Genomic DNA, 50,622 nt, shown 5'->3' on the forward strand with positions numbered 1-50,622 from the left:
CGCGGCCGATGCTCGTTTCAGGTGCTGTATTCACTGACTAGGTTTCTTTCTGAGTTCTGGGCGGCCGATGACGAACGCGACATCGACCGGCGCACGCCGTCCGGTGGACGGGCGCGATGGATGGGTACCCACTTCACTGTGTCGGCACGCACACTTCTGCCGAAGGGGGCGACAGGGCGAAGGGGTGTGGTGGGGGTCTCCCGCACTGTCGGGCCCACTCTACGGGTGCGCACCGACAGATCCACCGATTAAACGAACAGGGCCCCGACCGGCGAACCGATCAGGGCCCTGCTGTGGCGGAGGATAGGGGATTTGAACCCCTGAGGGCGTTAACCCAACCCGCGTTCCAGGCGAGCGCCATAGGCCACTAGGCGAATCCTCCGTGGAGCAGCATAGCGGGTGGCAGGGGGCCGATGCCAAACCGGCCCCCGCTTCACCGTCGTGACCTGCTACTTCTTCAGTGCGGCCAGCACCTTGCGGACCTGGGATTCGGCTGCGGTGGCCAGGGCGGACTTGTCCACGTTGCGCATGCTCTCCACCTCGATCTCGACCTTGACCGAGATATTGCTGTCGTGCGCGGCCACCACGTAGGTGTAGTCGTCGGGGATCGAGCTGTAGGTCTGCTCCTCGTAGGCGTAGTACGCCTCCGAGCCGAGACCGCTGACCGGGCCGTGGTCGTAGCCCTGGCCGGTGGTCCTGGTGTCGGAGCTCTTCCAGCGCGCGTAGTCGGACTCGTTCTCGCTCTCGGTCTTGAACTCCACCTGCAGGCTCAGATCGGCGCCGTTGGCGTCGCGGCCCGCGCTCTTGTTCTGCGCCGAGCAGTTGTAGGAGCCGCCGCCGATGTACTCGTAGGGGGCGTGCTCGGTGTGGGTGGTGGTCTGGCGGGTGCTCGACCACTGGTCCAGCACCGACAGGTCGACCAGATCGCAGGCGTTCTTGCCCTCGATGAACTCGTAGTCACCGGCCCACTTCGACGAATCCGGGCCGAGCGCGTCCTCGGCCTTGTTCGCGACGAAGACCACCAGCGCGATCACCAGCACGCCGACCAGCAGCACCGAGCCGCCCACGATCCACCAGACGGTGTTGTTGCCCGAGGACGGCGGACGTGGCGGCGTCCCCCACTGCTGCTGCGGTGCCTGGTAGGGCGCGGCGAACTGCTGCGGCTGCGGCTGCGGCGCGCTGACGTACGGGTTGACCGGCGGGGCGTAGGCATTGTGGTCGCCGGTGCCGGGGTAGGGCAGCGCCTGCGGCGGCGGGGTGTAGCCGCCCCCGCGCAGCACGGTGGGGTCGGCCTGGCCGGGGTTCGGCGCGTCGGCGCGTGGCTGCTCCCACCACTGCACGGTCGGATCGGACGGTGGTTTGTCTCCGCCGGGCGGCGGATTCTGGCCGGTCACTCGCGAACCCCTCCTGAGTTGGTCGGGGAGCTCCCCCCATTGCCGATGTCGCGCCGATCGTAACCAGTTCGTCGCGCGGACGCTTCGGCTATACGGCTTCGTACACTGGAGATTCGGGCCGCGCGGGCGGCGCCGGACACCGGAAGAGATGAGGTGGACCACATCGTGGGTGCCGCGCGGACTCCCCGCACCAGGTGGGTGAGCGAAGGGCTGGCGGTGCTGGCCGAATCGGGGATCGACGCGGTCCGGGTGGAGGTGCTGGCCAAGCGCATCGGGGTGAGCAAGGGCGGCTTCTACGGCTATTTCGCCGACCGGGACGCGCTGCTCACCGCCATGCTCGACGACTGGGAGACCAGGGCGGTGGCGAAGGTGCTCGCGCAGGTCGCCGAGACCGGTGATCCGAAGGTCAAGGCCAGGCAGGCCGGAATGCTGACCTTCTCCGGCGACCTGCTGCCCATCGACCTGGCCATTCGCGCCTGGGCCCGCCGCGACGAGGCCGTCGCCGCACGGTTGCGCCGGGTCGACAACGCGCGAATGGCGTTGCTGCGCGAGACGATCGGGCAGATCGTCGACGATCCCGACGAGATCGAGGCACGCAGTCTGCTGGCCTTCTGCGGCATCATCGGCGTGCACTTCCTGGCCGCCGACCACGGCGGTCGCGACCGCGCCGACGTGCTCGCCCGCGCCGCCGACCTGTTGTTCGACCCCACCGATCGCTAGTCGCGCCGACACCCGCTACACTGGCCGACGGATCCCGCGCGGCGCGCATCCTGTGAACTCCCCCAGGGCCGGAAGGCAGCAAGGGTCAACGGGCTCTGCCGGGTGCGCGGGGTCCCCTTATCTTTCGCCGGGTAACGTTGCGGGTACCCCACCTTGCTGCTTCGAAAGGCTGCCCAGGATGCCCCGGCAAACGCAGATCGGTTTGATGAGCCACGCGGAACTCGTGTCCGAGCACGAGTCCCAGACCGCGAACTACGCGACGCTCAAGACCGAGAAGCTCACGCTGGACCTCACCCGAGGTAAGCCCTCACCGGAACAACTCGACCTATCGTCCTCGCTGCTGGCCCTGCCCGGCGACGGCGATTACCGCGACGGCTCCGGCACCGACTGCCGCAACTACGGCGGCCTCACCGGCCTGTCCGAACTGCGCGCCATCTTCGGTGAGCTGCTCGGTATCCCGGTCGAGCAGCTGCTGGCGGGCAACAATGCCAGCCTCGAGATCATGCACGACGTCATCGCCTTCGCGATGCTCTACGGCACCCCGGACTCCCCGCGCCGCTGGGCCGCCGAGGAGACGATCAAGTGGCTGTGTCCGGCCCCGGGTTACGACCGGCACTTCGCCATCACCCAGGCGCTCGGCATCGAGATGATCACCGTGCCGATGAACAACGACGGCCCCGACACCCACGCCATCGCCGCGCTGGTGGCCGACGACCCGCAGATCAAGGGTCTGTGGGCGGTGCCGAACTACTCCAACCCCACCGGCGTCACCTACTCCGAAGAGGTTGTGCGCGAACTGGTGTCGATGAAGGCCGCCGCGCCGGACTTCCGCCTGTTCTGGGACAACGCCTACGCGGTGCACCCGCTCACCGACACCGCCGACCCGGTCCTGGACGTGCTCGGCATGGCCGCCGCCGCGGGCAACCCGAACCGGCCGCTGGTCTTCGCCTCCACCTCCAAGATCACCTTCGCCGGGGCAGGCGTGAGCTTCTTCGGCGCCGCGCAGGCCAATATCGACTGGTACCTCTCGCACGCCGCGAAGAAGAGCATCGGCCCCGACAAGCTCAACCAGCTGCGTCACCTGCGCTTCTTCACCGACGCCGAGGGCGTGCGCGAGCACATGCAGAAGCACCGCGCGCTGCTCGAGCCCAAGTTCGCGCTGGTGCGCCGGATTCTCGAGGACCGCCTCGGCGCGTCCAAGGTGGCCTCGTGGACCGAGCCCAAGGGCGGCTACTTCATCAGCCTCGACGTGCTCGAGGGCACGGCCGCGCGGGTGATCGCGCTGGCCAAGGAGGCGGGCATCGCGCTCACCGCGGCGGGCTCGGCCTTCCCCTACGGCAAGGACCCCGAGGACAAGAACATCCGCATCGCGCCCAGCTTCCCGCAGCTGCCCGAGCTGGAGAAGGCGATGGACGGCCTGGCCACCTGCGTCCTGCTGGCGGCTAGTGAAAAGCTGCTCGAGCTGTAATTTTGGAGCGCTGGCGCGCTCGAGTCGCGGCCCCTGGGGGGCCGCCGGTCAGCCACCGTTTCTTGCTCCTTCGTCGCCTACGAAACGGCGGCTGACCGGCGACCCGGCCGCGACCCGCCGCTGCGCGGCGGATCCCTCCTCGAGGTCGGGATGTGCGGGGCTGGGTCTGGGTGAGGTGCTCCAGGTTTACCGTTTGTGTGCCAGTACGCCGAAGAGGGTGACCGAGACGTGGATGTCGCCGCGCTCGGCGCCCGCGCGCAGGTCGGCGAGGAGTTGATCGCGGTCGGCGGTGGTGATGGTTCCGCGTAGTACCGCCAGGTCGGCGATCCGGCTGACCAGGGCGCCCGCGCCGACGGTGCGGTCCTGTACCAGGGCCTGCGAGCCGACCTCGTCGACGACCAGTCCGGCCCCGCTGAGCAGGCCGGACAGTCTGCGGCCGGAATGTGGGTTGGTGGTCGAGGAGATCAGGGTGTCGATCACGGCGCGCACCACTCGCGGGTCGCCGGGGTGCACGATGGCCGTGGCCCAATCGCTGTCGACCACCACCGCGCGCCCACCGGGGCGCAGTACGCGGGCGATCTCGGCGGCCGCCCTGGCCGGGGCGGTCAGGTGCTGGAAGGCGCGTTCGCACAGCACCGCGTCGAAGGCGTCGCCGCCGAAGGGCAGGCCGTAGGCGTCACCGGAGACGAAACGCGCGCCGGAATCGTGTTCGGTGGCCCGGCGCTCGGCGGAGGCCAGCAGGTTGGGGTCGGGTTCCACGCCGATCGCGGCGCCGGTGGGCCCCACCGCGTCGGCGAAGGCGATCACCTCCGACCCGGTGCCCGAGCCGATGTCGAGGGCGCGTTCGCCCGGGCGCAGCGCGAGCGCGTCGTGGCTCCAGGTGCGCAGGCTGCGCATTCCGGGCTGGGTGACCTCCAGGTCGTGGGCGTCGATGAGTTGGTCCTGGCCCGCTTGATCGAAACGGTCGGGACGGGGGGTGTAGTTGGTCATGGGTACCGCCATCATGAACTCAGAGGCTACTGGTGAAATGTGTCACGATGAATGTATGACTCTGTGTCTCGCGCAGGAACCCGCGGCCGACGAACTGCTGAGTAGCGACGATTTCGCGCTGCTGCTGGGAATGTTGCTCGACCAGCAGTATCCGATGGAACACGCGTTTCGCGGACCCTACAAACTCGCCGAGCGGATGGGCGGATTCGACCTGCGCCGCATCGCCGAGGCCGACCCGGCCGAATTCGAGGAACTCGCCGCCACCCCACCGGCCATCCACCGCTACGGCCGCTCGATGGCCCGCCGCGCCCAGGCGCTCGCGCAGTACCTCATCGAGCACTACGACGGGGTGCCCGCCAACCTCTGGACCAGCGGCGATCCCGACGGCAAGGAAGTGCTGCGCCGCCTGCAGGACCTGCCGGGCTTCGGCGCGCAGAAGGCCAAGATCTTCCTGGCGCTGCTCGGCAAGCAACGTGACGTGCGTCCCACCGGCTGGCGAAAAGCGGCCGGATCCTACGGTGACGAGGGCTCGCGGCGTTCGGTCGCCGACGTCGTCGATGCCGAAACCCTCGCCGAAGTCCGGGAATTCAAGAAACAGGCGAAAGCGGCCGCGAAAGCCGCCGGGTAATTCCCCGGTTTCGATCTGGCTGTTTTTATCCCTCGTCCGCGCGGCGGTTCTGCTCGAAGCTTGCTTCTCGAACAGCTCCACCACAGATGAGGGATTGGCAAGTTTATGAAGATGAGGAAGCTCGCCGTGGTTGCGGCGCTCGTGACCCTGGCGACCGGTGTCGCCGCGGGCACCTCCTACGCGGACCCCGCCGCCGAGGCCGCCGCGCCGATCAATTTCAGCGCCCAGGAGGTCAACGGCACCTCGGTGATCACCACCGACGCCGGTTCGCTGGTCGTCGAGGAGGGCGCCTTCAAGGTCAAGGCGGCCGACGGCACCACGGTGGCCGCGACCCCGCTGTCGTTCCGGCTCGACGAGTTCGAGCTGCCGATCGCGGCGCAGATCTCGGGCAACACCGCGGTGCTGACCCCGCAGCTCGACCCGGCCAAGGCCGTGTACAAGCCCGTCGCCCTGCCCTTCGAGGACAAGGCGCCGTGGAAGTCCGAGTACGACCGTGAGCAGGCGGCCTGGAGCCGGCTGACCTCCACCATCTCCCTCGGTGCCGCGGTCGGCACCCTGGTCGGTGGCCTCGGCGGCGGCGCCATCGGCTGCGTCCTGGGCGGTATCGCGGGCGCGACCGTGGCCTCGGCGACCATCGTCGGCCTGTTCGGTCCGTTCATCCCCGCGGCGGCCATCGGCTGCCTCGGCGGCATCCTGGCCATCGGCGCGCTCGGCACGCTGGCCGGTCAGATCCTGGTCACCGCTCCGGTGGCGATCGGCGCGGTGATCCAGTACGTCACCACGATCAACCAGCCCTTCACGGCACCGGCCACCAAGTAGCCCGGTTGTCGCGTCAGTGCCCTCTGCCTTCCGGCAGGGGGCACTGACGCGTATTGCGCGTGGGTCACGGTCGTCTGACCTGCGGTTATGGTGTGCCGAGCAGCACAATCCGCCGGTTCGGCTTGGATGGGTACGAATTCGGTGTTAGCTTGATTGTTATGTCCGGCAACCATTCCCTCGCTTCGCGGGTCACCTACGTGACCGCCGCGCTGGGTCTGCGTCTGCCGTTGACGCGCGAACTGTGTCGTTCCTGCCGCTGCAGCTGAGCCCTCTCGGCTCGTGTGCTGCCAAGCCACACGTGTAGGCAATCCCGTTGGGACAACGGGATTTCAGCAAGGAACTTCATATGTCTGCTCCCACCATCGACCGCCCCCTTTCCCGGGCGGGTGCCGGTCGTCCTCGTGTTTCCCGTCCGGTCGTCGCCCCTGAGCTGCGCCGCAGCGACAACCCGGCCGCCGCCGTACTGCGCACCGCCGCCTCCGGCCCGGTCTCGCGCGACAATGCCGCGCGCACAACGGGTCTGAGCATCGCCACGGTGAACCGACAGGTCGCCTCGCTGCTGGCCGCCGGACTGCTGCGCGAGCGGCCCGACCTCACCGCCGCGGGCGCGGTCGGCAGGCCGCGGGTGCCGTTCGAGATCGACCACGAGGCCTACCTGACCATCGGCATCCACATCGGTGCCGCCGCGACCAAGATCGTGGCCGCCGACCTGCGCGGGCGCATCCTCGGTGGACTCGCCATCGCGACCCCGCAGACCGGCCAGGAGTTCGCGGTCACCACGGTGGCCCGCAGCGCCAAGGCGTTCCTGCAACGCTGGCACAAGCGCACCCCGCTGTGGGCGGGCGTGGCGATCGGCGGCCGGGTCGACCCGCACACCGGTGTGGTCGACCATCCCAAGCTGGACTGGAAGGGCGCCCCGCTCGGTCAGGTCCTCGGTGACGTACTCGAGTTGCCGGTCTCGGTGGCCCCGCACGTGGAGGCCATGGCCGCCTCCGAACTGCTGCTGCCCACCTTCGACGCGCGCCGCCCCGAGCCCGACACCGAACTGCCCGCCACCCAGCACGGCAGCAGCCTCTACTTCTACGTCCGCGAGACCGCGGGCATCGCCGTCACCCTCGACGGCCGGGTGCACACCCCGAGCAACGGTCCCGGTTCCATCGCGCACCTGCCCACCGGCTCGGACGTGCAGTGCACCTGCGGCAGGCGCGGCTGCTTGGAAGTGACCGTCGGCGACCGGGCCCTGCAGGCCCGTGCGGTCGGCCGCGGCATCATCCCGGCGCACAACGGCACCGCGGGCACCACCATCGCCGATCTGTACCGGGCCGCGGAGTCCGGTTCCGAACCGGCCAGGGAGCTGCTCGCGGAACGGGCGACCATGCTCGGCCAGACCGTGGCCCTGGTGCGCGACATGCTCAACCCCGATCGGGTGGTGCTCGGCGGCCAGGCCTTCACCGGCTACCGGCCCGCCCTCGGTCACGTGGCGCGCGCGTTCACCCAGAGCACCCAGCTGCCGCCTACCGACATCAGGATCAGCGGATTCGGTGGCAAGGTGCAGGAATTCGCCGCCGTGGTGACCTCGCTGAGCGCGCTCTACGCCGACCCGCTCACGGCGATCCGCCGGGTGTAGCCGGAAACCCGCTGATCACGCGAGTACACGGGTAACTCCCCGGCCACTTCCCGGCTTCGCGCCGCAGGACGCGAGGCCGAGAGCTGACGGTCGAGCTACCGGGCGGCCCGCTGAGTTCCCGGGGAGGCGGAAAGGGCGCCTTCGAGCGCGGTGATGAAGAACGGGAACTGCGATGCGAAGCGGTGCAGGTCGCGGTCGCGGTCGTACCCGGCGAACCAATACAGGCCCGGCTGCGAGTCGGCCGAGGGATCCATATCGCGGAAGGCGCGGATCCAATTGTCGGCGCGGCCGCTGATCACGGTGTAGGGCAGGGCACGGGAGAACACCGTCTCCTGATCGATCGGCGGGATCTGTTCGCGGGCAACGGTGTCCAGGCCGCGCTGCATGGCACGGACGCGCCCGACGGTGGTGTCGCCGAAGGTGGTGCGGGTGGGCAGGTAGTTGGGCAGCAGCATGGCCGCCCCGCCCGCCAGCGCGATCGCCACACCGACCAGGGCGTGGCCGGAGGTCAGCGCCAGCGCCACCGTGGTGACCACGCCGACGGCGATGAGGGCCGCGCCGATCCAGCGCGGCAGCGCCCGCTGTTTCGGGTCGGCGAAGGCGCCGGTGAGCACGGCGTCGGCGCGCATGGCGGCGCGGACCGGTTCCAGCTCGACCCGGCCGGGCGCGCGCAGTTCGCGCACCGCGACGGTGTCGGTGCCCTCGGGCAGCAGCATGTCGTAGACGGTGCGCTCGTAGTCGCGCAGCTGGTCGTCGGGGGCGTTGACGCGGCTGATCCGCCAGTCGTTCTCGCCGCGCGCGTTCACCGGCGCGATCCACAGGTAGCGGCGGACCGCGAGATCCACCACGGTGGCGGCGATGTCGACCGGGTCGACCTGCTCGTCGAGCAGCAGGCCCGCCTCGCCGGGCAGCACGCCGTCGGGGGTGGTGAACTCCACCCGGCCACCCTGCTGGGTGAGCGGTTCGAAGGTGTCGTTGCCCGCGACGGCCTCGGCCGCGCGCTTACGGGCGAACAGGATGTAGCCGATCATCGCGGCCAGCGCCGCCAGCAGCGCGCCGAAGGCGGCGAACACCGGCGCGGTGAACGAGAACGGACCGGCCGCGCTGCCGTCGCGCACATCGGCGTTGGCGGGCACGGTGCCCGGCGGCATCTGCAGGGTGAGGTCGATCGCGTCGCCCTTGCGCAGATCGGTCTGGGTCAGATACAGCACGCCGTCGGGTTCGGTGTGCACATCGGCGCACGGGCGCGCGTTGCCCGCCGGGCCGAGTTTGCAGTCCACGATGCCCATTTGATAGCTGGGACTGATCACCGAGACGTCCAGCGCGGCGATATCGGCGTTGAGCACGCCGAGCCAGTGGAACACCTGGGTGCCCGGTGCGTCGGCGACGGTGTTGTGCACCGAGTAGGTGAACGTGGATTCACCCGGCTTCGCCTCGACGACGAACTGGTCGTTGGCCGTGGTCGCGGTGCCCGCACCGGTCGCGGTGACGTCGGTGACCTTGAAGACGCGTTCCACGTCGTCGTCGATCTGCACGCGCAGCGGCAGCGACATCGTGAAATTACCGTCCGCGGGCACCCCGACGGTCTCGGTGACGCGCAGCACACCGTCCTCGGTGAGGGTGAGGTCGGCGGTGATCGTGACACCGGCGGGCGCGGGCTCCGTGTGGGCTACCGGCGCGGCCGCGAGCAAACCCGCCGAAGCGAGCAGCAGCGCGCCTGCGGCGCCCCCCCGAAAAGTCAGCATGGCTGCCTACTCTAGACAGCTTGCTATCCTGCGTCAGCGGCTGTCGGCGACGAACTAGACGAGGGGGTACGGGGGACGTGACCCAACCACCGTACGGATACGGCCCGGCAGGGCCTGGTGGACGTCGGGTTCCGCCGCCTCCTGGCTATGGCCAGCCGCCGGGGTATCGCCCCCAACCGGGTTACGGTCCGCCGCCGGGTTATCAACAGCCGCAAGGTTATCCCCAGGGTTACGCGCCGCGCCCCGCCTCCTACGGTCCGCCGCCGGGCTACCGGCCGCCGCCGATGCCGTACGGTCCGCCCGGCAGGCCGACGCCGCCGCCGCGTAAAGGCGGCGGCCGTTTCGTCTCGCTGCTGCTGGTGGTGATCATCGCGGTGGTCAGCATTCTGGTGCGGTACGCGGTGCGCAACGGGATCGATATCGGCTCGGTGGCCGTCGGCCCGAAGCCGAGCACCACCTATTCGCCCGAGCCCGGATCGGCGCCCGCCAAAACCGGCGACAACCCGCTGCTCACCGATGCCAACGGCAGTCTTGTGCCCGCCTCCTGCGACTACTCGCCGTGGGGCACCCAGGTCGACAAGGCCCGCGCGTTCTTCGAATCGGCGGCCACCTGCCTGGAGGCGGCGTGGAAGCCGGTGATGGCGAAGAACAATCTGCCCTTCGAGTCGCCCACGCTCAGCATCACCGCCACCACCGCGGGCATCACCACCCCGTGCACCGGCTCGACCAGCAATTTCGCCGCCTTCTACTGCGCGGCCAACAAGACCATCTATATGCCGATCAGCCAGTTGCAGACCGAGATGTTCAAGGACAACTGGGTCGTCTACCTGTCGGTGTTCGCGCACGAGTACGGCCACCACATCCAGGCCCAGTCCGGCATCCTGCGCAAGGCCAACAGCGAGCGCGTCGACGTGGGCGCCCGCTCGGACAAGGGGCTCGAGCTCTCGCGCCGGGTCGAGTTGCAGGCCAACTGCTTCGACGGCATGTTCATCGCCTCGTCCAAGGGCGGTAATTCGCTGACCGCGAGCCAGGTCACCCTCGCCACCAAGGATTCCTACGGCCGTGGCGACAGCGCCGGTGACATGCGCGATCACGGCACCTCCGAGCACGGCGGCCAGTGGTTCGAGGCGGGCCTGAACAACAATCTCACCGCCCAGTGCAATACCTTCATCGCCGCCGCGAGTGACGTGAGTTGACCGGACCACAGGGCCCGTACGGCGGTCCGCCGTACGGGTATCGACCGCCGCCGGGTTACCCCGCGCCCTACGGCAGGCCGATGCCGCCGCCGCAGTACGGTCGTCCGGTCCCGCCGCCGTACGGCCGTCCGCTGCCGCCGCCGTACGGCTATGCGCCGCAGGGCTATCGGCCGCCGCCGCGGCGCGGGGGCTCGGGTGTGCTGGGGGCGGTGCTGTCGATCCTGGTGGTGGTCGGTGTCGTCGGGGCGCTGCTGGTCGCGGTGGGGGTGTCGGAGGACTCCACGCGCGATGTCGCCGCGCGCACCACGCCACCGAGTTTCACCTATACCCCGTCGTATTCGCCCGCGCCGACCACGAATCCGGTCACCACCCGGGCGACGACCGCGCGCACCACCGTCCCCACGACGACCAAACCCGCTGGCCCGCAACCCGTGATCGCGCTGGACCAGCACCCGCTGTTCCGCGATGACGACTGGGGCCTGACCAATCTCGACTGCGATCTGCCCCGCTGGGCCACCGACGCCGCGACCGCGCGCGCCTTCTTCGCCGCCGCCGCGGTCTGCCTCGACGACATGTGGCGGCCCAACCTGGCCGCGGCGAACCTGCCGTTCAGCAGCCCCGGACTCGTTGTCGCCGAGAACAAGTCGGAGCTGTCCTCACCCTGCGGCGGTTCCTCCAGCGACGCGTTCTACTGCTCCGCGTCGGCCACGATCTACATGTCGACCAGCGAACTGCTCAACTACCGCACGCCGTTCCCGCCGATGGAGGCGCTGTCGATCTACGCGCACGAGTACGGCCACCACATCCAGGGTCTGACCGGTCTGCTCCAGGCCGCGTCGAACAAGCGGCGGGAGCAGGGCGCCATGTCGGCCGGTGGGCTGGAGGCCTCGCGCCGGATGGAGTTGCAGGCCAGCTGTTTCGGCGGCATGTTCATCGGCTCGGCCGAGGCGGGCGGTTCCTACACGCCGCAGGAGGGCGCCTCGGCGATCAAGAACCACTACCAGCGCGGTGACGGCAACGGCCGCCACCGCGATCACGGCACTCCCGAACACAACGGCAACTGGTACAACCACGGCTACACCAAGAACCGCAATTTCGAGTGCAATACCTGGCTGGCCCCGGCCGACGAGGTCAGCTGAGCTCCTCAGTGCGGGCGGCCCTGGCCGTAGTGGCCCTCGCCGAAGCGCCGCGGCGAGGTGCCGTGCACGCCTTCGGCATACGCGGTCTCGGCGTGCAGGGCGAAGTCGATGCCGGAGGTCTCGTCCTCCTTGCTCACGCGGAAGCCGATCACCTTGTCGATGCCCTTGCCCAGCGCGAACGACACCGCGAAGGCGTACGCCGCGACCACCAGCACCGCGAGGATCTGCTTGCCCAGCTGGGCGAGTCCGCCACCGTAGAACAGGCCGTTCACGCCGTCGGTCATCACCTCGGTGGCGAGCAGGCCGATCAGCACGGTGCCGACGATGCCGCCGACGAAGTGCACGCCCACCACGTCGAGCGAATCGTCGTAGCCCGCCCGGTGCTTCCAGCCGACCGCGAACGAACACACCACACCGGCGGCCAGACCCACGATCACCGCGCCGAGGGTGTTGGTCACGCCGCAGGCCGGGGTGATCGCGACCAGACCGGCCACCACGCCCGAGGCCGCGCCGAAGGTGGTCGGCCTGCCGTCGCGGATCTGCTCGACGATCAGCCAGCCGAGCATGCCAAGGCTGCCCGCGATCAGGGTGTTGAGGAAGACCGCCGCCGCGGTCCCGGTGGCGCCCAGCGCCGACCCGGCGTTGAACCCGAACCAGCCGAACCACAGCAGACCGGCGCCGAGCAGCACGAACGGCAGGTTGTGCGGGCGCATGGCGTCGATATTGAAGCCGATGCGCGGGCCGAGCACCAGGGCCAGCGCCAGCGCCGAGGCGCCCGAGGCGATCTCGACCACCAGGCCGCCCGCGTAGTCGAGGGCGCCGAAGCTCGCCAGCCAGCCGTCGGGTCCCCACACCCAGTGCGCGATCGGCGCGTAGACCGCCAGCGTCCACAGTGGCACGAACGCCATCCAGCCCGCGAACTTGGCGCGGTCGGCGATGGCGCCGGAGACCAGCGCGGCGGTGAGAATGGCGAAGGTGAGCTGGAAGGTGACGAACAGCAGCTCGGGAATGCTGCCGCGCACCGAATCCGGGTTGATCCCGGCCAGGCCCGCGTGGCCCAGATCGCCGATCACGCCGCCGCCCGCGTCGTCGCCGAAGGCCAGGCTGTAGCCCGCGACGATCCACACCACGGTGACCAGCGGGATGGCGATGAAGCTCATCATCAGCATGTTCAGCACGCCGGTGGAGCGCACCATCCCGCCGTAGAAGATGGCCAGCGCCGGGGTCATCAACAGCACCATGGCGGTGGCCGCGAGTAGCCAGGCGGTGGCCGCGGGATCGATCGTTGCGGGCACGGTAACTCCTTTCACGCGGAATGCGTTGCAAGGAAATTACCGAAGACTCACCGGTAACCCTGGGAGCGGATGGGTTCTAGGCCCGGTTTTCCTTCGCCAGCGCGCGGGCGCCCCGGCGGCCGGGAAGTGGCAGGTCATCGCTGTCGGCGAGCCATTCGGCGGTGGTGAGCCAGCGGCGCTGGGCGTGCGCGTCGGCGATATCGAAGAACACGCGGCGGCCGCGATCGTCGCGCACATCGCGCGAGAGCACCGCCCAGCTCGGCGGCCTGCCCTTGGTCGCGGTGTGTTCCACGACGAACCCGGCGACGAGCTTGCCGATCGTGTTCACCGGCTTCTGCGAGACCCGGTTGCCGTACTTGGTGGTGTGCCAGCGCCGGGCCGGGCACAGCGAACCGGGACTCGCGTTGGAGGCGATCCAGCCCGCCCGCTGCGCGCGCTCGATCAGCCACAGGTGCTTGACCGCCGAGGGCGCGATGGCGCCGACGCGTTCGGTGATGAGATCGGTGATCGCGGCGTCGGCGAGCACATCGCGCCTGGTCGGGCCGATGTCGTGCGCGGCCCAGTGCGCCGCGGCGAGCCGGGCCAGAATGCGGCCGAACTCGTCGATGCTGCGCTGGGCGCGCCTGCCGAGCCGCTCGATCCGCTCGGCCTCCCGGCGCATCTCGTTCTGCGCGGTGAGGGTGCGGATGGCGGCCATCGTCGGCACCTGCCCGCGTTCGAGCAGTTGCAGGATGGCGGCCGCGGTCGCCGGGTCCGCCGCGGCGGCGACGGGCAGCGAATCGCGTTTGATGTCGAAGTCCTGGGGGCTGATCGCCCGGCTCAGCAGGCCGACCGCGGCGTGATCGCCTGCGAAGTCGGTGTGGGCGAGCCAGGCGGCTGCGATGTCATCACACGACAGCACGGTGAAACGTTCCTCCGGTCGGCGGTGGGGGAGCGATACGGTGCGCGAAGGTTGTGCCCCGGTCGGGATGAGGGACCGGCCGGGGTCACCAACCTGATGAAGGTTTGGCCACCGAAGTTGCCGAGGACAACGGTAGCCAGCCACTTGCGCCGCTGTCACGGCGATTGACTCTTTCGTTACTTCCAGAATGTGGGTCGTTATCGGGGAACGGGTTTGTGGGTGTGCGATAACCAGGTTTTATTGCTGTTTCGTATGGTGTCCTGGTTGCCGATCGCACTCGATTGCTCGCCTGTTGCGCCTTAGCGGCCAGGTTTTCTCGGACATCTCCCGACGCGCGCAGCGTGTGTGATTAATGTCACGTTTTCGGGCGGCGGTGTGGGCGAGGGGATCCTGGCTCGGCCGCCCGCCCTCATGTCGGACCCAGTCGGTAGCCTTTGGCCGTGGCTCTGTACCGGAAGTATCGACCGGCGACGTTCGCTGAGGTAGTGGGTCAGGAGCATGTCACCGACCCGCTGAGTACCGCGCTGGATACCGGACGGATCAGTCACGCGTATCTGTTCTCCGGGCCGCGTGGCTGCGGTAAGACGTCCTCGGCGCGCATCCTCGCGCGCTCGCTCAACTGTGCCGAGGGGCCCACCTCGCGGCCGTGCGGGGTGTGCGCGTCGTGTGTGGCGCTCGGGCCGGGCGGGGCGGGCAATCTCGACGTCATCGAGCTCGACGCGGCCAGCCACGGTGGCGTCGACGACACCCGTGAGCTGCGCGATCGTGCGTTCTACGCGCCCGCCGAGTCGCGCTATCGGGTGTTCATCGTCGACGAGGCGCACATGGTCACCACGGCCGGGTTCAACGCGCTGCTCAAGATCGTCGAGGAGCCGCCAGCGCACCTGATCTTCATCTTCGCCACCACCGAGCCGGACAAGGTGCTGCCCACCATCCGCTCGCGCACCCACCACTACCCGTTCCGGCTGCTGCCGCCCGCCACCATGCGCGGGCTGCTGGGCAAGATCTGCGAGCAGGAGAGCGTGCCGGTCGAGGAAGCGGTGTATCCGCTGGTCATCCGGGCCGGTGGGGGTTCTCCGCGCGACAGCCTGAGCGTGCTCGACCAGCTGCTGGCCGGTGCCGGGCCCGAGGGGGTCACCTATCCGCGCGCGGTCGCGCTGCTCGGCGTCACCGATATCGCGTTGATCGACAACGCCATCGACGCGCTGGCCGCCGGCGACGGCGCCGCCCTGTTCGGCACCGTCGACAGCGTGGTGGAGGCGGGCCACGACCCCCGCCGCTTCGCCGTCGACCTGCTCGAGCGCCTGCGCGACCTGATCCTGCTGCGCGCCGTCCCCGACGCCGCCGACCGCGGCCTGGTCTCCGGCCCCGGCGATGTCCTCGACCGCATGCGCGACCAGGCCGACCGTCTCGGCCCCGCCACCCTCACCCGCTACGCCGAGCTCCTGCACGAGGGCCTCGGCGAAATGCGCGGCGCCACCGCCCCCCGCCTCCTGCTCGAGGTCATCTGCGCCCGCATGCTCCTCCCGTCGGTCTCCGATACCGAGTCCGCCACCCTCCAACGCCTCGAACGCCTGGAACGCGGCTTCGCCACGGGCGCAGTCCCGTCCGCCCCCCGCCCCACTGCCGACACCCCCCGCCCCGCCGCCGCTTCCCCCGTCGACCAGCCGCCCGCCGCCCCACCCGCAGGCGGCAACCGCCGCCGAGGCGCCGAACTACTCGCCGCCGCCCGCGCGGAAAAGGAAGCCGCCACCGGCACCACGAAGCCCGCTGCCGCCACCTCGGCCCCGCCTACGCCTGACCAGGCTCCCGCCTCGGCACCCGCCTCTGCCCCGGCACCCGCTTCTGCCGCGCCTGCGCACCCCGCCTCTGCGGAAGCCTCGACCTCTACCTCGGCTGCGGGCGCAGCGCCCGCAGTTGCCGAGGCCGCAGCGCCTGGTCACACGCCGTCGGCTGACGCGCCCGAATCGCCTGCCACTGGCGACGAGCACGTCGCCGAACCGGTGACATCTGTCCGGCCGGAGCGGTCCGCCGCTGTCGGTGACGCACCTGCGACGGGTGCGCAGGCCCCGGGCGGTTCCTCGGAAACCGGTGTCGGCCAGGTTGTTCCGGGTGACATCGAGGCCGCTCGTGCGTTCGCCGACGGTCGCGATGTCGCGCCGCAGGCTGCGGGTCAGGCTGTCCCCGGGCAGCGACCGGAACCGCAGTCGCGGCCACGGTCCGAGGCGCGGCCGGAACCTCCGTCGGTGCCGCGACCGCAGGCTGACTCACGTCCGGAACCGCAGCAGATGCCGGAACCGGAACCGCAGCAGGCACCGCCGATGCCGGAACCGCAGGTCGCCGCGCCCGCGGAGGATCTGGTGGGCGTGGTGGATGCCGCGTGGCCGGAGATCAAGGCGAAGGTGCGGGAGTTCGGGCCTACTTTGCAGGCGTTGTTGTCGGGAGCGGCGGTGTCGCGGGTGGACGGGGACGTGATCGTCTTCGCGCATCAGAGTCCGCCGTTGGCGCAGCGATTGTCCGATCAGCGCAATATCGATGCGGTGCGGTCGGCGGTGCGGGCGGTGCTCGGGCGTGAGCTGGGTGTGCGCTGGGAGACCGGTGCGCCCGCGCCGCGTCCGGCGCCGCAGGCCACGGCGCAGCGCGGGGCGGTGGGGGAGAACAAGCCCGCCGCGCGGCCCAAGTTCTCGCGGCCGAGTCAAGCCAGGGGTGGGCAATCGGCGGGCGGTTCGGCGCGTCCGGCCGATGACGATATTCCGCCGCCGGACTTCCCCGACCTGCCCGACGACCCTGGCCCGGACGAAGGCTACGGCGCGCAGACTCCCCGCTCGGGGGGTGATACCGGACGATCTGATGCCGTGCTGGCCCCGCCGACGCCGGAGGAGGAGCAGGAGATGCTGGCCGCCGCCGCGGTGCCGGTGGCTCCCGGCGACCGGCAGGACCCGGACGAGGTCGCCCTGGCGTTGCTGCGCAACGAGCTCGGAGCCAAGAGTCTGGATGGTTGACAGCCACCCGTTCGACAACGTTAAGTTAACCGGAGTTCGCACACCACGGTAGTATGAACGGGTGGCCGGGAACACCGGATGGGCATGGTTCTATGCTCCGCTGGTGCTTGCCGGGATTTGTACGGCGTCGAGACAGCTGGTCGTGGCGTTCGTGCGGCCACCGCACCCCAAGGAAGGAAACACTCCGATATGACCACAGAGGCCTACATCTACGAGGCCATCCGCACTCCGCGCGGCCGCGGCAAGAAGAACGGCTCGCTGCACTCGGTCAAGCCGATCGATCTGACTGTTGGTCTGATCCAGGAGCTGCGTGGCCGCTTCCCCAACCTCGACGAGGACCAGATCTCGGATCTGATCCTGGGTGTCGTCACCCCGGTCGGTGACCAGGGCATGGACATCGCGCGCGTCGCGGTGACCACCGCCGGTCTGCCCGACACCGTCGGCGGCTTCCAGCTCAACCGCTTCTGTGCCTCCGGCCTCGAGGCCGTGAACCTGGCTGCGCAGAAGGTTCGCTCCGGCTTCGACGACCTCGTCATCGCCGGTGGCGTCGAGTCCATGTCGCGCGTGCCGATGGGCTCCGACGGCGGCGCCTGGGCGCTGGACCCGGCCACCAACTACGACGGCTACTTCGTGCCGCAGGGCATCTCGGCCGACCTGATCGCCACCATCGAGGGCTTCTCCCGCGATGACGTCGACGCCTACGCCGTGCGTTCGCAGGAGCTGGCCGCCGCGGCCACCACCGGCGGCTACTTCGCCAAGTCGATCGTCCCGGTCAAGGACATCAACGGCCTGGTCGTGCTGGACAGCGACGAGCACATGCGTCCCGGCACCACCGCCGCCGACCTGGGCAAGCTGAACCCCTCCTTCGCCGGCATCGGCGAGCTGGGTGGCTTCGACGCCGTCGCGCTGCAGAAGTACACCTACATCGAGAAGATCAACCACGTCCACCACGGTGGCAACAGCTCGGGCATCGTCGACGGCGCCGCCCTGGTGCTGATCGGTTCCGAGGAAGCGGGCAAGAACTCGGGTCTGACCCCGCGCGCCCGCGTCGTCGCGACCGCCACCTCCGGTGCCGACTCGACCATCATGCTGACCGGCCCCACCCCGGCCGCGAAGAAGGCCCTGGACCGCGCCGGTCTGACGATCGAGGACATGGACCTCGTCGAGATCAACGAGGCGTTCGCCTCCGTGGTGCTGAAGTTCCAGAAGGACCTCAACGTCCCGGACGAGAAGCTCAACGTCAACGGCGGCGCCATCGCGATGGGCCACCCGCTGGGCGCCACCGGCGCGATGATCACCGGCACCATGGTCGACGAGCTCGAGCGCCGCAACGCGCGCTACGCGCTGGTCACCCTGTGCATCGGTGGCGGCATGGGTGTCGCCACCATCATCGAGCGCGTCTGATCCCGGCCGACACTTCTCATAGGAGAGAACGAAAAACTATGACTGACAACATCATCGGCTGGGAGAAGGACGCCGACGGCGTGGTCGTCCTCACCATCGACGACCCCAGCCAGGGCGCCAACACCATGAACGACGCGTACATCACCTCGATGGCCGCGACCGTGGACCGCCTGGAGGCCGAGAAGGACGACATCACCGGTGTCGTCATCACCTCCGGCAAGAAGACCTTCTTCGCCGGCGGCGACCTGAAGAACATGCTCAAGGTCGGCCCGGACGACGCGGCCGAGGTCGTCAAGATGCTCGAGGGCGTCAAGGCCCCGCTGCGTCGCCTCGAGCAGCTCGGCAAGCCGGTCGTGGCCGCCATCAACGGTGCCGCCCTCGGCGGTGGCCTGGAGATCGCGTTGGCGACCCACTACCGTGTCGCGGCCGACGTCAAGGGTTCGGCCATCGGCCTGCCCGAGGTGTCGCTGGGCCTGCTGCCCGGTGGCGGCGGCGTGACCCGCACCGTGCGCATGCTCGGTCTGCAGGGCGCGCTGATGCAGGTGCTGCTGCAGGGTCAGCGTCACCGCGTCACCAAGGCCAAGGAAATCGGCCTGATCAACGAGGTCGTCTCCTCGGTCGAGGAGCTGCTGCCCGCCGCCAAGGCGTGGATCGCGGCCAACCCCGAGGCTGCCCAGCCGTGGGACAAGAAGGGCTTCAAGATCCCCGGTGGCACCCCGTCCACCCCGGCCTTCGCGGCGAACCTGCCCGCGTTCCCGGCCAACCTGCGCAAGCAGATCAAGGGCACCAACATGCCCGCCCCGCGCGCCATCATGGCCGCGGCGGTCGAGGGCGCGCAGGTCGACATCGACAACGCGCTGACCATCGAGGGCCGGTACTTCACCAGCCTGCTGACCGGTCCGGTCGCGAAGAACATGATCCAGGCGTTCTTCTTCGACCTGAACCACATCAACGGTGGTGGCTCGCGTCCCAAGGACGTGCCGAAGCGTGAGATCAAGAAGATCGGTGTCATCGGCGCGGGCATGATGGGCGCGGGCATCGCCTACGTCTCGGCCAAGGCCGGGTACGAGGTCGTCCTCAAGGACGTCGAGCTCGCCAACGCCCAGAAGGGCAAGGCGTACTCGGAGGCCATCGAGGCCAAGGCCCTCTCCCGTGGCAAGACCACCCAGGAGAAGTCCGACGCGCTGCTGGCTCGCATCACCCCGACCGCGGACGCCGCCGACTTCAAGGGCGTCGACTTCGTGATCGAGGCCGTCTTCGAGAACCCCGACCTCAAGAACAAGGTCTTCCAGGAGATCGAGGACATCGTCGATCCCGACGCGCTGCTCGGCTCGAACACCTCCACCCTGCCGATCACCCTGCTGGCCGACGGTGTGAAGCGCTCCGAGGACTTCATCGGTATCCACTTCTTCTCCCCCGTGGACAAGATGCCGCTGGTGGAGATCATCAAGGGCGAGAAGACCTCCGACGAGGCGCTGGCCCGGGTGTACGACTACACCCTCGCCATCAAGAAGACCCCGATCGTCGTCAACGACAGCCGTGGCTTCTTCACCTCGCGCGTGATCGGTACCTTCATCAACGAGGCCATCGCGCTGGTCGCCGAGGGTGTCGACCCGGCCACCGTCGAGCAGGCCGGTCTGCAGGCGGGCTACCCGGCCGCGCCGCTGAAGCTCAGCGACGAGCTGAACTTCACCACCATGCAGAAGATCTACAAGGAGACCGCCGAGGCCATCCTCGCGGCCGGTGGCGAGCTCAACGCCGCCGCCGCGAAGACCGCCGAGGTGCTCGACACCCTGGTCGGCAAGTACGACCGCAAGGGCAAGGCGGGCGGCGCGGGCTTCTACGACTACGTCGACGGCAAGGCCACCGGCCTGTGGGAAGAGCTGCGCGGGCTCTACAACACCAGCCGTGAGCTCCCGGAGGGCTACACCTTCCAGGACCTCAAGGACCGGATGATGTTCGCCGAGGCCATCGAGACCCAGAAGTGCTTCGACGAAGGCGTGCTCACCAGCACCGCCGACGCGAACATCGGCTCGATCTTCGGCATCGGCTTCCCGGCCTGGACCGGTGGCGTGCACCAGTTCATCGTGGGCTACCCCGGCGGCCAGGAGGCCTTCGTGGCCCGCGCCGACGAGCTGGCCGCGAAGTTCGGCCCGCGCTTCGAGGTCCCGGCCTCGCTGCGCAAGTAAGTCGCTGACGGCGCCACCACGGCGCCGGAAGTCCTCGAACAGCCCCGTCTCGCACCCGCGAGGCGGGGCTGTTCGGATGTTGTTGGGCAGCAACCCTGTATCGAATCTCCACCCGATAGATGCCGGATCGCGCTAGCTTGGATATGTAGACACACGCCGGTGCCGCCGATTCGATTCGAGGGGTGGTCACATGGATCCGGAACCGACCCGCATGCAGCCCGGGCCGTCGGAGCCGTCGCCGGTGGGCAACAGTACCCAGCGGGCCAAGGCGCCGGGGGAGCCGGACGAGGCGGTGATCGCCGAGCTGGACGCCATGGGGCTGACGGGGGCCGTGGAGATCGGTCGCGGCGGATTCGGCGTGGTGTACCGGGCGTTGCAGCCCGCGCTGGACCGGGTCGTCGCGGTGAAGGTGCTGTCCTCGGAGATCGATGTGGAGAGCCGCGAGCGGTTCCTGCGCGAGGAGCAGGCCATGGGCAGGCTCTCCGGACACCCGAATATCGTCGACATCCTGCAGGTGGACGCCACGCCCACCGGGCTGCCGCTGATCGTCATGCCGTACTTCGCGCGCGGCTCGCTCGAGCAGCTCATCCACGACACCGGCCCGCTGACCTGGTCGGACACCCTGCGCGCCGGGGTGAAGCTGGCCGCGGCGATCGAGTCGGCGCACCGCGCGGGCATCCTGCACCGGGATGTGAAACCGGCGAACGTGCTGATCAGCGGCTATGGCGAACCGCAGCTCACCGATTTCGGCATCGCCCGCATCCCGGGCGGTTTCCAGACCTCGAGCAGCATGATCACCGGCTCGCCCGCGTTCACCGCGCCCGAGGTGCTCAAAGGCCATGAACCGACCGTGCGGTCTGATATCTACGGTCTCGGCGCCACCCTGTTCGCGCTGCTCACCGGCCATGCCGCCTTCGAACGGCAGGCGGGGGAGAAGGTGGTGGCCCAGTTCCTGCGGATCACCACCCAGAACGTGCCCGACCTGCGCGCCCAGGACATCCCCGACGACGTGGCCGCGGTGATCGAACGCGCCATGTCACCCGATCCGGCCGACCGCCCCGCCTCCGCCGCCGAATTCGGCGAACTGCTGCGCGAGGTGCAGCGCGCGCACGGCCAGATGCCCGACGAGATGGCCCTGCTCGGCGCCGACGAACCGGCCGAGCACGCGCCGGAATCGCTCAAGGCCGTCACCGCCCGCCGCAGCTGGCCGCTGACCCTGCAACCGGCGGGCGCCTCGGTGCCGATGCGCACCAGCACCACCATGCCGCCCACCGCCGCCACCAAGTTCCGCCCGCCGACGCCCGCGCGCGAGCCCTTCCCGCGTCAGCGGCTGCTCGACGTGCTGCGCGCGGGCGGCAACCGCAGGCTGGCGCTGGTGCACGCTCCGGCGGGCTTCGGCAAGAGCACCGTCGCCGCGCAGTGGCGCGCCGACCTGGTCGCCCGCGATATCCCGGTGGCCTGGCTGGGCATCGACGGCGACGACGACAACGAGATCTGGTTCCTCGGCCACCTCATCCAGGCCATCCGCCGGGTGCGCCCCGATGTCGGCGCCGGGCTCGAACAGGTACTCGAGGAACGGCCCGCCGACGCGGTCGCCTTCGTGATCGCCACCCTGATCGACGAGATCCACGCCAGCGACCGCCCGGTGGTAGTCGTGGTGGACGATTGGCACCGGGTGCGCGATGTGGGTGTGCACCGGGCGATGGCGGCGCTGCTCGACAACGGCTGTCACCACGTGCGGTTCGTGGTGACCAGCCGCGACCAGTCCGGGCTGCCGATCAGCAGGCTGCGGGTGCGCGACGAACTCGTCGAGCTGGGCGCCGAACAGCTGCGCCTCACCGAGGCCGAAACACGCCAGATCCTGGTGGAGCGCAACGGTTTCGCGCTCACCGACGAGCAGATCGAACAGATCCACGCCGCCACCGAGGGCTGGCCCGCCGCGATCCAGCTGGTGAGCCTGACCCTGCGCGGCAAGGGCGACCCCACGCAGCTGCTGAGCTCGCTGGCCGAAGGCGGCCACGGCATGCGCGAGTACCTGGCCGAGAACGTGCTCGACAGCATGGATCCAGAGCTGCTGGAATTCCTGATGGCCATCTCGGTGGTCGAACGGATCAACGGCCCGCTGGCCTCGGTGCTGGCCGAGGTGCCCGACGGCGCCGCGCTGCTGGAACAGGCCGAGCAGCGCGAACTGTTCCTGCGCCGGATCGAGCACGACCCGGAGTGGTTCCGCATGCAGCCGCTGTTCGCCGAGCATCTGCGGGCCCGGCTCGACCGCGTGCATCCCGGACGCTCGAAGATCCTGCACCGCAAGGCCGCGCGCTGGTTCGCCGAACATCAGCTGCTGCGCAAGTCGGTCGACCACGCGCTCGCCGCCACCGATCTCAAGCTCGCCGCCGACCTGCTCGAGAGCGGCGGCATGGACCTCATCGACGGTTCCCGGCTGGCCACCCTGCTCGGTTCGGTCTCCAAACTGCCCGTGCAGCAGGTGACGTCGCGGTCCAAGCTGCTGATGGCCGTGGCCAGGGCGAATATGAACCTCCAGCAGACCGGCACCGCGCGCTCGGCGCTGGGCAGGCTGTCCAACCTGCTCGCCCGCGGCGCCACCGAACCCGAGCTGGCCCAGCAGCGCTGCGCGGCCACCGTGCTCGACGCCGCCGACCGGGTGGCCCACGACGACACCGCCGGGGTCACCGACCGGCTGGCCACCTGCCTGGAGAATCCCGCCGAGCTGCCCGCCTGGGTGGTCTCGACCGCGGCCAACCTGGTCTCGTTCGTGCGGCTGTGCGAGTTCGATTTCGCGGGCGTGACCGAGATGCAGGACTGGGCGCGGGAATATCACGCGGTGTCCAAGGATCCGCTCGGTCCGGTCTTCGGGTTGTGCGCCCGGGGCGCGGCGGCCTACGAGCAGCTCGATATCGCCGCCGCCACCGAGTACTACCAGCGGGCCTACGACACCGCGCGCGAGCACGCGGGCCCACGCTCGGACGCGGCGCGGGTGGCGGCGGCGCTGCTGGGTGAGGTGGCCTATCGTCGCGGTGACCTGGATCTGGCCGACCGGCTGCTCGACGAGAGCCACGAGCTGGTCACCCGGGTCGGCCCGGTGGACTTCCTGGTGGCCACCTTCGTCATCGGGGCCAGGGTCAAGGCCGCGCTCGGCGACCAGTACACCGCCGCGGCCCGGCTCGACGAGGGCGCCCGGCTGGCCGCCGACAACGACCTGGCCCGCCTGGACGCGCACGTGCGCGCCGAACGCTCCCGCCTCGGCCTGCCCACCGGCGAGAACGGCGACCGCTTCGCCGCCGACGCCTCGGGCAACGGGTCCCGCCGCAAGTCGGGGGCGGCGGTGCTCATCGCGGAGGCCAAGGAGATCGCCGAGATCCGCGAACTACTGGCCCAGCAGCGGCTGCGCGCCGACGACCGCGCCGCCCGCCACGCCCGGGCGCTCTACTCCCGCCTGCTCGACCAGCCCCGGCCCCGGGCCGAACTGGACGCCACCCTGCTGCTGGCCGAGACACTGGCCGCGGCGGGCTGGATCGGCGAGGCCACCGGCCTGGTTCTGCCGGAGCTGCGCACCTGCGCCGAACTGGGCTGGACCAGGCCGCTACTGGACGCGGGGCCCGGCGTGGTCGGGTTGCTGCATGTGCTGCGCACGCAATCGCACGACGGCAACCAGCACCCGATCCTCGCCGAACTCCCCGGCCACTTCCTCGACGAACTGCTCTGACTACGGCGTCCACCACGGGCGCAGCGGCACATCCCAGTGCCCCTCGGCGTCCAGTTTCACGCCGAGCACGTGGTGCAGTTGGACCACATCGCGCTGGAATCCGAGACGGCAACCGGCCATGTACAGGCCCCACACCTTCGCGGTGCCCTCGCCGACCTCGTCCACGCACGCGTCCCAGTTCTCGACCAGGTTCTTGCACCATTCGTGCAGGGTCAGGGCGTAGTGCTCGCGCAGGTTCTCCTCGTGCAGCACCTCGAGCCCCACGTTCTGGGCCTCGGCGATGATGCGGCCGGACCCGATGAGCTCGCCGTCGGGGAACACGTACCGGTCGATGAAATCACCGGCCTTGGTGGTGCGGGTGTTGTCCGGGCGGGTGATGCAGTGGTTGAGGAACAGCCCGCCGGGGCGCAGCTTGTCCTTGATGAAGCCGAAGTAGAACGGGTAGTTGTGCACCCCGATGTGCTCGGTGAGCCCGATCGAGGAGACGGCGTCGAAATCGCCCTCGGGGATATCGCGGTAGTCGCTGTAGCGGACCTCCGCCAGCTCGGACAGGCCCTCCTCGGCGATCTTGGCCTGGGCCCAGGCCGCCTGCTCGGCGGACAGCGTGGCTCCGATGACCTTCACCCCGCGCCGCGCGGCGTAGCGGACCATGCCGCCCCAGCCACAGCCGATGTCGAGCAGCCGGTCGCCTTCCTTCAGCCGCAGCTTGTCGAAGATCAGCCGGTACTTGTTCTCCTGGGCCTGCTCGAGGGTCCAGTCCGGTTCGCCGTAGACCGCGCAGGTGTAGGTCATCGACGGGCCGAGGACGTACTCGTAGAACTTGTTGGAGACGTCGTAGTGATGGTGGATGGCCTCGGCATCGCGAGTCTTGGAGTGGCGCAAGCCCTCCAGGGCGATCCGGCGCCAGCGCGGTAGCGTCTCCTGCGGCGGCGGGGCGATCGGCTTGAGCCGTTCCCAGCCCAGCGAGCGCGCGATGGTCACCAGCGACAATGCCGACGGGCGATGGAACTTCATGCCCTGCATCGCCTCGAGGATCTCGTACGGGTCGCCGGGATGGACCCCGTCGGCGACCATGTCGCCGGAGATGTAGGCGCGGGCCATGCCCAGGTCGCCGGGGGCGGTGGCCAGGTAGTTGATCCCGCGCGGGGTCTTGATGTCGAGGGTGAATTTCGCGTCGGCGGGGCCGGTGGCGCTGCCGTCGTAGGCGTTGAGCCGGATCGGGATGTCACCGTCGACGAGGGTTTCGAACACCTCGGCGATGGTGAGCCTGGTTCCCAGCTCGGCGAATACCTCTGATCGGTCCTTGAATGTCGTCACTTGCGTTGCACCGCCTTCGAATACAGATTCAGCAGTCGTTGGTCCGGGTCGTAACGGGTCTTCAGTTGCGTGTAGGTGTCGCCACCGTAGAGCGCGGCGAACTCGGTTTCGTCGTAGAACGCGTCCGAGTACAGCGATTTGTGACCGTCCAGGGCGGACACGGTCTTCTCGATGGCGCGGTTGGCCGTCCCTTCGGGCTGGCCGGGCACGGTCGGCACGGCCGACCAGAACCCGACATTGACGTAGGTGCGACCAGGCTCGAGCGGGTACAGCGGCCACGGGCGCTCGGGCCGGGCACCCTCGACCGCGCGTTCACGCAACCGCAACGGGCACAACCAGATCGGCTCGATGGGTATTTCCCGCAGGAACCATTCGACGAATTCGGCGGTGCGCCCGACCGGCACCTCGATGTCCTGCACCACCCGCTCCTGCGGCGGATTGCCCTTGCGGGCCTCGAGCCGGTCGCCGATGTGGTACTTGCGGTCCAGCGCGACCAGCTTCCAGTAGAAGCTGCTGCGGCGGTACTTCCTGGGCCAGAAGCGGCGGATCTTCGGGTTCTGGGTGCCGAAGGCACGTGAGCACCAGAACCAGTCGGTGTCCCAGCGCCACAGGTAGTCGTGGATCGTCAGCCGGTCGCGCTGTACGCCCTCGGCGTGCTGGAGGGAGCGGTAGTAGATGTCCATCCCGGTGTAGTCGCTGACCGGGCCCAGCTCGTCGGTGCGGCGGCCCAGCGTCAGGTAGCTCTCCTCGGCGGTGAACACCACGCCGTCGAGGTAGTCGACCTGTTCGCCCTGGTAGCTGCGGTCGACGACGATGCGTTCCAGCTCGGCTTCCAGTTCCCGCAGGTCGTGGAAGCGCACGTGCCGCAGCTCGACGAACGGCGGCACCGGTTCGAGTTCGATCTTGAGCCGGACGGTGTAACCGAGGGTGCCGTAGGAGTTGGGGAAGCCGTGGAAGAGTTCGGCGTGCTCATTGGTCGGGGTGGCGGTGACGATCTCGCCGGAACCGGTCAGCACGTCCATTTCCAGCACGGATTCGTGCGGCAGGCCGTTGCGGAACGAGGTCGACTCGATGCCGAGCCCGGTCACCGCACCGCCCAGGGTGATGGTCTTGAGCTGCGGCACCACCAGCGGCGCCAGGCCGTAGGGGAGGGTGGCCGCGACCAGGTCCTCGTAGGTGGTCATGCCCGCGACATCGGCCGTTCGCGCCACCGGGTCGACGGCGATCACCTGTCCGAGTCCGGAGACATCCAGGCCGGGCGCGGTCGTCGCCGCCCTGGCGCGGAACAGGTTCGACGTCTTCTTGGCCAGGCGGACGACAGCGCCGGGAGGGATGGCGCGATAGCTTGCCAGCAGTCGTGCCACGCCCTCTCGGTGCGCAGGGTATCCAGACTCGCGTGCGGCCGGTGCGTGGCCGGCTCTGCCCAACAGACTCACTGCCACTCCTCGACGCTAGTACTCCGGGGCCCGCCCGGCCACCGGATAGTTGTGCGTCGTCACGAAAAGTCCCCTGGCCGGGGGTTCGGAAAGCGCACAGGGCAGGATGTAACCCGGTCGAGATATCGCACCCGGCGACAAGGAGTCAACAGTGGGACAGGTCAGCGCCAGCAGTTCGATCGTGGTCGCGGCGGATCCGCAGCACACCATCGAGGCGATCGGCGACTACGAGACGATCCGCCCCCGCATCCTCTCCGCGCACTACCGCGACTACAAGGTGATCGAGGGCGGCAAGGGTGCCGGGACCGTGGTCGAGTGGACCCTGCAGGCCACCGAGAAGCGTTCGCGCAACGTACGCGCGAATGTCACCGTGTCGGACTCGATCCTGACCGAGCGTGACGCCAATTCCTCGATGGTCAACACCTGGACCGTCACCCCGGAGGGCACTGGTTCGCGCGTCACCGTTCGCACCACGTGGCAGGGCGCGGGCGGCATCTCCGGCATCTTCGAGGGCATCTTCGCCCCCCTCGGCCTGAAGAAGATCCAGGCCGAGGTGCTGGCCAACCTCGCGCGCGAACTGGCCTGAGGCCGCTGGTCCTTCGCGATCAGTCCTTCGCGATGTCGAAGAGGTTTCCTTCGGGGTCGGCGAGGGTGGCCCACTGGACGCCGTACTCGTCGAAATCGCCGATGTGCTTGCCGCCCAGGCTGATCGCGCGCTCGATGTAGTCGCGCCATTCGGCGGAGTGGTAGTCCAGATGCACCACGTTCTTGCCCGGGGTCTTGTCGTCGACCTGGATGAACATCAGGGTCGGCGACAAGCCCGCGGTCTTGCCGACGGTGGCGAAGTGCTCCGAGGCTTCCGGGTCGACCGGCACGTCCAGCAGCTGGGCGTAGAAGTCGGCCAGGGCCCCGGCGTTGTGGCAGTCGAACGTGACATTGGCGAGTGCGAGGGTCATCGGGTTTCTCCTTCGGTGATCGGCCAGCACACCTCGGTGCGGTAGTCGGCCGGGTTCTCGGTGAGGTCGGGTCCGACGAGATAGCGCTCGCGGACCGGTTCGTCGGGCAGGGCGGTGGCGTGCTCGGCGACATGGCTGCCGAGTGCGCCGTAGGTGCGGTCGAAGTCCTCGAAGGCGCCGGTGTGCACGGCGATCGCGAAGCGCAGGGCCGGGAATCCGGTCACCTCCAGGCCTTCGGGCACCACGAGTTCGGTATCCGGCGGGATCGGCACGTAGGCGGTGACCGAGCCGGTGTCCTCGGTGAAGAACTCCGTCGAATAGGTCGCGCCCGCGACACCGCCCGGCGTGACGCCGAGGGCGAGCAGGCTGGTGTAGAGCTGCTCGAACGCCGCATCGCACCACGGTCCGATCGCGCGATGCTCCACGCGTTCGGTGCGGGTGAGCGCGGTGAACCCCGGTTCCACCCGGTAGTCCACCCGGATCGGCGGCGCGGGTTCGGTGAGCAGCGCGCGCAGCGAGGCGATCACGTCCTGGGTCCGCCGCAGCTCGGCCTCCATCCGGACCAGATGCGCCCGCAGGGTGGCATCGCGTTCAGCCGGATCGGTGGCCGCCAGCACCGCGCGGATCTGCGGTAACGGCATGTCCAGATCGCGCAGCCTGCGGATGAGATGCGCGCGCTCGACCTGCCCGGTGGAGTACCTGCGATAGCCGGTGCCCGCGTCCACCACGACCGGCTCGAGCAGCTCGATCTCGTGGTAGTAGCGCAGCGTCTTCACGCTGAGGTGGGTGAGGCGGGCGAATTCGCCGATCGCCACGGTGGCTGTCATGGGAACCAGCCAACACCCTCCAGCGGGGGGAGGGTCAACAACGGCTCAGGCGGGGGCCAGCACGAAGGCGGCGAGCAGGGGCCAGTCGCCCTCGCGCCACCAGGAGTAGCCGAACCAGACGCCGGGAGCGATCTCGCGGATCTCGTCGTAGACCTGCGGGGTCGGGGAGGGGGCGTAGTTCAGCGCCCAGGTGGTATTGCCGTCGAGGATCGAGGACGCCCGGTAGACATCGGCGGGGAAGGCCTCGATGCCCGCGCCGGTGACGCGGTTGGTCAGGGTGCCGCCGTCGGGGCCGGTGCGGAAGACCTTGCCGATCCACAGCGCGGGCGCGACACCGGTGAACTGCTGCGGGCGGGTCACCCAGCCGTTGGTGACGCCGTTGGGGACGGCGCCCGCCTCCGCGTCGCGATAGATCTGGTCCTGCTGGGTGACGCTGCAGCGAAATCGCAGCGAATCCAGGGTCGCCCCGGGGTTGCCGGTGTCGACGACGCAACCGCGTCCGTAGTCGGTGACCTCCGCCGAAGCGGTGGGGGCGGCGAGAAAGAGCAGGCAGACGGTCGACGCGCACAGGGCTGCCGCGGCGGACAGTCGAGCACGGGTGGCTTTCATCTGTTCTCCCTGGGGTAGCTGTACCTGGCCCGACCTCGTTCGATCGTAGGGGCCGTGCCGCGATCCGGATCGAATGTGGTACGCCAGCAACGAATCTGTTATCTGAACAGGCGCCGGTAACGGTCCGGTCGGTATGCGCGGCCCCGGGCGCCGATGTGGGACCATCGCCCGCGAAGCCGTGCGTACTAGGCTTGGAGCCGACGACTTTCTAGAGAGGACATCCTGTGCAACCCGGTGATGGTCAGTTCGATATGCAGGCATTGCTCGCCCAGGCCCAGCAGATGCAGCAGGCGGTGATGCAGGCCCAGGCCGAGCTGGCCGAGTCCGAGGTGCAGGGTCAGGCCGGTGGCGGGCTGGTGGCGGCCACCATCAAGGTCAGTGGTGAGGTCACCGCGCTGACCATCGACCCGAAGGTGGTCGACCCGAACGATGTCGACGGCCTGCAGGACCTGGTCATCGGCGCGATCAACGACGCGATGGCCAACGCGCAGAAGCTCGCGGCCGAGCGGCTCGGCCCGCTCTCGGCCGGTCTCGGCGGCGGCTCGCTGCCCGGTCTGCCCGATTTCTGATGTATGAGGGGCCGGTTCAGGATCTGATCGACGAGCTGGGCAAGCTGCCCGGTGTCGGTCCCAAGAGCGCCCAGCGCATCGCGTTCCATCTGCTCGCCGTCGAGCCGCCGGAGATCGACCGGTTGCAGGCGGCGCTGCAGAAGGTGCGCGACGGTGTGCAGTTCTGCGTGTCGTGCGGCACCGTCGCCGACGGCGAACTGTGCCGGATCTGCGCCGACCCGCGCCGCGACCGCACGATGATCTGTGTGGTCGAGGAACCCAAGGACGTCCAGGCGATCGAGCGCACCCGCGAGTTCCGTGGGCGCTACCACGTGCTCGGCGGCGCGCTCGACCCGCTCAGCGGCGTCGGGCCCGACCAGCTGCGCATTCGCGAGCTGCTCACCCGGATCGGCAATCAGGACGACGGCGTCGACGTCAGCGAGGTGATCATCGCGACCGACCCGAACACCGAGGGCGAGGCGACGGCCACCTATCTGGTGCGCATGCTGCGTGATTTCCCCGGGCTCACCGTCACCCGGCTGGCCTCGGGCCTGCCGATGGGCGGCGACCTGGAGTTCGCCGACGAGCTGACCCTCGGCCGCGCCCTGTCCGGGCGCCGCGCGCTCTGATCAGAACTCGACGCGGGTCCAGGAGACTTCCGCGCCCGCGTCGGGTTCGCCGTTGGCCCAGGCCCAGATAATGCGCGCGACCTGCGCCGGATCCGCCAGCGTGGTGCCGAAGTGCTGGTCGGCCGAGCCGTCGCGGTATTCGAGGGTGTACGGGCCCGCCGGGTCGCGATAGGTCTGGATGTAGCGCTGCTCGCCGCGCTCGACGATCAGATACGGATTCGGATCCGCCAGCCCCGCCACCCAGCGGTGCGCCAGTTCCTCGGTGAGATACGGGAATTCACCGGCTCCACCGTGCGTCACGGCGATCGGGATGTGCCCCGCCGGATCGATCAGCCAGCTCAGCTGCGGATCGTAGACGGCGTACCCGCGCGGCGTGGCGAGGTCGAACAGCAGCGTGCGCACGAACCCGATCGCGTCGTACGGCGAAGGCACATACAGCGTGTCCCCACTGGGCCCACCCACCGCCTCGACACTCAGGAAAACGTCATCGGTGGGCAACTCACTGTTGCGCTCGTTCAACTCCGCCGCGATCTCCGCGATCGCCCCCGACTCCGGCTTCCCCTCCTGCCCGGCCAGATAGGCGTCCACCTCATCGATAGACCCGGCGACACCGGACGGAAGAATGATGTGGTCGTAGCTCACCAGCCCAGCCTACGTGAGCTGGGAGATCGCTCGTCATAGCCGGTCGGCGGCCATCGCTAGAGGCCGCGGACGTACCGGATCGACGCGGCGACGGCGCCCATGTCCAGGCTCAGGGTGGGATCGTCGGCCACGGCCTCGCGGATTTCGAGGAGGGCGTCGTCGATGGTGGAGCTGAAGACGCTCCATGTCTCGGACGGCAGATCGTAGGTTTCGATCAATGCCAGTGCTGCGGAGTCGACTTCGGCGGTGGGGTACCCGGGTCGCTCGTCGGCGAGGAATCGCACTACGCCGTCGATCGGTGCGCGTCGATTCGCGAGGGCGGTGAGCTCTCGGCTCACGTACTGCCGGACGGGCAGGCCGGCCGCGCGTGCGCGCCGTCGCAGGACCGTGGAGGTCGGGGCGGGCAGGTCATCGATGTCGATCAGCGCCATGTTCGACACGGTAGGCGCGGTAGGAGTGGATCGGTAATGGTGGCCGGATCCGCGGCTGTGGTGGGGTGGGGCGTTACCGGGTGGTTTCGTGGGGGTGTGGGTCGGGAAACGCCGGGGTTGGGCGGGGGTGGTGGGGGCGTTCGGTGTGGTCAACTGGGGTATGGGCATCAAGGTGTCGCTCGAGCACCGGACCGCGTATTCGTTCGATCGGGTCGTGGAGGTGCATCCGCACGAGGTGCGGTTGCGGCCTGCGCCGCATTCGCGCACGCCGATCGAGGCGTATTCGCTGGCGGTGTCGCCTGCGGGGCACTATGTGAACTGGCAGCAGGACGCGTTCGGGAATTTCGTTGCGCGGCTGGTGTTTCCGGAGCCTACGCGGGAATTGTCGATCACTGTGGGGTTGATCGCGGATCTCGAGGTGGTCAATCCGTTCGATTTCTTCGTCGAGGATTACGCGGAGTATTTCCCGTTCGCGTATCCGGCGGCGCTGGCGGCGGATCTGGAACCGTATCTGCGGCCGGTCGGTGCGGCCGGTGAGCTGGTGCGGGAGTGGGTGCGGGTGCATCGGCCGCAGGGGCGGATACGGTCCATCGACGGTCTGGTTGAGCTCAATTACGCGCTGCGCAATACCGTCGGCTACACCGTGCGGATGGAGCCGGGGGTGCAGACGCCCGAGCACACCTTGCGCAGCGGGCTCGGATCGTGCCGGGACTCGGCGTGGTTGCTGGTGGCGATCCTGCGGGAACTCGGGTTGGCCGCGCGGTTCGTGTCGGGGTATCTGGTGCAGCTCACCTCGGATACGCCCGCGCTGGACGGGCCGTCGGGGCCCAGCGCCGACTTCACCGACCTGCACGCCTGGACCGAGGTGTACCTGCCCGGCGCGGGCTGGGTCGGCATGGACCCGACCTCCGGCCTGTTCGCCGGTGAAGGCCATATCCCGCTGGCCGCGACCCCGCATCCCGGTGCGGCGGCGCCGATCACGGGCGCCACCGGGATCACCGAGGCCACCCTCGAATTCAGCAATGTGGTGCGCCGGGTGCACGAGGATCCGCGGGTCACCCTGCCCTACACCGACTCCCAGTGGGCCCGCATCACCGCCTCCGGCGCGGCCATCGACGCGCGGATGACCGCCGCCGACGTCGGCCTCACCATGGGCGGCGAACCCACCTTCGTCTCCCTCGACGACCAGATGAGTCCCCAATGGACCACCGACGCAGACGGCTCGCACAAACGCGAACGCGCCGTCGACCTGGCCGACCGCCTGCGCGCCATCTACGCCCCCACCGGCATCGTCCAATACCGCCAGGGCAAGTGGTACCCGGGCGAACCCCTGCCCCGCTGGGAGATCGCCATCGCCTGGCGCGCCGACGGCCAACCGATCTGGACCCACCAGCACCTGCTCGCCGACCCGTGGACCCCGATCGATCAGTGCGGCACAGACCTCGCCGCGCGTGATGGCGGTGATCTCGGAGCTGTGCAACCGCAGAATGCCGCGGTGGCCGAGCAGTCCGTCGATGCTGGGTGCCGCGCCTCGGGAGCGGGCACGGGGGCGACAGCTGGTGTGGGCGAGCGGCGAGGAGGGCTCCCGCTCGCGGATAACGCTGACGCACGGGCGTTCACCGCGCACATCGCCCACGTGCTGGGCCTGCCGGACCGGCAGGTGCGTCCCGCCTACGAGGACCCGCTGGCCAGGCTGGCCGCCACCGTCGGTGCGCCCGAAGGGGAACCGCCGCAGGACGATATCGATCCTGGGGCGGATTCGCCGGAGACCAGGCGGGAATTGCTCGCGCGGCTGGATGCGGCGGTCGACGAGCCGAGTGCGTTCGTCCTGCCTCTGCACCGCAGGGACGACGGCGCGGGATGGGCGAGTGCGGACTGGCAGTTGCGACGGGGACGCGCGGCGGGCGGACCGGGGCGAATCGTACTGGCCGAGGGGGATTCGCCTGCGGGACTGCGGCTTCCGCTGAACTCGTTGTCGTGGCACGAAACGCCGGCGCCGCCCGAGGCCGATCCGCTGTTCCAGGGACCGTTGCGGCTGCCGCGTACGGAACCTCCCGGCGAGGTGGAGGAGGTGGATTTCCGGCCGACCACCGCGCTGGTCGCCGAAGTACGCGCGGGGCGGCTGCACGTGTTCCTGCCGCCGCTCGCCGAACTCGACGACTTCCTCGACCTGCTCGCGAAGGTGGAGCAGGCGGCGGTGGCGATCGGGCGGCCGGTGGTGCTCGAGGGGTACGCCCCGCCGGGTGACGCACGGCTACACACCTTTTCGATCACCCCCGATCCGGGCGTGATCGAGGTCAACATCCAGCCCACCGCTTCCTTCGCCGAGCAGGCCGAGGTGCTGGGCACCCTCTACGAGCAGGCCCGGCTCGCGCGGCTGAGCACCGAATCCTTCGAGGTCGACGGCACGCACGGCGGGACCGGCGGCGGCAATCACATCACCCTCGGCGGCATCAGCCCGGCGCGCTCGCCGCTGCTGCGGCGCCCGGATCTGCTGGTCTCGATGCTCACCTACTGGCAGCGTCATCCGGCTCTGTCGTACCTGTTCGCGGGCCGGTTCGTCGGCCCCACCTCGCAGGCACCGCGCGCCGACGAGGGCCGCGAGGACGCGCTCTACGAACTCGAGATCGCCTTCGCCGAGATCGCCCGCCTCACCGCCGAGCCGGTCACGACCCACCCACCGGCGGAAATCCGTTCCGCCCCCTGGCATATCGACCGCGCCCTGCGGCATCTGCTCACCGACCTCACCGGCAATACCCACCGCGCCGAATTCTGCATCGACAAGCTCTACAGCCCCGATTCCGCGCGCGGCAGGCTCGGCCTGCTGGAACTGCGCGGCTTCGAGATGCCGCCGCATTTCCAGATGGCGATGGTGCAGTCACTGCTGGTGCGCGGGCTGGTCGCGATGTTCTGGGAGCGGCCGTACCGGGCGCCGCTGCTCCGGCACGGGGCGAATCTGCACGGCCGCTATCTGCTGCCGCACTTCCTGACCGCCGATATCGCCGAGGTGGCCGCCGATCTGCGCGCGCACGGCATCGACTTCGACACCAGCTGGCTCGACCCGTTCACCGAGTTCCGTTTCCCACGCATCGGCACCGCGACGATCGGCGAGGTGGAGGTGGAGCTGCGTGGCGCGATCGAACCGTGGCTGACTCTCGGTGATCAGGCCACCGAACAGGGCACCGCCCGCTATGTCGACTCCTCGGTGGAGCGCTTGCAGGTGCGGGTGGTGGGCGCCGACCGCGACCGATATGTGCTGACCTGCAATGGCATGCCGGTCCCGCTGCTGGCCACCGGCAAGGCCGACGTGCAGGTGGCGGGCGTGCGGTATCGCGCCTGGCAGCCGCCGAACTCGCTGCACCCCTCGATCACGGTCGACGCGCCGCTGGTCTTCGATCTGGTCGACCCGGCGACCGGCCTGTCGCACGGCGGCTGCACCTATCACGTCGTGCACCCCGGCGGCCGCGCCTTTGATGACGCCCCCGTCAACGCCGTGGCGGCCCAGTCCCGGCGCAATCGCCGCTTCGAGGCCGCGGGACACACCGTGAATCCCCAGGATCCGGCCGAACTCCGTGCGAAGATCGCCGCGCAGTCGACCGACGTCGGCGCACCAGGCATCCTGGATCTACGTCGCGCGCGCACCGTGTGGGACACCGCAAGCCACCGGTAGCGCCCCCGCACCCCACTCCAGAAGGGCGAACCAGAAATGCCCGACCCACGCGTGAACGCAACCCCGCACATCCCGACCTCGAGGAGGGATCGCCGACGCAGTCGGCGGTTCGCGCCCGTCCCGTCGATCAGGCGCCGTTTCGCAAGCGACGAAGGAGCAAGAAACGGTGCCTGATCGACGGGACCCCAGGGGGCGCGAACTCGAGCGCGCCAGCGCTCCAAAAACAGAGCTGGCGCGTTACCGGGCCGCGAGCGACGCCGACGCGCGGTTCGACGAGTGCGGCAGGCCGACCACCGGCTACTACGACGAACTGGTCGACAGTCACGGCCGGGTGCGGGCGATGTGGTCGGAGCTGTCGACGGGTTTCGCCGAGCAGGGCGTGGCCGGGATCGGGCGGATCGAGCAGCGCGTGCGCAGGCAGATCGAGGACGACGGCGTCACCTACACCGAGGTCGGCGTCGGGGACGACACCGCCACCACCTCGCCCTGGCGGCTCGACCCGATTCCGCTGCTGGTCTCGGCCGATGACTGGACCCGGCTGGAGAGCGGTCTCGTGCAGCGCTCGCAGGTGCTCGACGAGGTGCTCACCGATGTGTACGGGCCGCGCAGGCTGCTGAGTTCGGGGCTGCTGCCGCCCGAGATCGTCTTCGGCAGCACAGGTTACGTGCGGGCCGCGCACGGCATCACCATTCCCGGTACCCATCAGCTGTTCCTGCACGCCTGTGACATCAGCCGCTGGAGCGACGGGCGCTTCCGGGTGCTGGCTGACTGGGCGCAGGCGCCCTCCGGCGCCGGATACGCGCTGGCCGATCGGCGGGTGGTGGCCGAGGCCATGCCCGAGGCGTTCGAGCACGCGGTACCGCGCCCGCTCACCCCGTTCGCGCGGGCCATGCGGCTCATGCTCGAGGAGGCCGCGCCGGAACTGGCCGACGGCGAGGAGCCCGTGGTGGTGGTGCTCAGTCCCGGCTCGCATTCCGAAACCGCCTTCGACCAGGCCTATCTCGCGCAGACATTGGGTTTCCCGCTGGTCGAGAGCGCCGATCTGGTGGTGCGTGACGGCGCGCTGTGGATGCGCTCGCTGGGCAGCCTGGAACGCGTCGACGTGGTGCTGCGCCGGGTCGACGCGGAGTTCTCCGATCCGCTGGACCTGCGCCCGGATTCCCGGCTCGGCGTGGTGGGGCTGGTGGAGGTGCTGCGGCGCGGGGCCGTCACCGTGGTGAACACGCTGGGTAGCGGGCTGCTGGAATCACCGGCGCTGAGCGCGTTCCTGCCGCGCGTCGCCCGGTCGGTGCTCGGCGAGGATCTGCGACTCGAGGGCATACCTTCCTACTGGGGCGGCGACGATACCGAACGCGCGCATCTGGTCAGCCATCTCGACGAACTGGTGGTGCGCTCGGCCGTCGACGGATCCACCATTGTCGGCCCCACGCTCTCCTCGGCCGAACGCGGCGAGTTGGCCGCCCGGATCGAGACCGAGCGGTGGAAGTGGGTGGGTCAGGAACCCGCCGAGTTCTCCGTCGCGCCCGCCGTCGAAGGGGCCACCGGGCTGGCGCCGGTGCCGGTCGGCATGCGGCTGTTCTCGCTGGCCCGGCGCGGGGGGTACACGGCGATGGCCGGTGGACTCGGCCAGCAGCGGATGCGGCTGGAACCGAGCCGCAGCGTGATCAAGGTGGCCGCCAAGGACGTGTGGGTGCGCGCGGCTCCGGCCGTCGCCGCCGCGGTCGCGGCCGAGGCACCGCACGAGGAGCGGGTGCGGCGCGCGGTGCCGGTGGTGGAGGCGGTCAGCTCGCCGCGTGTGCTCAACGACCTGTTCTGGATGGGCCGCTACAGCGAACGCGCCGAATCGGTCGTCCGGCTGCTGGCCGCGACGCACGACGTCTACCAGGACCACCGCTACCGGCCCTGGCACGACGGCGCCGAGGGCCTGCCGATCCTGATGCGCGCCCTGTCGGCCACCACCGGCACGACGGCCCCCGCCTCGGTACTCCCCGGTGAAACCGGCCCCGCCCCCGAGGCGGTCGCGCTGCGTCAGATCAGCTCCGGTGGTATGGATCCGGACAGCGGTGCACCAGACGCCGAGCAACGACCGGATCCCGACGACGAACCGGCGGAACATCCCAGCGATCCGCACAGCCTGACAACGGGCCGTACGCGAGCGGAGCCGCCCCGCGCTACGGACCGCCCGACGGGAGCAGTCGGCCGGGTGGAGGACGAGCGGCCCCGGACTACGGATCGTCCGATGGCAGCGGTCGGCGGGGTGGGGGAGGAGCCGCCCCGTGATCCCGACGGCGCGAGCGAGGATCTGGCGACCGCAGTCCGACGTGCGGTGGCGGGGGCGTCGGCGGATGGGTTCGCCTATCTCTCCACGCTCACCGCTGACCGGAACCTGCCCGGCTCCCTGTCGTACGCCGTCGACCACTACGGCTCGGCAGCGCGGGCCGTACGCGACCAGCTCTCGGCCGACACCTGGATGATCCTCGGTGCCGTCGATCGCGCCCTGGCCGAATTCCGCAGTGCCAGCGACGAACAGGAGAACGCACTCTCGGCGGTGCATTCGCTGACCTTGGCGGCGCTGCTGTCGCTGTCGGGGATCGGCGCGGAATCGCTGGTGCGCGACACCGGCTGGTACGTCATGGATATCGGTAAGCGGATCGAGCGCGGGCTCGCCCTGGCCGCGCTGCTGAAATCCACGCTGACGCAGGTGAACGCGCCCGAGGTGGAGACGGTGGTCGCCGATGCCGTGCTGGCAGCGACCGAGTCGGCGGTGAGTTACCGCCGCCGCCACCGCGGTTCGGCGCACGTGGCCGCGCTGGCCGGGCTGCTGCTGTTCGACGCGGGCAACCCGCGCTCGCTGGTGTATCAGCTCGACCGGCTCGAGGCCGACTTCCAGGCGCTGCCAGGCGGTTCCGGCGCCACTCGCTCGCAGCGGCTGCTGGCCGACGCCCAGCGCATGCTGCGCCGCGTCGACCCGGCCGAGCTGGAGAACACCGACGCCGCCGGGGTGCGCACCGAACTGGTGGAACTGCTGGAAGGGGTGCACTTGCGGCTGCGCAAGCTGTCCGAATCGTTCGAGGCCACCAAACTCGCGGTGCCGGTGGCCATCCAGCCGCTGTGGGGCAACACCAGGATGGTCGGATGAGCAGGCGCTACCGGGTGGTGCACCGCACCACCTACAGCTATTCCGACGAGGTCACCAGCTCCTACGGCCGGGCCTTTCTCACGCCGCGCGAGTTCGCCGGGCAGCGGCTGCGCGAGCACGACATCGTCATCGATCCGGTGCCCTCGGACCGCTCGGTCGGCAACGACGTCTACGGCAATGCGACCACCTACTTCCACGTCACATCCGAGCACCGGACGCTGGAGGTGACCGGGGAGTCGCTGGTCGACGTCGACGGCGATCATCCGTCGACCATGGCGGGCACCGACATTCCGTGGGAATCCGCGCGTCCGGGCGCGAGCACCGGCCCGCTCGCGGTCGAGTTCACCCTCGATCTGCTGCCGCCGGAGATCACCCCGGAGGTCACCGAGTACACGGCGAAGAGTTTCGCGCCGGGGCGGCCACTGCTGGAAGCGGTCACCGAGCTGAACACCCGGATCAATCGCGACTTCCGCTATGTCTCGGGGTCGACCACGGTGAGTACGCGGGTGGCCGATGTGTTCGCCGCGCGCGAGGGGGTCTGCCAGGATTTCGCGCGGGTGGGCGCGGCCTGCCTGCGTTCGCACGGGCTGGCGGCGCGGTATGTGTCGGGGTATCTGGCGACCGATCCGCCGCCCGGCAAGGAGCGCATGGTCGGCGTCGATGCCACCCACGCCTGGGCGGCGGTCTGGCTACCCGGCACCGACCCCACCGACCGCACCGGCCGCTGGATCGCCTTCGACCCCACCAACGACCAGTTCGCCGACGAGCGCTACGTGACCGTGGCGTGGGGCCGCGACTACCAGGATGTCCCGCCCCTGCGTGGCATCATCTACACCGACGCCAAACAGTCCACGATCACGGTTTCGGTCGACGTAGCCCCGGTGGAGGTGTAGTCCTTTGCGTGATTTCGGGTGCCCCAACTGCGGGCAGCAGCTGGCCTTCGAGAATTCGGTGTGTCTGTCGTGTTCGAGCCCGCTCGGGTTCAGTCCGCGGGAGCGCGCCCTGGTGGTGATCGGCGATCCGCCGGGCGCGGCGGCCGTCGATCCGGCGGCCGGGGTGGTCTGCGGTGAGCGTTTCCGGCTCTGCGACAACCTGCATGTGGCGCAGTGCAATTGGCTGGTCGCCGACGAGAACGGCGCACCGGGCCCGAAGCTGTGCGCCTCGTGCCGCCTCACCCGCACCCGCCCCAATGACGCCGACATCGCCGGGCTGGCCGCCTTCGCCGAGGCCGAGGCGGCCAAGCGCCGGTTGATCTTCGAGCTGGTCGAGCTCGGGCTGCCGATCGTGGACCGGGTGGCCGACCCGGTGCACGGCCTGGCCTTCGACCTGCTCTCCAGCCGCACCGCCGACGTGCTGACCGGCCATATCGACGGCGTGGTCACCGTCGACCTGGCCGAGGCCAATGACCCGCATCGCGAGCAGCTGCGCATCGAGATGGCCGAGCCCTACCGCACCCTGCTCGGGCACTTCCGGCACGAGATCGGCCACTACTACTTCCCGGTCCTGGTCTCCGGTGAGAACGCGCTGGCCCGCTTCCGCGAACTCTTCGGCGACCCCTACGCCGATTACCAGGCCGCCCTGGACCGCCACTACTCCCAGGGCGCGCCCGCCGGGTGGGACAACGACTACGTCTCCTCCTACGCCACCATGCACGCCGCCGAGGACTGGGCCGAGACCTTCGCCCACTACCTGCACATCCGCGACACCCTCGACACCGCCGCCGCCTTCGGCTTCGCCCCCGCGGGCGCCACGCTGGACCGCCCGCAGGTGGGCCGGGCGGGCTTCGACAAGATCATCGAGCTGTGGTTGCCGCTGGCCTGGTCGCTGAACATGGTCAACCGCTCGATGGGCCACGACGATCTGTATCCGTTCGTGCTGCCGGACCGGGTGCTGGAGAAGATGCGTTTCGTGCACGATCTGTGCACCGACGCCAACACCGCCGCACCGGGGGTGCTGGCCTCGGCCTAGCAGGGGCGCCGGAGCGGACAAACCCGGCATTTCGGGTGCGATGTAGGTCACCACCCACTATTCTCCCGTTCTGAGACCAACGCGTCTCAGAACCGCGAGGATGGCAATGAACTCACCCCTGGTCACCGTCGGACTTCCCCTGGCCTTGGCGGTGATCATGTTCGGCCTCGGCCTCTCGCTCACTGTCGCCGACTTCACCCGGATCGCCAGGACGCCGCGAGTGGTGGCGATCGCGCTGGTCTGCCAGGTGATCGTGCTGCCGCTCATCGCCTTCGGGCTGGTGCTGCTGTTCGGGCTGCCGCCGATCCTGGCCGTCGGCATGATGCTGCTGGCGGCCTCGCCCGGCGGGACGACAGCGAATCTGTTCAGCCACCTGTTCCGCGGTGACGTGGCACTGAATGTCTCGCTCACGGCGGTGAATTCGGTGCTCGCGGTGGTCACCGTGCCGCTGGTGACCAACTTCGCCATCGACTACTTCGACCCGTCCGGCGGGGCCGACGCGATCGGCCTGCAGATCGGCAAGGTGCTGCAGGTGTTCGCCATCGTGCTGGTGCCGGTCGCCGTCGGCATGCTGGTGCGCCGGTTCTCGCTGAGCTTCGCCACCCGGATGGAACGCCCGGTGCGGATCGGTTCGGCGGTCACGCTGGTGCTGGTGATCGTGGGTGCCATCCTCAGTGACAGCGGCGCCGCCGACGCGCTCGCCGACGTCGGCGCGATCACCCTGGTGTTCTGCCTGATCAGCCTCACCATCGGCTACGCGGTTCCGCGCCTGCTCGGCATCCACATCCGCCAGGCCATCGCCTGCTCGATGGAGGTGGGCCTGCACAACAGCACCATCGCGATCACCATCGCGCTCAGCGTCATCGGCAGCATCGAGATGGCCATGCCCGCCGCCGTCTACGGCGTGGTGATGTTCCCCCTCGCCGCGACCTTCGGCTGGCTCATCACCCGGCGCCGGACGCCTCGAACCGTGCCCGCCGAGTGATCGGCCGCGCGCCGAGTAGCTCACCTGGTAGACGAACACCCCGTGGCGGGCTAACCTCTTAGCTAAGGAGGCGTTATGGCAGGTCACGCGGCGGGACAGTTCAATATCCACGACGCGAAGACGAATCTGTCGCGCATCATCGAGCGGGTGGAGCAGGGGGAGGAAATCGTGATCAGTCGTGCCGGTACTCCGGTCGCCAAGGTCGTACCGCTGAGTCGCCGGGTCAACCGGACCGGCCGTGGCTCGCTGCGGGGGCGGCTGGTGTTGTCGCCCGAATGGGACTCGCCGGAGACCAACGCCGCCATCGCGCGCGACTTCGACGCATGAGCCTGCTGCTGGACACCCATGTGATCCTGCGGTGGCTGACCGACGATCCCACTCTGGACGCCGACCTGCGTGAGCGGCTCGACCACGACCCGGATGTCTACGTCAGCGCGGCCTCGGTCTGGGAGATCGCGATGAAGCAGGCGGCGGGCAAGCTGGCTGGACCGGCGGATCTGCCGGAACGCGTTGTCGGCAGCGGCTTCCTTCCGCTGCCGATCGAGGCGCGCCACACCATCGAGGCCGCCCGCCTTCCGCTGATCCACCGCGATCCCTTCGACCGGATCCTGGTCGCGCAAGCCCGCTGCGAGGACCTCACCCTCGTCACCCGCGACCCGCTGTCGTTGCGGTACGCGGTGGCGTCGCTGCCCTGCTGATCAGGCGCGGAGGCGTTCTCGGCGGAGGCGGTCGACCTCGGGGAGGTCGAGGGGGGTGAGGTCGGTGGGGGAGATGCCGAGGGCCTGGGCGATGAGGAGGTCGGCCAGTTCGGGGTTGCGGGCCAGGGCGGGGCCGTGCAGATAGGTGCCGATGACCGAGCCCTGGACGACGCCCTCGGTGCCGTCGCCGACGCCGTTGCCGACACCGCGGGTGACGCGGGCCAGGGGCTGGGCGGCGGGGCCGAGGGTGGTGCCGCCGCGGTGGTTCTCGAAACCGGTGAGTGGGGCGGACAGGCCGGGGATCAGGGGGGTGGTGGTCACCTCGCCGATGGCGCGCAGGTCCTGGGGGGAGGTGGTGACATCGAAGAGGCCGACGCCGTCGACCTTCTCGCCCGCCGAGGTCTCGTACCAGTTGCCGAGCACCTGGATGGCCGCGCAGATGGCCAGCACCGGCGCGCCCTTGGCGGCGGCCTGCTGCAGGCCGGGGTACTTCTGCAGGTGCCGGGTGGCCAGGCGCTGGGCGGAGTCCTCCGCGCCGCCGAGGGTGTAGATGTCGAAGGAATCCGGGACCGGGTCGGCCAGGGTGATGTCGACGATCTCGGCGTCGTAGCCGCGCATGCGCAGCCGCTGACGCAGCACCAGGGCATTGCCGCCGTCGCCGTAGGTGCCCATCACATCGGGCAGCACCAGGCCGATACGGATGGTCGAGCTCACTTGCGTGCCTCCAGGTCGCGGTTGAGATCGCGGAACGCGGTGTAGTTGGCGAGCACCTCGACGTGCCCGGCGGGGCAGGAGGCGATGGCGCGCAGCGGATCGGGGACGAGGGTGTGCTCCACGCCCGCGTAGGTCAGGCGCACGGCCAGGTCGGTGGCGCGTTCGCCCGAGGCGACCACCTGCACGCCCTCGAAGTGCTCGAAGCGCACATCCCACAGCCAGGACAGGTCCTCGCCGTCGGGCACCTGCCCGTTCACCGCGATCACCAGCCCGGCCGAGGTCGGCTCGATCATCGACAGCGCTTCCTGCCAGCCCGCCGGGTTCTTGGCCAGCAGCAGCCGCGCGTCGTGCTCGCCGACGGTGACGGTGCGGTAGCGGCCCGCGATCTCACGCACGGTGCCGGTGGCATCGGTGGCCTTGGCGGGCGCGGCGCCCAGCGCGACTGCCGCGGCGACGGCCTGCGCGGCATTACCGCGATTGGCGCGTCCGGGCAGCGCGAGATGCAGCGGCGCGCGGAAGCCGTCGGGCCCGCACAGGTCCTCGCCCTCGAGCCACCACTGCGGCCGCGGCCGGTGGAAGTCGGTGCCCGTCGAGCGCCAGTTCTCGCCCTCCCAGACGATCGGCTCGCCGCTGCGCGGGCAGCTGGTGGCGTCCACGGCCCAGCCGCTGCCCGCCGACACCCACACCACCTTCGGGTGGTCGTAGGCGATCGAGGCGACCAGCACGTCGTCGCAGTTCGCGATGACGACCGCGTCGGGATGACGCTCGAGCCCGGCGCGCAGCTTGCGCTCGATCATATTGATCTCGCCGACCCGGTCGAGCTGGTCGCGGCTGAGATTGAGCAGCACGATCGCGGCCGGTTCCAGCGCGTCGCTGACGTGCGGCAGATGCAGTTCGTCGACCTCGATGGCGGCCAGTGCCACCCCGGGGTGCAGGCTCAGCGCCGCCACGATCCCCGCGTCCATGTTCGCGCCGTCGGCCTGGGTGGCGACCTCGCCCAGCGTGCCGAGCGCGGCGGTGGTCATCCGGGTGGTGGTGGACTTGCCGTTGGTGCCGGTGATCAGCACCGTGCGCCTGCCGCGCCCGAGCTGCGTCATGATCGACGGATCGATCTTCAACGCGATCAGGCCGCCGATCATCGAACCCTTGCCGCGGCCCGCCTTCTGCGAAGCCCACGACGCTGCCGCCGCCGCTCGCAAAGCCAGGCGCCCACGCACCGAGATGTCTGCCACGCCGCGAGTCTATGTGCGCGGTGTTACGGGCGATGTACGGGAGCGGGGGTGCGCTCAGCCGATCCGCGCGACCAGGGTGCGGACCACCTCGGCGGTGACGTGATCGCGCCAGGTCAGGAAGTGATCGGGGGTGTCCAGGCCCGCGGCGGTGGTGTCGCCGGTGATGGCGAAGGCGAAATTGCCGAGATGACAGGTCGCCGAGGATTCGAGGATTTTGCCGTAGGTGCATTCGGTGGCGCCCCAGTCGGGGGCGACCGGATCTGCGGTGAGGCGTTTGGCGTCGGCGTAGAACGCGGCGACGGCGTCGTGTTCGCCGACCGCCGCGATGGTCAGGGTGATCTTGGTGTTCTCGGTCGCCGCGTCCGTGTCGGGCAGCGTGAAGGCGAAGACGCAACCACCGTGCGGGATATTGCGGACCAGCTCGTCCTCGACGGCCTGCACGGTTTGTGGCGTCCGCGAGATCCCGGTGGCCTGCGGCAGGATCGCGGTGATCTCGGCGTCACTGAGCAGCGCGCACGCGTCGGGCCAATTGTCGCGGGTGGCGGGCAGGCTCGCGACGATCCCCCCGTTACCCGCTGAGACGCGCTAAAGAACGCCGCTATTCTGGGCCGCCGCGCCCGGTAAAGCAACAGGCGTTCTACTGATCGAACAGGTTCGGCAGTCCCTGGGCGTAACGCTCGGCGTCGATGACCCGCAGCGGTTCCAGCTCGGGTGTGCGGCGCAGCCGGAAAGTGGTGCAGCGCTGGGCCGATGAGCCCGCCACGTCGAGCAGCGCGTTGACCGCGGCGCGCGCGGACTCGTTGGCGCCCTCCATGGTCGCCAGGTCCACCTCGGTGCGCACGTAATCGCCTGCGAGGAAAAGGTTTTCGATCGAACCGTGCGCGTCGGGGCGGGCGTCCCAGGAACCCGCGGTATTGATGAGCAACGGGTCGGCATTCGCATTGCGGCTGCCCTGCCAGGTGATTCCGGGATCGAGAAACCAGGAATGCACGTCGGCGGGGCGCAGCAGTTGTTCGCGATCGTTGAGATGTTCGCTCAGCTGCGCCCACACCTCGCGATAGATCTGTTCGTGCGTGCATTCCTCGGCGGGCTTGCCGTAGAGGATTCCCGGGGTGTGCCAATCGGAGATGTCGACCGAGAGGCAATCGGCCACCGCGCCGTCGCCGAAGGAATTCAGTTTGCGGGTCCAGAGCTGGTTCTGGCTGATCGAGGTCAGCGACCACGGCGAGTCCACGAACGCGCTGTGCCCGCGCGAGATATTCAGCGGGGTACGGAAATAGATCTGCAAGCCGTTCATCCAGTCGACGAACAACCGCCGCGTCGCCTCGAGTTCCGGGGCGACGGCCAGGATCTGCGCCGACCAGAGTTTCCGGGCCTGCTCGACCGGCATGGCGACGACGAAATAGTCCGCCTCCACCGTGCGCCCGTCGCTGATCCGCGCCCCGCTGATCCGGCGGTCGCGCATGGTCAGTTCATCGACGCGCGCGCCGAGTTCGAATCGCACGCCCAGCCCGCGCAGATGCGCCACCCACGGGTCGATCCAGGCGAAGTTGGTGGTGTTGTTGAGGACCCGGTCCAGGCCGCCGTCATTGCCCAGGCCCAGCGGATTGCCCAGGAACTGTTCGCCCATGCTGCCGATGGTGCGGGTGCTGGCGAGGTCTGCCTTGGCGGCGACCATGATGCTGGTCAGCGAGCGTGAGACCAGCGCGCGGAATTCGTGCGAGCGCTCGTGGCCGCGCACGAAGTCCTGCCAGGAGGTGTGTTCCCACTGGCCGAAGCGGCGCGCCTCGCTGCTGCTGTTGAACACCAGCAGGCGATTGGCGAAGTAGGCGGCCTCGGCGGGCGGCATCTTCGTCATCGTGGCGATGGTGCCCGCGAGGGTCTCCCGGATCGCTTCCGGCGTGGTGGGGGCGGTGATGCCGTCGGGCAGGGCGAGCAGGATGTCGTCGCCGTCGCGGCGGGAGAAGCGGGCCTCCGGCACGGAGATCAGGTTGGACCACACGCCGTCGGCATTGCCCGCGACCGGAATCCGGCGCATCGTGTCGGGCAGGTTCTGATAGAAGCCGGGGAAGAAACGGAAGCCGTGCTCGCCGGGCAGATCGGGCCTGCCGTCGCGGCCGGTGCCGGGCACCGGGATGCTGCGCGCCTTGCCGCCGAAGGCGCGCGCCTCGTAGACGGTGACCTCGAAGCCGCGTTCGGCCAGCTCATGGGCGGCCGTCAGCCCGGCGACACCGCCGCCGAGCACCGCGACCCGCCGTCCGGGGGGCGCGCCCAGCGCGAAACCCGGCGCTCCCGCCATCGCCCCTGCCGATACCGCCCCCGCTGCGACCGTGCCGCGAAGAAACGTCCTTCGCGAAACGGGCAACCGCTGTTCCGCCATACGCTGTTCAGCTGCCTTGTTCGAGTATTGCTTGCAATTTGCTACCACTGTAGAGCGCGGCGAAAAGCGGGCCGCAGGGTACCGACCGGTCGTCCGGAAAACGCGTCGGACGATCGGCACACATGCTAGCCATACGTTTCCTCGATCGTCCGCCGAATCGGACATCACACTCCGGCGAGCCGAGGGCTCGATTCCGGCACCGGCGCGGGGACGGCGCGGCGGGTGCTGGTCGCGGCGAAGGCCCCCGTGATGACGATCACGCCGCCGAGCAGCGCCGCCGCCGAGGGCTGCTCGCCGAACACGAGCCAGGCCGCGGTGATGCCGACCACCGGCACGAGCAGCGACAACGGCGCCACCGTGCCCGCCGGATACCGGCTCATCAGGTACGTCCACAGGCCCGATCCACAGACGGTCGCGAGCACGGCGATATAGGCGAGGGCGGCCAGCGCGGGCCACCCGGCGGGGGTGGTGACGGCGGTGCCGAGCGCGCGGAACCCGGTGTCAGGGCCCTCGACAAGCAGGGACAGCGTCAGCATCGGCAGGACCGGCACCACGCACGCCCACAACGTCACGTGCAGGGGGTCGGCAGCGGGGGATTCGGCACCCGTCCGCCGGGCGCCGATGTTCCCGAAGGCCCAGCCGAGGCCACCGGCCAGGGTGAGCAGGACCGGGAGCAGGGTGGCGGTGGCGAAGCGGTCGGCGGCGATGATCGTCATCCCGGCGACGGCCACCGCCAGTCCGGCGAGCTGTGTGGGCCGCAGCCGTTCGCGCAGCAGCACCGCGCCGAGCACCACGGTGAACGGCGCCGAGGACTGCAGCACCAGCGAGGCCAGGCCGGTTGGCATCCCGACGCGCATGGCGGTGAACAGGAAGGCGAACTGGGCGATGCCGAAGCCGGTGCCGTAGAGCAGCAGCCAGCGGGCGCGCACGGCCGGGCGCGGCACGAAGAGCAGCACCGGGATCGCGATCACGGCGAAGCGCAGGGCGACGAAGAAGAAGGGCGGGAAGTGGTCGAGGCCGATCCGGATGGCCAGGAAGTTCAGGCCCCAGAGGACGACGACAGTGAGGCCGAGCAGGCGGTCGCGGGTGGTCACGCACTCATCGTGCGGTCGGCAAACCATCAGGACAATCGAATAAAAGTGCAGCAATAACGTAGATTTACTTCATGTTCTCGATTGAACGCCTGCGCATCCTGCGCGAACTCGCCGACCGCGGCACCGTCGCCGCTGTGGCCGAGGTGCTGTCGATGACACCGTCGGCGGTCTCCCAGCAGTTGAAGGTGCTCGCCAGGGAAGCGGGCGTGGCGCTGCTGGAACCGGACGGGCGTCGGGTGCGGCTCACCGACGCGGGCCAGGCGCTGGTGCTGCGCGCCGACGACGTGCTCGCCGCCATGGACCGTGCCGTCGCCGAGATGGCCGGGTACCGGGGCTCCCCGCGCGGGCAGGTGCGGGTGGCCTCGTTCCCGTCCGGCGCCGCGCTGCTGCTCCCGCCGGTGCTCACGGCGCTGGCGGGCACCGGTGTGGAGATCGTGGCGGGCGACGAGGACCTGCCGCCGAGCGAGGCGCCGAAACTGCTGGCCGACTACGACATCGTGCTCACCCACCGCGACGAACGCGCGCCCTCGCTGGCCGGTCCGCGCATCGCGGCGCGGGTGCTCATGCGAGAGCCGATCGATGTGGCTGTCGCGCACGATCATCCGCTGGCGGGGCGGGAATCGGTGCGCGCTGAGGAACTGGCCGAGGAGACCTGGGTGAGCGTGCGCGGCGGGTTTCCCGTCGACGACGTGCTCGAATCGATCGCGACCATCACCGGGGTCCGGCCCCGGATCGCGCAGCGGCTCAACGAGTTCCGGGTGATCGAGACACTGGTGGCCTCGGGCTACGGTGTCGCGCTGATGCCGCGCTGGGCGGTCGCGCATCCGGGACTGTCGGTACTGCCGCTGGCGGGAGTGCGGGCCGCGCGGGTGTACGAGATCGTCACCAGGCCGCAAGCCGACCAACGGCCCGCCATTGCGACGGTGCTCGACGCGTTCGAGGGCGCGGCGCGGGCAGTGAGCGCGGGGTGACGGCCGGGTTCCGGCAAGCGTCGAAGATCAGCCCGATCGGTGGCACGCCGGTGCTCCGCGTGCGTGATCCGGGCGATCGCGAGCGGGCCGACTGCCCGCCCGCGATCGGCTCCGATCAGTACTGTCCCGGCTGGTACTGCGGCTGCTGCTGACCCGGGTACGGCTGGCCCGGCTGGAACTGCTGCTGGCCGTGGTAGCTGAAATCGTCGGCCACCATGGCGGCCAGCTCGAGCAGCGCGCGCCGAGTCGGCTTGCTGACCAGCTCGAGATCGATCTCGGCGCCCTCGGCCAGGTGATCGTCGAACGGGACGATCTGCACCGCGCGGGTGCGGTCGAGGAACAGCTTGCGCAGCTGGTCCAGGTCGACCGTCGAGGCGCCGCGGCGCGAGGCGTTCACCACCACGACCGTGCGCTCGACCAGCTTGCTGTAACCGTGGTGATCGAGCCAGTCCAGCGTCGCCGAGGCACTGCGCGCGCCATCGATCGCGGGGGAGGTGACCAGCACCAGCGAGCTCGCCATATCCAGCACGCCCGACATGGCCGAGTGCATCAGACCGGTACCGCAGTCGGTGAGGATGATGTTGTAGAAGGACTGCAGGATGCCGATCGCCTTGCGGTAATCGGCCTCGCTGAAGGCCTCCGACACGGCCGGATCCTGTTCGGAGGCCAGCACTTCCAAACGGCTCGGCGCCTGCGAGGTGTGCGCGCGGACATCGGAGTAGCGGGTGATGTTCTGGTGGTCCTCGAGCAGGTTGCGCACCGTCGAGCGGGTCTGGCGCGGCACCCGGTGGGCGAGGGTGCCCAGGTCGGGGTTGGCGTCGATGGCGATGACGCGGTCACCGCGCTGGGAGGCGAAGGTGGAGCCGAGGCCGACCGTGGTGGTGGTCTTGCCGACGCCGCCCTTGAGCGAGAGGATCGCGATCCGGTAATCGCCGCGGACCGGCTGGTTGACCCGCTCGGCCAGATCGCGGTGCACCACATCGGCGGCCGACTCACCCGGGTTGATCACACCACCGGAGACCTTGTGCACGGCCCGGCGCCACCCGCTGCGCGGCGCCTTGCGGGCCCGCTTGAGCAGGTTCAGGTCGTTGACCGAATGCCCCGGCTGACCGGGCATGGGCACATGCTGCGGCTGGAACGGCTGCTGCGGCTGCGGCTGACCGCCCTGCCACTGCGGCTGACCGGGCGGCGCGGCCTGCGGCGCGGGCTGGCCGGGCATCCCGGGAGCACCGGGCATCGGCTGCATGCCGGTCTGCGTCGGCGGCTGATACACCTGCGGCGGCGGGGGAGCCCAGCTGTAGATCGGCTCACCCTGCGGGTCCTGCGGCGGTTGCTGCTGCTCCTGGCCGGGGAACTGACCCGGTGCCTCGGCACCGGGGTACTGCTGCTGCTCCTGGCCCGGGAACTGGCCCGGTGCCTCGGCGCCCGGGTACGGCTGCTGCTGTTCGACACCCGGGTAGGGCTGCGGGCCTGCGCCGGGGAACTGCTGCTCGGCACCGGGATACTGCGGGGGCACACCGGGGTACGGCTGCTCGCCGCCCGTCGGCGGTACGGGCCAAGGCTGCTCACCACCGGACGGCGGGGGCCCGGGCCACGGCTGCTCGGCGGTCTGCCCCGGCTGACCCAGGCCGGGCCACGGCTGTTCGGCACCCGGCGCGGGCTGACCCGGCCCGGCGGCCACCGGATGCGCGCCACCGCTCTGATAGGGGTCCGGCGACGGATACCCGGGCGGCGCGAACGGGCCCGGCGCGAACCCACCCGGCTGGAACACGGTCTGCTCGGCCAGGCCGATCTGCGGTTCCTGTTCGGCGCCAGTAGACTCCTGCGCTTCCCCTGTACCGGCAGCCGATTCGGCTGCGGCACCGGCGTTCTCGGGAGTGTCGTCGGTCGCCGTCTGCACACCGGCGGTACCGGACGCAGCGTCGGCCGTGTCAGCCGACGGACTCTGCAGCCAGGGCGGAGAGGTCGGATTATGGTCGTTGTTGGTCACAGTTCCCCCACTTGCTCGATCGGCTCGAGCAGGAAAGTCGGCCTGAATGTGCAGATAAAACGCTAGCACGGAGGTAGTGGGGACGCCGGGGGGTGATGGCGGAGCCCGGGGTTTACCCGCCCCGGGTGGTTTACGGCTGTGTTTG

41 protein-coding genes, 1 tRNA gene and 1 other RNA gene (1 of these 43 cut by a window edge) are annotated in these 50,622 nt (G+C 69.7%); 23 read left to right on the forward strand and 20 right to left on the reverse strand.

Going from position 1 to position 50,622, the window contains the following annotated elements:
- The 3 genes from WA675_RS14740 to WA675_RS14750 all read right to left on the reverse strand — a co-directional run.
- On the reverse strand, nucleotides 1-34 hold the beginning of the coding sequence (locus WA675_RS14740; protein ID WP_336084857.1) for a DUF5994 family protein. Its footprint begins 386 nt before the window's first position; only the first 34 of its 420 coding nucleotides appear in the window; the start codon lies at nucleotides 32-34; the stop codon falls past the left edge of the window.
- 260 nt (nucleotides 35-294) lie between these two features.
- Nucleotides 295-382 (reverse strand) — tRNA-Ser (locus tag WA675_RS14745).
- Nucleotides 383-449: 67 nt separating this feature from the next.
- Nucleotides 450-1,394, reverse strand: coding sequence for a hypothetical protein (locus WA675_RS14750; RefSeq protein ID WP_336084858.1), 945 nt, complete (start codon nucleotides 1,392-1,394; stop codon nucleotides 450-452).
- 153 nt (nucleotides 1,395-1,547) lie between these two features.
- Here WA675_RS14750 and WA675_RS14755 point away from each other — a divergent pair, with 153 nt between their 5' ends.
- From WA675_RS14755 to WA675_RS14765, 3 genes are all read left to right on the forward strand, one after another.
- Complete coding sequence (locus WA675_RS14755; RefSeq protein WP_336084860.1) at nucleotides 1,548-2,114, forward strand: TetR/AcrR family transcriptional regulator; 567 nt, start codon at nucleotides 1,548-1,550, stop codon at nucleotides 2,112-2,114.
- 26 nt (nucleotides 2,115-2,140) lie between these two features.
- An RNA gene (gene ffs / locus WA675_RS14760) (signal recognition particle sRNA small type) lies at nucleotides 2,141-2,235 on the forward strand.
- Nucleotides 2,236-2,292: 57 nt separating this feature from the next.
- Nucleotides 2,293-3,582: an aminotransferase class I/II-fold pyridoxal phosphate-dependent enzyme gene (locus tag WA675_RS14765; protein ID WP_336084862.1), complete on the forward strand. Its 1,290-nt coding sequence runs from the start codon at nucleotides 2,293-2,295 to the stop codon at nucleotides 3,580-3,582.
- A gap of 186 nt (nucleotides 3,583-3,768) precedes the next feature.
- Here the strand turns inward: WA675_RS14765 and WA675_RS14770 are convergent, their stop codons facing one another.
- Nucleotides 3,769-4,572 (reverse strand): methyltransferase domain-containing protein, encoded by an 804-nt coding sequence (locus tag WA675_RS14770; RefSeq protein ID WP_336084864.1) that lies wholly within the window; start codon nucleotides 4,570-4,572, stop codon nucleotides 3,769-3,771.
- A gap of 55 nt (nucleotides 4,573-4,627) precedes the next feature.
- On the opposite strand from WA675_RS14770, the gene WA675_RS14775 reads away from it, so the two are divergent.
- The 3 genes from WA675_RS14775 (at nucleotide 4,628) to WA675_RS14785 (ending at nucleotide 7,646) form a co-directional block, all read left to right on the forward strand.
- The gene (locus WA675_RS14775) at nucleotides 4,628-5,200 is read left to right on the forward strand and encodes an HhH-GPD-type base excision DNA repair protein (protein WP_336084866.1); all 573 of its coding nucleotides are present in this window, start codon (nucleotides 4,628-4,630) and stop codon (nucleotides 5,198-5,200) included.
- Nucleotides 5,201-5,305: 105 nt separating this feature from the next.
- Nucleotides 5,306-6,019, forward strand: a complete 714-nt coding sequence (locus tag WA675_RS14780; protein WP_336084868.1) for a hypothetical protein — start codon at nucleotides 5,306-5,308, stop codon at nucleotides 6,017-6,019.
- Nucleotides 6,020-6,365: 346 nt separating this feature from the next.
- Nucleotides 6,366-7,646 carry an ROK family transcriptional regulator gene (locus tag WA675_RS14785; protein WP_336084870.1) on the forward strand — a complete coding sequence of 427 codons (1,281 nt, stop codon included), beginning with the start codon at nucleotides 6,366-6,368 and terminating at the stop codon, nucleotides 7,644-7,646.
- 95 nt (nucleotides 7,647-7,741) lie between these two features.
- Here the strand turns inward: WA675_RS14785 and WA675_RS14790 are convergent, their stop codons facing one another.
- Nucleotides 7,742-9,391 (reverse strand): DUF2207 family protein, encoded by a 1,650-nt coding sequence (locus WA675_RS14790; RefSeq protein WP_336084872.1) that lies wholly within the window; start codon nucleotides 9,389-9,391, stop codon nucleotides 7,742-7,744.
- A gap of 284 nt (nucleotides 9,392-9,675) precedes the next feature.
- Between WA675_RS14790 and WA675_RS14795 the strand changes: the two genes are divergently transcribed.
- Nucleotides 9,676-10,587, forward strand: coding sequence for a neutral zinc metallopeptidase (locus WA675_RS14795; RefSeq protein ID WP_336084874.1), 912 nt, complete (start codon nucleotides 9,676-9,678; stop codon nucleotides 10,585-10,587).
- Nucleotides 10,584-11,726, forward strand: coding sequence for a neutral zinc metallopeptidase (locus WA675_RS14800; protein ID WP_336084876.1), 1,143 nt, complete (start codon nucleotides 10,584-10,586; stop codon nucleotides 11,724-11,726). Before WA675_RS14795 ends, WA675_RS14800 begins: the two co-directional genes overlap by 4 nt.
- 5 nt (nucleotides 11,727-11,731) lie before the next feature.
- Here the strand turns inward: WA675_RS14800 and WA675_RS14805 are convergent, their stop codons facing one another.
- Both WA675_RS14805 and WA675_RS14810 read right to left on the reverse strand, forming a co-directional pair.
- The gene (locus tag WA675_RS14805) at nucleotides 11,732-13,021 is read right to left on the reverse strand and encodes an ammonium transporter (protein ID WP_336084878.1); all 1,290 of its coding nucleotides are present in this window, start codon (nucleotides 13,019-13,021) and stop codon (nucleotides 11,732-11,734) included.
- Nucleotides 13,022-13,097: 76 nt separating this feature from the next.
- Nucleotides 13,098-13,922, reverse strand: coding sequence for a hypothetical protein (locus tag WA675_RS14810; protein WP_336084880.1), 825 nt, complete (start codon nucleotides 13,920-13,922; stop codon nucleotides 13,098-13,100).
- A 440-nt stretch (nucleotides 13,923-14,362) separates the two neighbouring features.
- Here WA675_RS14810 and WA675_RS14815 point away from each other — a divergent pair, with 440 nt between their 5' ends.
- The 4 genes from WA675_RS14815 to WA675_RS14830 all read left to right on the forward strand — a co-directional run bounded on the left by WA675_RS14815 (nucleotide 14,363) and on the right by WA675_RS14830 (nucleotide 24,241).
- Complete coding sequence (locus tag WA675_RS14815; RefSeq protein ID WP_336084882.1) at nucleotides 14,363-16,924, forward strand: DNA polymerase III subunit gamma and tau; 2,562 nt, start codon at nucleotides 14,363-14,365, stop codon at nucleotides 16,922-16,924.
- A 189-nt stretch (nucleotides 16,925-17,113) separates the two neighbouring features.
- On the forward strand, nucleotides 17,114-18,328 hold the full coding sequence (locus WA675_RS14820; RefSeq protein WP_336084884.1) for an acetyl-CoA C-acetyltransferase: 1,215 nt from the start codon (nucleotides 17,114-17,116) through the stop codon (nucleotides 18,326-18,328).
- A 38-nt stretch (nucleotides 18,329-18,366) separates the two neighbouring features.
- Complete coding sequence (locus WA675_RS14825) at nucleotides 18,367-20,517, forward strand: 3-hydroxyacyl-CoA dehydrogenase NAD-binding domain-containing protein (protein WP_336084886.1); 2,151 nt, start codon at nucleotides 18,367-18,369, stop codon at nucleotides 20,515-20,517.
- 190 nt (nucleotides 20,518-20,707) lie between these two features.
- Nucleotides 20,708-24,241 (forward strand): protein kinase domain-containing protein, encoded by a 3,534-nt coding sequence (locus WA675_RS14830; RefSeq protein ID WP_336084888.1) that lies wholly within the window; start codon nucleotides 20,708-20,710, stop codon nucleotides 24,239-24,241.
- On the opposite strand, the gene WA675_RS14835 is transcribed toward WA675_RS14830, so the two are convergent.
- Entirely contained in the window at nucleotides 24,242-25,558 is a 1,317-nt protein-coding gene (locus WA675_RS14835; RefSeq protein ID WP_336084890.1) for a class I SAM-dependent methyltransferase, read from the reverse strand. It lies immediately after the preceding gene.
- Nucleotides 25,555-26,994, reverse strand: a complete 1,440-nt coding sequence (locus tag WA675_RS14840; RefSeq protein WP_442945628.1) for an FAD-binding protein — start codon at nucleotides 26,992-26,994, stop codon at nucleotides 25,555-25,557. Before WA675_RS14840 ends, WA675_RS14835 begins: the two co-directional genes overlap by 4 nt.
- Before the next feature lie 151 nt (nucleotides 26,995-27,145).
- Here WA675_RS14840 and WA675_RS14845 point away from each other — a divergent pair, with 151 nt between their 5' ends.
- Entirely contained in the window at nucleotides 27,146-27,580 is a 435-nt protein-coding gene (locus WA675_RS14845) for an SRPBCC family protein (RefSeq protein ID WP_336084892.1), read from the forward strand.
- A gap of 19 nt (nucleotides 27,581-27,599) precedes the next feature.
- Here WA675_RS14845 and WA675_RS14850 read toward each other — a convergent pair whose 3' ends face one another.
- From WA675_RS14850 to WA675_RS14860, 3 genes are read right to left on the reverse strand one after another with little or no spacing between them, the layout of a single operon-like run.
- Nucleotides 27,600-27,950 (reverse strand): VOC family protein, encoded by a 351-nt coding sequence (locus tag WA675_RS14850; protein ID WP_336084893.1) that lies wholly within the window; start codon nucleotides 27,948-27,950, stop codon nucleotides 27,600-27,602.
- Complete coding sequence (locus WA675_RS14855; protein ID WP_336084904.1) at nucleotides 27,947-28,777, reverse strand: MerR family transcriptional regulator; 831 nt, start codon at nucleotides 28,775-28,777, stop codon at nucleotides 27,947-27,949. The genes WA675_RS14850 and WA675_RS14855 overlap by 4 nt, the downstream gene beginning before the upstream one ends.
- A gap of 45 nt (nucleotides 28,778-28,822) precedes the next feature.
- Nucleotides 28,823-29,386, reverse strand: coding sequence for a hypothetical protein (locus tag WA675_RS14860; protein ID WP_336084906.1), 564 nt, complete (start codon nucleotides 29,384-29,386; stop codon nucleotides 28,823-28,825).
- Nucleotides 29,387-29,610: 224 nt separating this feature from the next.
- Here WA675_RS14860 and WA675_RS14865 point away from each other — a divergent pair, with 224 nt between their 5' ends.
- Together WA675_RS14865 and recR are read left to right on the forward strand one after the other, a co-directional pair.
- Entirely contained in the window at nucleotides 29,611-29,955 is a 345-nt protein-coding gene (locus tag WA675_RS14865; RefSeq protein ID WP_336084908.1) for a YbaB/EbfC family nucleoid-associated protein, read from the forward strand.
- Nucleotides 29,955-30,563, forward strand: coding sequence for a recombination mediator RecR (gene recR / locus WA675_RS14870; RefSeq protein ID WP_336084910.1), 609 nt, complete (start codon nucleotides 29,955-29,957; stop codon nucleotides 30,561-30,563). Before WA675_RS14865 ends, recR begins: the two co-directional genes overlap by 1 nt.
- Here the strand turns inward: recR and WA675_RS14875 are convergent, their stop codons facing one another.
- A complete protein-coding gene (locus tag WA675_RS14875) occupies nucleotides 30,564-31,205 on the reverse strand; it encodes a hypothetical protein (protein ID WP_336084912.1) in 642 nt (213 codons plus the stop codon).
- 56 nt (nucleotides 31,206-31,261) lie between these two features.
- Nucleotides 31,262-31,636 (reverse strand): hypothetical protein, encoded by a 375-nt coding sequence (locus WA675_RS14880; RefSeq protein WP_336084914.1) that lies wholly within the window; start codon nucleotides 31,634-31,636, stop codon nucleotides 31,262-31,264.
- Nucleotides 31,637-31,796: 160 nt separating this feature from the next.
- Here WA675_RS14880 and WA675_RS14885 point away from each other — a divergent pair, with 160 nt between their 5' ends.
- From WA675_RS14885 to WA675_RS14915, 7 genes are all read left to right on the forward strand, one after another.
- Nucleotides 31,797-35,306: a transglutaminase family protein gene (locus tag WA675_RS14885; RefSeq protein WP_336084979.1), complete on the forward strand. Its 3,510-nt coding sequence runs from the start codon at nucleotides 31,797-31,799 to the stop codon at nucleotides 35,304-35,306.
- A gap of 166 nt (nucleotides 35,307-35,472) precedes the next feature.
- The gene (locus WA675_RS14890) at nucleotides 35,473-38,445 is read left to right on the forward strand and encodes a circularly permuted type 2 ATP-grasp protein (protein ID WP_336084916.1); all 2,973 of its coding nucleotides are present in this window, start codon (nucleotides 35,473-35,475) and stop codon (nucleotides 38,443-38,445) included.
- Entirely contained in the window at nucleotides 38,442-39,338 is an 897-nt protein-coding gene (locus WA675_RS14895) for a transglutaminase family protein (protein WP_336084918.1), read from the forward strand. The genes WA675_RS14890 and WA675_RS14895 overlap by 4 nt, the downstream gene beginning before the upstream one ends.
- Nucleotides 39,339-39,342: 4 nt before the next feature.
- Nucleotides 39,343-40,413 (forward strand): zinc-binding metallopeptidase family protein, encoded by a 1,071-nt coding sequence (locus WA675_RS14900; protein WP_336084920.1) that lies wholly within the window; start codon nucleotides 39,343-39,345, stop codon nucleotides 40,411-40,413.
- A 106-nt stretch (nucleotides 40,414-40,519) separates the two neighbouring features.
- Complete coding sequence (locus WA675_RS14905; protein ID WP_336084922.1) at nucleotides 40,520-41,398, forward strand: bile acid:sodium symporter family protein; 879 nt, start codon at nucleotides 40,520-40,522, stop codon at nucleotides 41,396-41,398.
- Nucleotides 41,399-41,473: 75 nt separating this feature from the next.
- Nucleotides 41,474-41,725: a type II toxin-antitoxin system Phd/YefM family antitoxin gene (locus WA675_RS14910; protein WP_336084924.1), complete on the forward strand. Its 252-nt coding sequence runs from the start codon at nucleotides 41,474-41,476 to the stop codon at nucleotides 41,723-41,725.
- A complete protein-coding gene (locus tag WA675_RS14915) occupies nucleotides 41,722-42,096 on the forward strand; it encodes a type II toxin-antitoxin system VapC family toxin (protein ID WP_336084926.1) in 375 nt (124 codons plus the stop codon). Before WA675_RS14910 ends, WA675_RS14915 begins: the two co-directional genes overlap by 4 nt.
- Here the strand turns inward: WA675_RS14915 and WA675_RS14920 are convergent, their stop codons facing one another.
- The 5 genes from WA675_RS14920 to WA675_RS14940 all read right to left on the reverse strand — a co-directional run bounded on the left by WA675_RS14920 (nucleotide 42,097) and on the right by WA675_RS14940 (nucleotide 47,516).
- Nucleotides 42,097-42,810: a type 1 glutamine amidotransferase gene (locus tag WA675_RS14920; protein WP_336084928.1), complete on the reverse strand. Its 714-nt coding sequence runs from the start codon at nucleotides 42,808-42,810 to the stop codon at nucleotides 42,097-42,099.
- Complete coding sequence (locus WA675_RS14925) at nucleotides 42,807-44,042, reverse strand: Mur ligase family protein (protein WP_336084930.1); 1,236 nt, start codon at nucleotides 44,040-44,042, stop codon at nucleotides 42,807-42,809. The genes WA675_RS14920 and WA675_RS14925 overlap by 4 nt, the downstream gene beginning before the upstream one ends.
- Before the next feature lie 54 nt (nucleotides 44,043-44,096).
- Nucleotides 44,097-44,483, reverse strand: coding sequence for a hypothetical protein (locus tag WA675_RS14930; protein WP_336084932.1), 387 nt, complete (start codon nucleotides 44,481-44,483; stop codon nucleotides 44,097-44,099).
- A gap of 196 nt (nucleotides 44,484-44,679) precedes the next feature.
- A complete protein-coding gene (locus WA675_RS14935; protein ID WP_336084934.1) occupies nucleotides 44,680-46,341 on the reverse strand; it encodes a hydroxysqualene dehydroxylase in 1,662 nt (553 codons plus the stop codon).
- A 245-nt stretch (nucleotides 46,342-46,586) separates the two neighbouring features.
- A complete protein-coding gene (locus tag WA675_RS14940) occupies nucleotides 46,587-47,516 on the reverse strand; it encodes an EamA family transporter (RefSeq protein ID WP_336084936.1) in 930 nt (309 codons plus the stop codon).
- A 71-nt stretch (nucleotides 47,517-47,587) separates the two neighbouring features.
- Here WA675_RS14940 and WA675_RS14945 point away from each other — a divergent pair, with 71 nt between their 5' ends.
- Nucleotides 47,588-48,487, forward strand: a complete 900-nt coding sequence (locus tag WA675_RS14945) for a LysR family transcriptional regulator (RefSeq protein ID WP_336084938.1) — start codon at nucleotides 47,588-47,590, stop codon at nucleotides 48,485-48,487.
- A gap of 115 nt (nucleotides 48,488-48,602) precedes the next feature.
- Here WA675_RS14945 and WA675_RS14950 read toward each other — a convergent pair whose 3' ends face one another.
- On the reverse strand, nucleotides 48,603-50,387 hold the full coding sequence (locus tag WA675_RS14950; RefSeq protein WP_336084940.1) for a MinD/ParA family ATP-binding protein: 1,785 nt from the start codon (nucleotides 50,385-50,387) through the stop codon (nucleotides 48,603-48,605).
- Between the last annotated feature and the right edge of the window lie 235 nt (nucleotides 50,388-50,622).

The sequence above is a fragment of the Nocardia sp. SSK8 genome (assembly GCF_037034205.1).
Lineage (GTDB): Bacteria > Actinomycetota > Actinomycetes > Mycobacteriales > Mycobacteriaceae > Nocardia.

What these genes read in the sequence shown, in the direction of transcription:
- WA675_RS14895 (WP_336084918.1), top strand. Translation starts at nt 38,442, where the DNA reads ATGAGCAGGCGCTACCGGGTGGTGCACCGCACCACCTACAGCTATTCC.
- WA675_RS14770 (WP_336084864.1), bottom strand. Translation starts at nt 4,572, where the DNA reads ATGACCAACTACACCCCCCGTCCCGACCGTTTCGATCAAGCGGGCCAG.
- WA675_RS14850 (WP_336084893.1), bottom strand. Translation starts at nt 27,950, where the DNA reads ATGACCCTCGCACTCGCCAATGTCACGTTCGACTGCCACAACGCCGGG.
- WA675_RS14905 (WP_336084922.1), top strand. Translation starts at nt 40,520, where the DNA reads ATGAACTCACCCCTGGTCACCGTCGGACTTCCCCTGGCCTTGGCGGTG.
- recR (WP_336084910.1), top strand. Translation starts at nt 29,955, where the DNA reads ATGTATGAGGGGCCGGTTCAGGATCTGATCGACGAGCTGGGCAAGCTG.
- WA675_RS14785 (WP_336084870.1), top strand. Translation starts at nt 6,366, where the DNA reads ATGTCTGCTCCCACCATCGACCGCCCCCTTTCCCGGGCGGGTGCCGGT.
- WA675_RS14775 (WP_336084866.1), top strand. Translation starts at nt 4,628, where the DNA reads ATGACTCTGTGTCTCGCGCAGGAACCCGCGGCCGACGAACTGCTGAGT.
- WA675_RS14795 (WP_336084874.1), top strand. Translation starts at nt 9,676, where the DNA reads ATGCCGTACGGTCCGCCCGGCAGGCCGACGCCGCCGCCGCGTAAAGGC.
- WA675_RS14825 (WP_336084886.1), top strand. Translation starts at nt 18,367, where the DNA reads ATGACTGACAACATCATCGGCTGGGAGAAGGACGCCGACGGCGTGGTC.
- WA675_RS14855 (WP_336084904.1), bottom strand. Translation starts at nt 28,777, where the DNA reads ATGACAGCCACCGTGGCGATCGGCGAATTCGCCCGCCTCACCCACCTC.
- WA675_RS14830 (WP_336084888.1), top strand. Translation starts at nt 20,708, where the DNA reads ATGGATCCGGAACCGACCCGCATGCAGCCCGGGCCGTCGGAGCCGTCG.
- WA675_RS14860 (WP_336084906.1), bottom strand. Translation starts at nt 29,386, where the DNA reads ATGAAAGCCACCCGTGCTCGACTGTCCGCCGCGGCAGCCCTGTGCGCG.
- WA675_RS14910 (WP_336084924.1), top strand. Translation starts at nt 41,474, where the DNA reads ATGGCAGGTCACGCGGCGGGACAGTTCAATATCCACGACGCGAAGACG.
- WA675_RS14915 (WP_336084926.1), top strand. Translation starts at nt 41,722, where the DNA reads ATGAGCCTGCTGCTGGACACCCATGTGATCCTGCGGTGGCTGACCGAC.
- WA675_RS14945 (WP_336084938.1), top strand. Translation starts at nt 47,588, where the DNA reads ATGTTCTCGATTGAACGCCTGCGCATCCTGCGCGAACTCGCCGACCGC.
- WA675_RS14935 (WP_336084934.1), bottom strand. Translation starts at nt 46,341, where the DNA reads ATGGCGGGAGCGCCGGGTTTCGCGCTGGGCGCGCCCCCCGGACGGCGG.
- WA675_RS14880 (WP_336084914.1), bottom strand. Translation starts at nt 31,636, where the DNA reads ATGGCGCTGATCGACATCGATGACCTGCCCGCCCCGACCTCCACGGTC.
- WA675_RS14885 (WP_336084979.1), top strand. Translation starts at nt 31,797, where the DNA reads ATGGGCATCAAGGTGTCGCTCGAGCACCGGACCGCGTATTCGTTCGAT.
- WA675_RS14780 (WP_336084868.1), top strand. Translation starts at nt 5,306, where the DNA reads ATGAAGATGAGGAAGCTCGCCGTGGTTGCGGCGCTCGTGACCCTGGCG.
- WA675_RS14820 (WP_336084884.1), top strand. Translation starts at nt 17,114, where the DNA reads ATGACCACAGAGGCCTACATCTACGAGGCCATCCGCACTCCGCGCGGC.
- WA675_RS14765 (WP_336084862.1), top strand. Translation starts at nt 2,293, where the DNA reads ATGCCCCGGCAAACGCAGATCGGTTTGATGAGCCACGCGGAACTCGTG.
- WA675_RS14790 (WP_336084872.1), bottom strand. Translation starts at nt 9,391, where the DNA reads ATGCTGACTTTTCGGGGGGGCGCCGCAGGCGCGCTGCTGCTCGCTTCG.